Origin of the sequence: Acinetobacter sp. SM1B (genome assembly GCF_003289665.1) — a bacterium.
Taxonomy (GTDB): Bacteria; Pseudomonadota; Gammaproteobacteria; order Pseudomonadales; family Moraxellaceae; genus Acinetobacter; species Acinetobacter schindleri.
The window spans coordinates 57,672-115,342 of sequence record NZ_QMBM01000002.1 but is presented as its reverse complement, the minus strand read 5'-3'; the positions used below and the strand labels follow the sequence as shown (position 1 = coordinate 115,342).

Annotated in this window: 50 protein-coding genes and 1 pseudogene (2 of these 51 cut by a window edge); 22 read left to right on the top strand and 29 right to left on the bottom strand. The window is 42.0% G+C overall.

Annotated features, from left to right (window positions below):
• Both C8322_RS13230 and C8322_RS13225 read left to right on the top strand, forming a co-directional pair.
• Positions 1 to 370 carry the 3' portion of a hypothetical protein gene (locus C8322_RS13230; protein WP_004809236.1) on the top strand. The gene continues 44 nt to the left of window position 1, outside the view, so the window shows 370 of its 414 coding nt (coding positions 45–414); its start codon lies off the left edge, out of view; the stop codon is at positions 368 to 370.
• Between the two features lie 461 nt (positions 371 to 831).
• Positions 832 to 1,602, top strand: coding sequence for an alpha/beta fold hydrolase (locus C8322_RS13225; RefSeq protein WP_004809239.1), 771 nt, complete (start codon positions 832 to 834; stop codon positions 1,600 to 1,602).
• A gap of 20 nt (positions 1,603 to 1,622) precedes the next feature.
• Here the strand turns inward: C8322_RS13225 and C8322_RS13220 are convergent, their stop codons facing one another.
• From C8322_RS13220 to tssH, 6 genes and pseudogenes are all read right to left on the bottom strand, one after another.
• Positions 1,623 to 2,582 carry a M15 family metallopeptidase gene (locus C8322_RS13220; RefSeq protein ID WP_034423850.1) on the bottom strand — a complete coding sequence of 320 codons (960 nt, stop codon included), beginning with the start codon at positions 2,580 to 2,582 and terminating at the stop codon, positions 1,623 to 1,625.
• A gap of 3 nt (positions 2,583 to 2,585) precedes the next feature.
• Positions 2,586 to 3,233, bottom strand: a complete 648-nt coding sequence (locus C8322_RS13215; protein ID WP_004809242.1) for a hypothetical protein — start codon at positions 3,231 to 3,233, stop codon at positions 2,586 to 2,588.
• 12 nt (positions 3,234 to 3,245) lie between these two features.
• On the bottom strand, positions 3,246 to 4,055 hold the full coding sequence (gene icmH / locus C8322_RS13210) for a type IVB secretion system protein IcmH/DotU (RefSeq protein WP_004809244.1): 810 nt from the start codon (positions 4,053 to 4,055) through the stop codon (positions 3,246 to 3,248).
• A gap of 5 nt (positions 4,056 to 4,060) precedes the next feature.
• Positions 4,061 to 5,425, bottom strand: coding sequence for a type VI secretion system baseplate subunit TssK (gene tssK, locus C8322_RS13205; RefSeq protein WP_004809246.1), 1,365 nt, complete (start codon positions 5,423 to 5,425; stop codon positions 4,061 to 4,063).
• A 6-nt stretch (positions 5,426 to 5,431) separates the two neighbouring features.
• The gene (tssA, locus tag C8322_RS13200; protein WP_004809249.1) at positions 5,432 to 6,538 is read right to left on the bottom strand and encodes a type VI secretion system protein TssA; all 1,107 of its coding nucleotides are present in this window, start codon (positions 6,536 to 6,538) and stop codon (positions 5,432 to 5,434) included.
• A gap of 53 nt (positions 6,539 to 6,591) precedes the next feature.
• A pseudogene (tssH, locus tag C8322_RS13195) lies at positions 6,592 to 9,258 on the bottom strand (type VI secretion system ATPase TssH).
• 355 nt (positions 9,259 to 9,613) lie between these two features.
• Here tssH and C8322_RS13190 point away from each other — a divergent pair.
• The 11 genes from C8322_RS13190 to C8322_RS13140 all read left to right on the top strand — a co-directional run bounded on the left by C8322_RS13190 (position 9,614) and on the right by C8322_RS13140 (position 23,265).
• Positions 9,614 to 10,279: a hypothetical protein gene (locus C8322_RS13190; protein ID WP_228127293.1), complete on the top strand. Its 666-nt coding sequence runs from the start codon at positions 9,614 to 9,616 to the stop codon at positions 10,277 to 10,279.
• A 28-nt stretch (positions 10,280 to 10,307) separates the two neighbouring features.
• Positions 10,308 to 10,811, top strand: a complete 504-nt coding sequence (tssB, locus tag C8322_RS13185; RefSeq protein ID WP_004809254.1) for a type VI secretion system contractile sheath small subunit — start codon at positions 10,308 to 10,310, stop codon at positions 10,809 to 10,811.
• The gene (gene tssC, locus C8322_RS13180) at positions 10,804 to 12,285 is read left to right on the top strand and encodes a type VI secretion system contractile sheath large subunit (protein WP_004809256.1); all 1,482 of its coding nucleotides are present in this window, start codon (positions 10,804 to 10,806) and stop codon (positions 12,283 to 12,285) included. Before tssB ends, tssC begins: the two co-directional genes overlap by 8 nt.
• 48 nt (positions 12,286 to 12,333) lie before the next feature.
• Positions 12,334 to 12,837, top strand: coding sequence for an Hcp family type VI secretion system effector (locus tag C8322_RS13175; RefSeq protein ID WP_004809258.1), 504 nt, complete (start codon positions 12,334 to 12,336; stop codon positions 12,835 to 12,837).
• 75 nt (positions 12,838 to 12,912) lie between these two features.
• A complete protein-coding gene (gene tssE, locus C8322_RS13170; RefSeq protein WP_004809259.1) occupies positions 12,913 to 13,389 on the top strand; it encodes a type VI secretion system baseplate subunit TssE in 477 nt (158 codons plus the stop codon).
• Positions 13,390 to 13,394: 5 nt separating this feature from the next.
• Positions 13,395 to 15,209, top strand: coding sequence for a type VI secretion system baseplate subunit TssF (tssF, locus tag C8322_RS13165; protein ID WP_004809261.1), 1,815 nt, complete (start codon positions 13,395 to 13,397; stop codon positions 15,207 to 15,209).
• On the top strand, positions 15,173 to 16,165 hold the full coding sequence (tssG, locus tag C8322_RS13160) for a type VI secretion system baseplate subunit TssG (protein WP_004809262.1): 993 nt from the start codon (positions 15,173 to 15,175) through the stop codon (positions 16,163 to 16,165). Before tssF ends, tssG begins: the two co-directional genes overlap by 37 nt.
• Positions 16,162 to 17,592: a hypothetical protein gene (locus tag C8322_RS13155; RefSeq protein WP_004809264.1), complete on the top strand. Its 1,431-nt coding sequence runs from the start codon at positions 16,162 to 16,164 to the stop codon at positions 17,590 to 17,592. Before tssG ends, C8322_RS13155 begins: the two co-directional genes overlap by 4 nt.
• A 48-nt stretch (positions 17,593 to 17,640) precedes the next feature.
• Positions 17,641 to 21,486, top strand: coding sequence for a type VI secretion system membrane subunit TssM (tssM, locus tag C8322_RS13150; protein WP_004809266.1), 3,846 nt, complete (start codon positions 17,641 to 17,643; stop codon positions 21,484 to 21,486).
• Between the two features lie 42 nt (positions 21,487 to 21,528).
• Positions 21,529 to 22,488, top strand: a complete 960-nt coding sequence (gene tagF, locus C8322_RS13145) for a type VI secretion system-associated protein TagF (protein WP_111810776.1) — start codon at positions 21,529 to 21,531, stop codon at positions 22,486 to 22,488.
• Between the two features lie 81 nt (positions 22,489 to 22,569).
• Positions 22,570 to 23,265, top strand: coding sequence for an OmpA family protein (locus tag C8322_RS13140; RefSeq protein ID WP_082191068.1), 696 nt, complete (start codon positions 22,570 to 22,572; stop codon positions 23,263 to 23,265).
• 97 nt (positions 23,266 to 23,362) lie between these two features.
• Here the strand turns inward: C8322_RS13140 and C8322_RS13135 are convergent, their stop codons facing one another.
• The 3 genes from C8322_RS13135 to C8322_RS13125 form a co-directional block, all read right to left on the bottom strand.
• A complete protein-coding gene (locus tag C8322_RS13135; RefSeq protein WP_111810783.1) occupies positions 23,363 to 24,688 on the bottom strand; it encodes an ISNCY family transposase in 1,326 nt (441 codons plus the stop codon).
• Between the two features lie 698 nt (positions 24,689 to 25,386).
• A complete protein-coding gene (locus tag C8322_RS13130; RefSeq protein WP_111810775.1) occupies positions 25,387 to 26,613 on the bottom strand; it encodes a type II toxin-antitoxin system HipA family toxin in 1,227 nt (408 codons plus the stop codon).
• Positions 26,613 to 26,870, bottom strand: coding sequence for a helix-turn-helix domain-containing protein (locus C8322_RS13125; protein WP_111810774.1), 258 nt, complete (start codon positions 26,868 to 26,870; stop codon positions 26,613 to 26,615). The genes C8322_RS13130 and C8322_RS13125 overlap by 1 nt, the downstream gene beginning before the upstream one ends.
• Before the next feature lie 205 nt (positions 26,871 to 27,075).
• Here C8322_RS13125 and C8322_RS13120 point away from each other — a divergent pair, with 205 nt between their 5' ends.
• The 5 genes from C8322_RS13120 to C8322_RS13100 all read left to right on the top strand — a co-directional run bounded on the left by C8322_RS13120 (position 27,076) and on the right by C8322_RS13100 (position 31,419).
• On the top strand, positions 27,076 to 27,261 hold the full coding sequence (locus tag C8322_RS13120; RefSeq protein WP_111810773.1) for a hypothetical protein: 186 nt from the start codon (positions 27,076 to 27,078) through the stop codon (positions 27,259 to 27,261).
• A gap of 242 nt (positions 27,262 to 27,503) precedes the next feature.
• The gene (locus tag C8322_RS13115) at positions 27,504 to 27,722 is read left to right on the top strand and encodes a Sec-independent protein translocase subunit TatA (RefSeq protein WP_004894723.1); all 219 of its coding nucleotides are present in this window, start codon (positions 27,504 to 27,506) and stop codon (positions 27,720 to 27,722) included.
• Between the two features lie 9 nt (positions 27,723 to 27,731).
• Positions 27,732 to 28,148 (top strand): Sec-independent protein translocase protein TatB, encoded by a 417-nt coding sequence (tatB, locus tag C8322_RS13110; RefSeq protein ID WP_004809302.1) that lies wholly within the window; start codon positions 27,732 to 27,734, stop codon positions 28,146 to 28,148.
• Positions 28,145 to 28,921, top strand: a complete 777-nt coding sequence (gene tatC / locus C8322_RS13105; RefSeq protein ID WP_076753522.1) for a twin-arginine translocase subunit TatC — start codon at positions 28,145 to 28,147, stop codon at positions 28,919 to 28,921. Before tatB ends, tatC begins: the two co-directional genes overlap by 4 nt.
• 167 nt (positions 28,922 to 29,088) lie before the next feature.
• Positions 29,089 to 31,419, top strand: coding sequence for a PhoX family protein (locus tag C8322_RS13100; protein ID WP_111810772.1), 2,331 nt, complete (start codon positions 29,089 to 29,091; stop codon positions 31,417 to 31,419).
• 343 nt (positions 31,420 to 31,762) lie between these two features.
• Here C8322_RS13100 and C8322_RS13095 read toward each other — a convergent pair whose 3' ends face one another.
• The gene (locus C8322_RS13095; protein ID WP_111810771.1) at positions 31,763 to 32,572 is read right to left on the bottom strand and encodes an SDR family NAD(P)-dependent oxidoreductase; all 810 of its coding nucleotides are present in this window, start codon (positions 32,570 to 32,572) and stop codon (positions 31,763 to 31,765) included.
• 242 nt (positions 32,573 to 32,814) lie between these two features.
• Between C8322_RS13095 and C8322_RS13090 the strand changes: the two genes are divergently transcribed.
• Together C8322_RS13090 and C8322_RS13085 are read left to right on the top strand one after the other, a co-directional pair.
• Entirely contained in the window at positions 32,815 to 33,201 is a 387-nt protein-coding gene (locus C8322_RS13090; RefSeq protein ID WP_004809311.1) for a diacylglycerol kinase, read from the top strand.
• Positions 33,202 to 33,240: 39 nt separating this feature from the next.
• Complete coding sequence (locus C8322_RS13085) at positions 33,241 to 33,954, top strand: phosphatase PAP2 family protein (RefSeq protein ID WP_111810770.1); 714 nt, start codon at positions 33,241 to 33,243, stop codon at positions 33,952 to 33,954.
• Positions 33,955 to 33,978: 24 nt separating this feature from the next.
• Here the strand turns inward: C8322_RS13085 and C8322_RS13080 are convergent, their stop codons facing one another.
• From C8322_RS13080 to C8322_RS13045, 8 genes are all read right to left on the bottom strand, one after another.
• Entirely contained in the window at positions 33,979 to 35,298 is a 1,320-nt protein-coding gene (locus tag C8322_RS13080) for an ATP-binding protein (RefSeq protein ID WP_111810769.1), read from the bottom strand.
• A gap of 6 nt (positions 35,299 to 35,304) precedes the next feature.
• Complete coding sequence (locus C8322_RS13075) at positions 35,305 to 35,976, bottom strand: response regulator transcription factor (protein ID WP_004809319.1); 672 nt, start codon at positions 35,974 to 35,976, stop codon at positions 35,305 to 35,307.
• Position 35,977: 1 nt separating this feature from the next.
• Positions 35,978 to 37,654, bottom strand: coding sequence for a phosphoethanolamine transferase (locus C8322_RS13070; protein ID WP_111810768.1), 1,677 nt, complete (start codon positions 37,652 to 37,654; stop codon positions 35,978 to 35,980).
• A gap of 188 nt (positions 37,655 to 37,842) precedes the next feature.
• Positions 37,843 to 38,544 (bottom strand): VIT1/CCC1 transporter family protein, encoded by a 702-nt coding sequence (locus tag C8322_RS13065; protein ID WP_004809323.1) that lies wholly within the window; start codon positions 38,542 to 38,544, stop codon positions 37,843 to 37,845.
• 235 nt (positions 38,545 to 38,779) lie between these two features.
• Positions 38,780 to 39,451 (bottom strand): DUF1345 domain-containing protein, encoded by a 672-nt coding sequence (locus C8322_RS13060; RefSeq protein WP_004809325.1) that lies wholly within the window; start codon positions 39,449 to 39,451, stop codon positions 38,780 to 38,782.
• Positions 39,452 to 39,863: 412 nt separating this feature from the next.
• A complete protein-coding gene (locus C8322_RS13055) occupies positions 39,864 to 40,358 on the bottom strand; it encodes a flavin reductase (protein WP_004809327.1) in 495 nt (164 codons plus the stop codon).
• Positions 40,359 to 40,455: 97 nt separating this feature from the next.
• Positions 40,456 to 41,499, bottom strand: a complete 1,044-nt coding sequence (locus C8322_RS13050) for a methionine synthase (protein WP_004809329.1) — start codon at positions 41,497 to 41,499, stop codon at positions 40,456 to 40,458.
• 42 nt (positions 41,500 to 41,541) lie between these two features.
• On the bottom strand, positions 41,542 to 42,540 hold the full coding sequence (locus tag C8322_RS13045) for a putative oxygenase MesX (RefSeq protein WP_004809332.1): 999 nt from the start codon (positions 42,538 to 42,540) through the stop codon (positions 41,542 to 41,544).
• Between the two features lie 242 nt (positions 42,541 to 42,782).
• Here C8322_RS13045 and C8322_RS13040 point away from each other — a divergent pair, with 242 nt between their 5' ends.
• Positions 42,783 to 43,481: a DUF1826 domain-containing protein gene (locus tag C8322_RS13040; protein WP_004809334.1), complete on the top strand. Its 699-nt coding sequence runs from the start codon at positions 42,783 to 42,785 to the stop codon at positions 43,479 to 43,481.
• A 501-nt stretch (positions 43,482 to 43,982) separates the two neighbouring features.
• Here the strand turns inward: C8322_RS13040 and C8322_RS13035 are convergent.
• The 3 genes from C8322_RS13035 to C8322_RS13025 all read right to left on the bottom strand — a co-directional run bounded on the left by C8322_RS13035 (position 43,983) and on the right by C8322_RS13025 (position 48,080).
• A complete protein-coding gene (locus C8322_RS13035) occupies positions 43,983 to 45,308 on the bottom strand; it encodes a PQQ-dependent sugar dehydrogenase (RefSeq protein ID WP_004809336.1) in 1,326 nt (441 codons plus the stop codon).
• Positions 45,309 to 45,495: 187 nt separating this feature from the next.
• Positions 45,496 to 47,220 carry a bifunctional protein-serine/threonine kinase/phosphatase gene (locus C8322_RS13030; protein ID WP_111810767.1) on the bottom strand — a complete coding sequence of 575 codons (1,725 nt, stop codon included), beginning with the start codon at positions 47,218 to 47,220 and terminating at the stop codon, positions 45,496 to 45,498.
• A gap of 50 nt (positions 47,221 to 47,270) precedes the next feature.
• The gene (locus tag C8322_RS13025; protein WP_000323725.1) at positions 47,271 to 48,080 is read right to left on the bottom strand and encodes a formate/nitrite transporter family protein; all 810 of its coding nucleotides are present in this window, start codon (positions 48,078 to 48,080) and stop codon (positions 47,271 to 47,273) included.
• Between the two features lie 284 nt (positions 48,081 to 48,364).
• Here C8322_RS13025 and cynS point away from each other — a divergent pair, with 284 nt between their 5' ends.
• The gene (gene cynS, locus C8322_RS13020) at positions 48,365 to 48,814 is read left to right on the top strand and encodes a cyanase (protein ID WP_004809340.1); all 450 of its coding nucleotides are present in this window, start codon (positions 48,365 to 48,367) and stop codon (positions 48,812 to 48,814) included.
• A 79-nt stretch (positions 48,815 to 48,893) separates the two neighbouring features.
• Here cynS and C8322_RS13015 read toward each other — a convergent pair whose 3' ends face one another.
• The 8 genes from C8322_RS13015 to C8322_RS12980 form a co-directional block, all read right to left on the bottom strand.
• Positions 48,894 to 49,577, bottom strand: a complete 684-nt coding sequence (locus C8322_RS13015) for a metallophosphoesterase (RefSeq protein ID WP_004809342.1) — start codon at positions 49,575 to 49,577, stop codon at positions 48,894 to 48,896.
• 119 nt (positions 49,578 to 49,696) lie between these two features.
• Positions 49,697 to 51,082 carry an amidohydrolase family protein gene (locus C8322_RS13010; protein WP_004809343.1) on the bottom strand — a complete coding sequence of 462 codons (1,386 nt, stop codon included), beginning with the start codon at positions 51,080 to 51,082 and terminating at the stop codon, positions 49,697 to 49,699.
• A gap of 32 nt (positions 51,083 to 51,114) precedes the next feature.
• Positions 51,115 to 52,035 carry an ABC transporter permease gene (locus C8322_RS13005; RefSeq protein ID WP_004809345.1) on the bottom strand — a complete coding sequence of 307 codons (921 nt, stop codon included), beginning with the start codon at positions 52,033 to 52,035 and terminating at the stop codon, positions 51,115 to 51,117.
• Positions 52,036 to 52,056: 21 nt separating this feature from the next.
• Positions 52,057 to 53,154 carry an ABC transporter permease gene (locus C8322_RS13000; RefSeq protein WP_004809347.1) on the bottom strand — a complete coding sequence of 366 codons (1,098 nt, stop codon included), beginning with the start codon at positions 53,152 to 53,154 and terminating at the stop codon, positions 52,057 to 52,059.
• A gap of 41 nt (positions 53,155 to 53,195) precedes the next feature.
• On the bottom strand, positions 53,196 to 54,800 hold the full coding sequence (locus C8322_RS12995) for an ABC transporter ATP-binding protein (RefSeq protein ID WP_416224415.1): 1,605 nt from the start codon (positions 54,798 to 54,800) through the stop codon (positions 53,196 to 53,198).
• A gap of 105 nt (positions 54,801 to 54,905) precedes the next feature.
• On the bottom strand, positions 54,906 to 55,997 hold the full coding sequence (locus C8322_RS12990) for a BMP family ABC transporter substrate-binding protein (RefSeq protein ID WP_004809354.1): 1,092 nt from the start codon (positions 55,995 to 55,997) through the stop codon (positions 54,906 to 54,908).
• Positions 55,998 to 56,324: 327 nt separating this feature from the next.
• Complete coding sequence (locus tag C8322_RS12985; RefSeq protein WP_004809355.1) at positions 56,325 to 56,810, bottom strand: nucleoside deaminase; 486 nt, start codon at positions 56,808 to 56,810, stop codon at positions 56,325 to 56,327.
• Between the two features lie 120 nt (positions 56,811 to 56,930).
• Positions 56,931 to 57,671, bottom strand: the 3' portion of a protein-coding gene (locus tag C8322_RS12980; protein WP_004809356.1) for an aromatic ring-hydroxylating oxygenase subunit alpha. 315 nt of this gene lie beyond the right edge of the window; only the last 741 of its 1,056 coding nucleotides appear in the window; its start codon lies beyond the right edge, outside the window; it ends in the stop codon at positions 56,931 to 56,933.

The following is a 57,671-nucleotide window of genomic DNA, read 5'->3' as shown; positions in this document are numbered from 1 at the left end:
ACTCATCACGAATTACGCCGTAGCCGAGACGATGACCCAGGAGCAATTTGATCAATATATTGCTGAGCAAACGCGTGTGGTCAATGAAAGCAAAGCCATTCTGGATGAACCGCATACAGCAACATACAAGCCGAGTATCAGTACCGAACGTCAGGTATTATGTAATCGCATTCAGGCTTATCAGAATATTTTGCAAGCTTCTCAGGAAAATAGTCAGTTGAATATGGCTTCCATGATGGCGATGGTGGCGCAAAATTATCTGGATCGTCAAAACCAGAGCATGAATAACTCTGGCATGACTACAGGTGTTTTTTGTAAGAGCAGGGCAGAGCAATCCGCTAAAGAAGATAAATCAAAGCCTTTGATTTAGGTTAATTTTCTGATATTTAATTTATTAAAACTACATAAAAATAAGATTAATGCGAATTTTCCCGGGGGAAATAACAATAAAAATGAATTATTAGTTAAAATTATTAAATATTAAAAATCGGTGGAAGAGATCGCCTTAACCTTCTCAATCTTTATCATTAAAAAAAATAGCCTAAGCAATTTTATCTGGTAAATATAATCATAAAAGGGAAGAGATAGTTTTAAGTCCATTGATGTCTTACTGAAAAATTAAGCCTATTTCCTGATGATTTATCCAAAGCTTGAGGATTCAAACAGCACCTTCAGCAAACTTTAAAAATACATTTGACAAATAGCCTAAGCAAAACTTTATATCTAATAAATAGCCTAAGCAAAGTTTATAATTTTAAGAATTGGCAATTGATTAATTTCCAATAAAATTCCAATATCAACAACTAAACTATGAAATCACGGAATTCTCAAATGATCCTCAACTACCAAATCACCACTCATGATGACTCAATACTTGTACCAATGGTCTTCATTCATGGTTTATTCGGCAGCTTGAGTAATTTAGGAATGCTGGCGCGACATTTTGCAAGTCAACGTACAGTCATTCAGTTAGATTTACGCAATCACGGTTTATCGGGACATACGGATCAACATGATTACCATCTCATGTCAGAAGATGTACTTGAAACCCTGGATAGTCTCAACATCACAAAATTTGTTGTGGTGGGGCATTCTATGGGCGGAAAAGTTGCCATGAAGCTGGCCGATATTGCACGAGATCGGGTAGAGCAGCTTGTAGTTCTTGATATAACTCCAATTCAATATCATGAAAATCATCATGCAAAAATTTTTGAAGCTTTATTTGCTGTAGCGCGTGCCAATGTGAGTTCACGCTTGGATGCGACAAAAATCATGCGTGAATATTTACAAGAAGAAATGGTGATTCAGTTCCTGCTAAAATCCTTTAATAAAGGACAATGGCTGTTTAATGTGCAGACGCTATATAAGCATTATCAGGATATTCTATATTGGGAAGATCTGACACCAGTAGATATACCAGCACTTTTCTTAAGAGGTGGTAACTCATTTTATATTTCCAAACCAGAACAGTTCGCTGCGATTGAACGTCAATTTACTCATGCCCATGTTGAACTCATTGAAGGTGCAGGTCATTGGTTACATGGTGAAAAGCCGGCACAAGTTTTGGAACACATGCAAGCCTTTCTGGATGCACAACAATAAAATCTGTTAGAGCTTGAAGGTCAGTATGCAGCTGCTTGTAGCTGACCTTCATTAATCAGCTGGGCCGCCATTTCAGCAGTTTTTTTCAGACCCGGCATACGATATTCGGTATGACCATAATCCTTGATTGATTTCCAGCGACCGCCCCAGGTGAGTCCGACAGATTCTGCCACTTGGCCATACAGTTCATAACCACGCATCGCCCATGGATCCCGTTCGCTGATCACGACTTTGCCATTCCGTTTAAAGGCAACATCCGCGGCCAGACCAAACTGATGATAACTTTGATAGCCTTTGGCGCGTGTGGTATTTGGATTCGCTGAAAGTGAATTTTGGCGCTCTGGACTACGATAACCTTCTAATAAAACCAGTTCATAGCCATGCTGTTCACGCATAATTTTAAATACCATCAACAAACGCTGTTTATAACGTGGATTAATTTTGTCCCATTTCCGGTTGGCTGTATTGAGATCGTTATGATGATGACTGTTTGGCAGATGTACATTTCCAGCAGGATTGGGTGAAGGAGTAATCACTTGCGCAGAAACGACGTTGGCATAGTAATTTGCTTCTTCCTGCAAGGCTGTTTCAATCAGATGTTCATCTACTTCTGGAGGAGGTGCGAGCACCTGACCATCCAGTAAGCTATAGATTTGCGGATCGACTTCGCGGAGATAATTGGCTTCAAAAGTACTGGCAGTAATCGGACGGGTTAAGCTAAAAATGACGATGCTGCTGAATAATGCCAATGCGGCCAGTAAAATCCACCATTGCTGAATATGCCAATGTGACTGGATTTTCGCTGACGAAGCTGCCTGATTAAATTCCCAAGCCAGCTGTTTGACAGCCAAAATACGGTTCTTGCCATAGGGTAAAATTTGCGTGAATAAGCTTATCAAACGGATTCTGAAATCATAAGAAACCAGCACTAACATGCCGAGGCTAAGTAAAATAAAACTGGATAATATGAGGTAGATCATGCTTTATGACTGTGCGACTTCAGGATTTTCTTTTGGAGTCTTCGCAGGTGACTGTTCCTGAGTAGACGTACTTGCTGTTTTTAGCTCAACAGTTTTTTCTAATTGTTTTGGTTTTGTGGGTTGAGTAACAAGCCTTACATTTACAGGATTTTTTTCAGATTGTTGGATTTCTTTAGATGGTGCAACAGAAGATGGAATAGTTTGTGGTTGGGATTTAAGCGGTTTAATTTTACCATTGGCCTGAGGTAAAGGCTTTTGCTCTTGAATAGCAAATGCAGAGTCAAAAGGTGATCCAGTATTTGCAGGCTCGTTTGCACTTGCTGGCTTTGCTACCTTAAACATGTTGTCAATATTTTGATCAAAACCATCTTCCAGATTTTGGATATTTTCCTGATCCGACGGTGCACCAGCTTTTTGAATAAGCTGCTCACCTGCTACAGTATGGCTTGAATCTGCTCCTTGATCGTTTGCTGCTGTCAACTGTGCAGCAGTGCTTGCTTTATGATTCTGATAATAGTGATAGCCGAGTAAAACTGAGCCTACTGATAACACTCCAAGTATAAATCCGCTCAATAAGTAAAAGTGAGGAGAATAAGACAGAGACTTTACAGACTGTAAAATACGAATATGTTTATTATTTTGATATGCCATAGTCACTAATATTTATGGTAAATGGATGGTGATATAGGCCTGTTCTACAGGAACACTAATCACATTTTGATATTGGGAAAATGCTGCATTACGGTCTTTGGATAATACATAGTGCAAACCTACAAAGCTTGCTAACGCAAACAGCAACCAGAAAATCAAAATCCAGAAAAATGGTAATTCGCGATGAATGATGTGTTTAATCTGATCCGGAATAGCAGCAAAAGGAGAAAAGGCTTTTTTCCCTTTGAGATAATCAATTTGATCACCAACCCGACTAATCAGACTATTGAGCTGGCTCATTGATTCAATCCGGTATTTTCCATGAAAGCCTAACAATAAACAGTAATGATAGACCTCAAGAACGGCGAGGCGTTCTTTATCTTTATTGCGGATTTCTTCCATGTGTTCAAAGAAACGATAACCCGCCAGTTGTGATCCAAACAGACTCAGTTGGAGTGGACTCATCATCCAGAAATTTTGCAGATCAAAAAAATGTGGGGCTTGCTGGGTCACGATAGTTTCATCGAGTAATGCACAATAGGCATATTTTGCATCATGAATATCTTCAACAGGAAATTGCAGTTTTCTCGCCTGAGTCTCAAAACGTGACAGCATATCCAGTACTTTCTGGCGGAAGGATTCCAGATCGGCAGGTACATACTGATTGCGAATCAGAAACACCACATAGAAGCCATCATGTAACAGATCGACCAGACTGGCAGTCGCGGAGTATAGAGGTGTATCTGTATTTGTTCGAGCCTGGAAACCGATGCCAATTTGTCCATCGTCAAATAGTGAAGGGGCATTATTTAGACTATTCATTGTTTTTATCCATTGACTACAGCAATCAGCTCAATTGAAATGTCTTGGAACCCACTCGGGATATAGACACAAATGGTTTCGGACTCAAGCATGCGCTGATACAGTTCATTATTCGGTTCTATCTCAAAATAGCTCACACCAGAACGCACCGGAATCGCGGTCGGCACCTGAATCAGATGCTGAACTGGCACTGCGGGCAAGGCTGCAATCACGCGTTGTTCAACATCAATCGTACTGCCCACTTTAAAGCGGATCGGTACATAAGCAATCAGGTCATGGGTGGGCATGACACGACTTGATACCGCGAGATACAAACGGGTATCCCGGGAAATTTTGTCTGTTTCAAGGCTGCCCACCCAATAAGATGGCCGGGTTTCTTTAAGGGCAATACTGATATAGCGGTTTGAAATAATCGTATCCAGCAGTTCACGTAAAATGACATCCAGCTGACCAAAACTGTCCTGTAAATGATGGTGCTGATATTGCGGTAACTGGTCGACAGCATACGCGGTTGAAAAGGTCAGCAATGACCCGGTCAGACGTAATAATTCAGAATACAGTCGTTCCGGATGAATACGTGGATATAGCAGAATATGATTTAGGGTAGCATGTGCAGTATTGAGTGCATTCACCAACCAGAAAGACACGATATCACCCGAACGGAATTCAATCAGTTTTTGTTCATTTTCACGGTTGTTGTTCTGAATGGTTTTGATCTTGGCGCGAATAATATTCAAAGTCCGCTTCAGATTATTCAGTAGATTTTCTGAGGCTTCGATATGCAGAATCGGCGGAATAAATTTATGATCCAGCACAAAATGCCCTGAGCTTTGGCGTTTCATTGTTGCAATCGGCATATAAAAATAACCATCGAGGGCCTGTTCAGGCTCCTGGCTGATTTCAAAAATCTTGAATTCTGCACGACGGCGTAACAGGATAATTTCGGCTGTAGCGGCATTGGTAAACAGATCATGAGTCGAGCTTAAATGGGAATGATAACGGCTGGACTGTGAATTATCTTCATGGTTAAGATTCTGTTTACTTGCCTGAACCATCGGTAAAGCAAGATAAACAGCCATTTCTGTACGCAGATTCAGACTGTCAAGTTGCACGGGCTCAGGTAATAGATCCTGTGAAGGTGCACGATAAATTTCCCCATCTTGCCAGACCATTTCAATCCGGCTGAGTGCCATGATATTCATGCTGAACTTGGCCTCATCGAATTCAATCGCTTGAATTCCATAGGCAAAAGGAAAGGTTGCCTGAATCATCTGGTTCAGACGTTGTTCATGATAGGCATCCTGTAACTGAAAATGCTGAGGTCGTAAAAATAAACCTTCACCCCAAAGAACTTTTTCTGCTTTAAACATTCAGTCTTACCACTCACTATTCGAATTATTCATATCGGGTACACCCAGTAACTCTTGCACCTGTTCCAGGGGATTCTCATTTTTAATCACGTGTGCCAGCCATTCGTGTAACGGCATCTGGCTCCAGCGAATGGTTTTTTGCAGCATATAACTCACCGGGCTATGCGGTTCATGTATCTGGAAATAATCAGCAATTTCATTTAAGACTTTCAGCGCCTGTTCCCGGTTGGCCAGATGATTTTGTGGCTGTAATCTGAATTGAGTCTGCGCAACAGCAGAGACTGTATCCGTATAACCTAGCTGAATTGCTGATTCTTTCGGCTGTAATAAGTTTTCATTATTTTGATGTGCGATCTGTTCCACTTTATACAGGCGTTTAATCTGGGCAATAATGGAATCAACCTGTTCATCTATTACAGAAAAACTCGGTGCATCCAGACCTAGTAAATCATCTAGGGTTATTTTGAGTTGCTGCCAGTGCTTTTGAATATCCAAGACCTGCTGATAATTCTGTAACTGTACCGAGCGGGAAGTTGCCTGAAGTAATTGCTCGAAATTCTGCAGCTCATCATTGCCAGTTAGAGATTCATAATCTTCATCCTGCTGGTTATGGCGTAACCGGACATTTTGTTGATGTAAAAATGCCTCATAATTTCCCAAATGATAAAACGGTGCCTGACTGACCAGGGGAACCTGTTTCATCAATGCCGGAATCTGGCTGATTAAGCCTTGCAGTAAACCCAGGCGCTGATCTAAATCATCTTCCTCAATTAAAGGATGTAAATCCGGCCAATATTGCTGAATACTGCGATGGCTCAGTTCCAGGCCGCGGGAAATTCCTTCAAATCCGTGAGTTCTTGCCCAGGCTTCAGCTAACCAGGTGTAAAGTCGCAGATCTTTGGTTTTTTCACTTAAGAGCTCAACCGATTTATTCAGTACAAAATGCCAGTCTGCCTGACGTGGCTCAGAGATCCAGTCACCTTGATCCAGCAAAGGATCATCTTGAATTCTAGCCTTTTTAATGGCATGAAAGTCATTTGAAAATGAGCAGTCCTCACCACATGGCTGATGATCAGAGATGGGGGCAAGCAGTTGTTCAATATCTAGGGTCATTCTTCACCTGAAACTTATTCTTTTTCTTTAATTTTTAATTTCTAAATATAATTTTATACGGCGTCCGTTTTCTTTTTCCGGATGCGTTTGATTTTCACTTTAACTTGCTGTGGATCTAAAAGATAAATGATTTCATCATTTTTAACTTCAATCTGAATTTTCTCGGGCACTTTTTCTTCACTCAGTGCCATTAAAATTTGGGTGGCTAAAGCAGGCAATACACTGGCATTCAGAATATGGTCAACATTACGTGCACCGCTATCTACTTCTGTACAACGGCTTAAAATGAGTTCTAAGAGGTCATCGCTGTAGGTAACTTCAGTTTGATATTGGGTTTGTATTCGCTGAATAATTTTACCGAGTTTATGTTCAATAATTTTGAGTAGCAGATCATCATGCAACGGGAAGTACGGTACGATCTGCATACGTCCCAAGAACGCCGGTTTAAACTGCTGATATAAACTAGGTTTAAGCTGTTCAATCAGCTGATTTGCACTTGGCCAGTGTTCAGGTGGATGATTCAGACAGGCCTGCATGATGGCAGAGGATCCGACATTAGACGTCAGCAAAATCGTGGTATTTTTAAAATCAATCAGCCGTCCTTCACCATCTTCCAGCATACCTTTGTCAAAGACCTGATAAAACAGTTCCTGCACATCACGATGCGCTTTTTCAATTTCATCCAGCAACACCACGCTATATGGATTGCGGCGAACAGCTTCAGTCAGCACGCCCCCTTGACCATAACCGACATAACCTGGAGGCGCGCCTTTTAAGGAAGAAACCGTATGGGCTTCCTGATACTCCGACATATTGATAGTAATCAGATGCGATTCACCACCATACAGTTCATTTGCCAGGGCCAGGGCTGTTTAAGTTTTACCGACACCACTTGGACCCACTAGCAGGAACACGCCTTGGGGTTTATTCGGATCTTCCAGTTTAGCTTTAGAGGTTTTAATACCTTGCACCAGTTGCTGCAGGGCATAATCTTGCCCCATTACACGCTGTGCCAGACGGTTTTCTAGCTCTAATATCTGCCTGATTTCATCATTGACCATTCTACCCACTGGAATACCCGTCCAATCCGAAATGATTTCATGAATGATGTAGGCATTAACATGTTCAAAGACCAGTGGATTTTTTTGCTGTACTTCAGCCAGTTCTGCACGTAATACCGCAATTTTTTGACTAGACTTTTCGTCCTGATCTCTAGCCTGAAACTCCCGGATCTGCTGAACAATGTGCAATTCATGTTGCCATTGATGTTCCAGGCATTGGATACTTTGCTTAATCGCTGCAGTTTTTACTGAAAGCTCGTTGAGTCTTGTATGGTGAATAGGCAGATTCTGGTTTTCCTGAGTAAGTAACTTGTGTTCCAGTTCCAGATTGTGCAATTGTGCCTGCAGTTGATCGAGTTGTGCCGGTTGAGCATTCTGAGTCAGTGCAACGCGTGCGGCGGCAGTGTCCAGGACACTAATTGCTTTATCGGGTAATTGACGTCCACTGATATAACGATGCGACGCATGTACCGCAGCGATAATCGCTTCATCATCAATCTGCAAATTAAAATGCTGAGCCATCACTGGAATCATGCCGCGGAGCATATCAATCGCGACTGCTTCTGTTGGTTCCTCAACTTTGACGACCTGAAAACGGCGGCTGAGCGCTGCATCTTTTTCAAAATACTGTTTGTATTCCGCCCACGTGGTTGCGGCAATAGTACGTAATTCACCTCTTGCAAGTGCCGGTTTGAGTAAATTTGCAGCATCATTCTGACCGGCCTGGCCACCCGCACCAATCAGGGTATGCGCTTCATCAATAAACAGGATAATTGGATAGGCAGCACTTTGCACTTCCTGAATTACTTGTTTCAGTCGGTTCTCAAATTCACCTTTGACACTGGCACCTGCCTGTAACAGCCCCATGTCCAGCACATGTAATTGCACATTTTTCAGGGCATCAGGAACCTGTTGCTGGGCAATTTTGAGAGCCAATCCTTCCACTACAGCCGTCTTGCCGACTCCCGGCTCACCTGTCAAAATCGGATTGTTCTGACGACGGCGCATCAAAATATCCAGCATCAAACGAATTTCAAATTCACGCCCAATCACTGGATCAATTTTTCCTTGAATAGCTTTCTGGGTCAGATTAATCGTGTACTGATCCAATGCAGGAGTTTTTTTTGCAGTCGTTTCAGCATTTCGATGAGCTACTGGCTGAGACGTTATTAATTGAGCTGACACATTTTCAATACTTTCCTGGCACAAATCCAGGAACTGATGCTTCATTGTATCAATCGGAATCAGCTCAAAAATTGAGGATGAACGCATCGCAATTTGATACAGATCGGAAGCTGTTAGTAAAGCTACAAGTAGGTGACCACTACGAATGATGGGTTCTTTTTCAGCGGAGGCTAGTAGCCAAGCCTGCTCAAGTAAGCGGATAATTGAGGTGGCAAAAATAGGGGTGCGCGAATTACCTTTGTTAAGCTGAAATAAACTTTCATTTAGATCATCTAGTAGAGCTTCCTTAGAAAGTTTGTAGTTTTTAAGCAGTAACTGGACATCATTTAACTGGTTATGCGAGAGTAATTCGAGAAAAAAATGTTCAATTTCTATTTCATAATTTTGCTGATTGATACAAGTGTTGGCAGATTTCTCAAGACATAAACGTGCATGATCAGATAATTTAGTAATTAAAATTTTTAGATTATTCATGTATTTCTCATTATTTATTCTTACAAGGCACAATCTTTTTAAGGTTAGAAAGATAGGATTGTGCTGTTCTTGTTATTTATTTGCATGACTGCAATTGAACCAGTTCTTCTGATCAATTTTTACCCTAATGTTTATATGTTTTTTAAAAGAATAAAAGTCATATAATCTTTAACATTTTTTTAGAGACTGTTAAAAAATATTTTACAAAAGTCAATTTTTGTTGTTGACTTAGTGTGATCATTTTTTGTTAAATTCGCAAGATGATTTTTAAATAATAAATAGAGAAAAGTCATTTCAAGTAAAAAAATCGAATAACCAGAAAAAGAAAAGTTTGAGGCTAATTTTGAAAAAAAATATGAGTTCCATACTCGTGCTGATGCTGGCTGTCTGCACGATGAGTCTGATGCAGACGCATGCTGCAACCCTAAAAAAATCATGTCTTAAAGTGCATCCACTGGCCGAAGGAGATACTGACCCAGAAATCCTGCAACAGTATGAACAGCTTTGTGCCAAAGCCGCTCGGAAAGATCTTAATTTACAGCGTAAAATCAAAGCCGATATTGCTCAACTTTATCTGGATCGTGGTCTGCATCTGAAAGCACTTCAAGCAGTAGATCAATTAAGTCGTGGAAATTACATAACACGTCAACTAACAGATATTAGCTTCCTTGCTGGTGTCGCGATTTCTAATCATGCCCTGAACTATATGCGCACTACAGAAATCCGTCCGCTGAATGAACAAACCTACGCCATTACCAAAGTTTTTAATGACAATGTACGTTTATCCCAACCCGTTACGGTTATGCCTCTAAGGGCAGAGAAGGATTCAGGCAACAAGAAAAAAAAGGTGACCACGGCGAGTAAAAAAAACAGCTCGGCTAAAACACGTATAAGTGCTCCTGCACGTAATAAAGCAAAAGAAATATCTAGCAGCAATGTTGTCGCCAAGAAAACAGAGCCGGTCGTCCTCCCAAATGTCCAGTCTAGCTCCAATCCATTTGGTGCACTTCGAAATAACTAATAAAGAATAATTCATAGGAATCAGCAATATGGCTAAGCGTGAAAGTGTACAGAAGAAATTACAGCGGATTCGTCCACCGCGTGTGCAATTGACTTACGATGTGGAAGTTGGGGATGCCCGCGAAGTCAAGGAATTGCCCTTTGTAGTCGGCGTGCTGGGAGATTTTTCAGCAGCATCTGAACTGGAAAAAACTAAGCTAAAAGACAAAAAGTTTATCAATGTCGATCTGGACAATATTGATGAAGTGATGGAGTCATTGGCACCACGGGCCAATTTTCAGGTTGAAAATACCCTGACCGAAGAGGGCGGCAAGATGTCTGTGGACCTGACCTTTAATTCCATGGATAACTTTAAGCCAGAACAGGTCGTGCAGCAGGTTGATCCATTACGTCGACTGGTTGAAGCTCGTGAACGTTTAACCGATTTGCGTAATAAAATTTCCAATAATGAACGTCTGGAAGATTTGCTAGACGAAGTTCTGAAAAGTACTGATCAGATCCGCAAGATGAGTGTGGAGGCTGAGCATGAGTAATTTAAATGCAGCAACTGCTGAACACCTGAATATTGAAGAATACTCATTACTGGACTCTATCGTCGAGCGTAGCCGTATCGCGCGTACGAATGAAGAACATGACCGTGCCAAAAGCCTGATTGGTGAACTGGCACGTGAAGTCATGGCAGGAACAATTACTGTATCCGATAACATGACCCTTGCACTGGACAAGCGTATTGCTGAAATCGATGCCCTGATTTCAACCCAGCTGAGCAAGATCATGCATCATGAAGCATTCCAGAAAATTGAATCAACCTGGCGTGGCTTATATTATTTCTGTCAGGAAACCCCATCCAACTCTTTGATTAAAATTCGGATGTTGAATACTACCAAAAAGGAATTGATCAAGGATTTCCAAAGTGCCACTGATTTTGATCAAAGCACCTTATTCAAGAAAATCTATGAAGAAGAATATGGCTCTTTTGGTGGAGCACCTTATGCCACCTTGATTGGTGATTTCGAGTTTGATCGGACGCCATCAGACATGTATTTGCTGGAACAGATTTCCCATGTGGCAGCAGCAGCACATGCACCATTTATTTCTGCAGCCAGCCCAAGCATGTTTGGACTGGAATCATTTACCGATATTGATCGTCCACGTGATGTGTCCAAGATTTTTGAAACTGCTGAATATGTACAGTGGCGTTCATTCCGTGAAAGTGATGATGCACGCTATGTTGCATTGACCATGCCACGTGTATTGGGACGTGTGCCATATCATCCGAAAGAAGGCACAGCGACCGAGGGTTTTAACTATGTAGAAGAAGTATCTGGTGAAGATCATCATGAATATCTATGGATGAATGCAGCTTATGCTTTCGGTACTCGCTTAACTAATGCTTTTGATATGCATGGATGGTGTGCTGCGATTCGTGGTGTCGAAGGCGGCGGCTTAGTTGAAGGACTTCCTGTACATACCTTTAAAACGCATGACGGTGACGTGGTATTCAAATGTCCAACCGAAATTGCGATTACGGATCGACGCGAGAAAGAGCTGAGTGATCTTGGTTTTATTCCACTGGTGCACTGCAAAAATACCGATTATGCCGCGTTTTTTGGTGCTCAATCGGCTCAGAAGCCGAAAAAATATGACAATGATGCCGCGAATGCCAATTCTGCTTTATCGAGCCAGATTCAGTACATCATGGCAGTTTCACGTATCGCACATTATTTAAAAGCGATGATGCGTGACAAGGTGGGAAGTTTTGCTTCTGCAGGCAATGTTGAAGCCTTCCTGAATGACTGGTTATCTCAATATGTATTACTGGATGACGGCGCCTCTCAGGAATCAAAGGCGCAATATCCTTTGCGTGAAGCGTCAATCAAGGTTGTAGAAAATCCAGCTGAACCTGGTCACTACAAATCAGTGGTCTTCTTGCGACCACATTTTCAGCTTGATGAGTTGTCTGTATCCCTGCGACTTGTCACTGAACTGCCGCAATCGAGCAATTAGGTCGGTTGCATTTTCTATTATTGATTATAAAACAGGATAAAAATAACAATGAAAGACATATACGTCCAATTTCGCGGCAAATATAAAGTCGATGGTGAATCACGCGATTCTGAACATAAAAGTTGGCTTGAAGTAAATTCCTGGTCACACAATATTCGCCAGCCAAAATCTGCGACGTCTTCAAGTGTGGGTGGCCATACCGCTGAGCGTGTAGAACATTCTGACATGATTTTTGTCAAAGATCTGGATGCTACCAGCCCGAAACTTTGGGAAGCATGTTCTGCCGGTTATACCTTTGATGAAGTTCAGATTGACTTCTACCGTGCCAACGGCGACAAGCGTATCAAGTACTTACAGATCAAACTGAAACACGTTCTGGTTTCTCAAGTCATGCCAAGCGTGAATGCAGAAGGTGTACCGACTGAAGCGTTCGGTCTGAAATATGCTGCGGTTGAGTGGACTTATAACCAGCAAGATATCAACGGTACACAGAAAGGTGCGGTAACCAAAAAATGGTCATTATCCAATAATACGGCATCTTACGCTGCTTAATGCTTCTGAATTTAGAGGCTTGCACCTGCAGGCCTCTATCTGAATGATTAAATTTAAAATGGATGATGGAAACACATGAATCTGGATCAGCTTTATCCTTATGGATTCCGTTCGACCTTGTTTGATCGACTACTGCCACAAGAGGAAGCACGTGCACAGGGCATGTCAATTCAGCAGTTGCGTGAAGCAGTTGCGGCGGATCTGGAGGATCTGTTGAACAGCCGTATGGCCATGCTCAACCATATGATTGATGATTATGTGCTGGTCAAAAAGTCCATTCTGCAATTTGGAATTATTGATTTTGTGGGCTTATCGACTGCAAATCCGATGGATCGTGACAAAATTTGTCGCTCGATTGAGGCATCTATTTCAGCACATGAACCACGACTTAAGCATGTCCGGGTAGAAATGCTGCTGGATGAAAATAATATGGGTAGCCTGTGCTTAAGCATTCAAGCCTATTTGAATATTCATCCTTTATATGAGCCTGTAATTTTTGATGCTTTATTAAAACCGACCACACAACAATATGTTATTTTGCCAAGATCATAATAAGAATGAGCGCGATTGAAGAATTATTACCTTATTACGAAAAACAGCTGCAGGAATTTAGCCAGCAGTCCCGTGAATTTGCCAATAAATATCCAAAAATTGCCCAACGTCTGTCTTTAAATCAGGAACAGATTGACGATCCGCATATTGAGCGCCTGATTCAGGCATTTTCATTGATCTCTGCACGGATTGATAAAAAGCTATATGACAGCTATGAAATATTTACCCGTTCGATTTTTGCGGTGATGTTTCCCCAGTATGTAAAGCCGTTTCCAGCCTGTTCAATGGTCAGTTTTGAAGATGTGAATAAAATCAAACAGCTGAATGATGTACGTTTGATCCCGAAACATACTTCACTTAAATCCAAAAGTGTGCGTGGTGTGCAGTGTGAATACCGGACGGTCCAGGAGGTGGCTTTACTGCCAACTGCATTGAAATCAGTCCATTTTAAAACCCATCCTTCGGCGCACATTCATCTGAACCGTAATGCGACACTCGTGTTGGGTTTTGAAATTTTTAATCAGCAGTTGAACTTATTGCAAAAGCATAAGCTACCAATTTATCTGGATGCGATTTCCAGCTTTCCTTTACAGGTGCTGGATCAGGTTTTTAAGACAGAAACCCAGTTTTCGTTAAAGGGCAATGGCCAGGAAATCAAGATTTCAAATCCTTTCGAGCTATCAGGCTTTAGCGAGGAGGAGAGTATACTGCCGGTCGATCAGCACACCCATCAGGCCTATCGACTATTACTGGAATATTTCTGCTTTCCAGACAAGTTCAATTTCCTGAACCTGAATCTGGATTTTCTCCATCAGATCGAAGCAGATACCTCGAATTTTGAGTTGTATATTCACTTTAAAATGAACCTGAATGATCAGGCTGCGGTTCGCAATTATTCAGAACTGAATCTCGCCAATTTCAAACTGTTCGTGACGCCAGTGGTTAACCTGTTTGAAAAACAGGCCGAACCGCAGAAAATCAATCATCAGCGACTGGAATATCCACTCATTTCAGATGCGCATCATCCTGAATATTATCAGGTGTATGCGGTCTCCGAGATGAACCTGATTCGTGAAAAGACTGATAAAGAACAGGTTGCCCATCAGGTTTTGCCATTTTTTGCCATGAGTCATTACCGGCATGACGGCGCACAATTTTATTATCATCTACAGCCAGAAATTGCCAGTACACAACAGAATGACCTGAAATTTTCTTTGGTCTCTCGAAGTCTGGAACCTCAGAATACCTCCTCTGATTTTATCAGTACTCAGCTGCTGTGCTGTAACCGTGATCTGCCTTATGAAAGCTATAACAGGGATCAGAATGCGCTCAGCTTGAATGACAGTCAGCTGGTTCGACGCGGACTCTTGTTAAAGCGCCCATCTTTGCCTTATCGATTCAAGCAGAGCCAAAAAGAACAATGGCGCATTATTTCCCATCTTTCCTTGAATAATCTGTCTTTGATGAAAGGTGATGCAGTCACGCATCTGAAAGAATTGCTAGAACTGTATAACCTGCCGGCTTCCAAAGAAAACCAGCAGATCATTGCAGCAATTCAATCGATTGATTTTTCCCTCAGTCAGAAATTACTGGACCACAAACCATTTCCACTGTTTGTGCGTGGTGTTCGTGCGCAGGTCAAGATCAATAGTGAGGCTTTCAGAGGCTCGAGTCTGTATATCTTTGCCCAATTGCTCAATCATATTTTTAACCTGAAAGTGCAAATGAACAGTTATGTGGAAATGATTGTGATTGATGCAGCAACAGAACAGGAGGTATACCAATGCGTGCAGAACGTTGGTGGCAAAAAGCTTCTGTAGTGGATCAGCTGTATCAGCAGCCCACCCGCTTTGAACTGGTGCAGGCAACACGTCTGCTGCGTCATTATCCTGAGGAAAATCAATTAAGGGATTGGAGCAAGAGTTTTAGTTTTAGTAGTTCACTGCACCTGAATTTTGCAAAATCCGAGATTGAGTGTCTGCAATGGAACGATCAGAAAATTCAGCTGACCAGTCCGATAATTGGCCTGACCGGAACACAGGGAGTATTGCCTTATACCTATACCTATCGTATCAAGCAAAGCCCGCGTCAGCAGCGTGAGGAGACCCTGCATTTTCTCGGGTTGTTTAACCATAAACTGACCGCGCAATATATCGAAGCCTCGATTCACTATCATCTGCCAGTACGTTATGAAATTGAGCAGGAAAATCATTATCTGGAGATTCTGCATGCGCTCAATGGCTATGTGCGTGAACAACATCAACAGCAACATCTGGATGATTATTTTGCTGAATTTTCCGGTCTGATGCAGGGGCAAAATAATAGTGCTTATGTCCTGAAAACCATGCTGGGTTGCATGTTCAAGCATCAGGTTCAGATCAGGGAATATTTAACTGAGCAGTTTAAGCTGGATACTGCGCAAAAAGCATCACTGGGCGGATCAAATCCTGCATCACTGGGAATCAATACTTTCTGTGGCGAAGTGCTGACCCAAATTGATGAAAAAATTGAAATCGTGATTGGTCCTTTGAGTCGTCAGGACTATCTAGATTTTCTGCCGCAGCAAAAATATAGCGAAAAACTTAAGCAGATGATTTCAACCTGGTGCAGCCCAACCTTGATGGTGGATCTGCGTCTGGTATTAAGCAAAGCAGAAATCTACCCAATTCGGCTTGGTGATCAAAGTGCCGGGCTGGGACAAGGCGCTTTTTTGATGCCACAAACCGCTGAAGATAATCAGGAAACCTGTTACAGCCTGATGAGGAGAGCAGCATGATCAAGAGTATTATTGCGATCATTCTGGCACTCATCCTGCTGACAAGCGCTTTGGTGATCTACTACTGGCGCGATGTGCAGTATGATCCGACGGCTATGGAGATGCTGCAGTTTTTTATTCTGCTGCCGGTTTTTTCCGGCTTGTTATTGCTTTCCCCATGGCTGATTTATACATCGTTAAAAGCTTATCAGACAGCTAAAGCAGAAAAGTTAGAAGCCGCTGAAAATGAAAAAAAACATTTGCAACAGCAAAGTGAACTGGAGAAAAATAAGGATAAACCGGTTGAGGAGCGGACTCTAAAAATCTATTCATCCGCAGCAATCCATAGCTTTGGTGAAAATCATGAAATTATTGACGCAATGCAGGCATTCAAAAGCCCGGAACTGGATGAAACCTTGGTCAATCACTATGGACTGCCGATCCTGTCTTATCGCATTCGACATCTGGACGAGTTGTTAGCCGAAGCAGAAGAGGATGACACTCTGCACAGCATGCGGCTGCAACGAATCAATTTACTGATTCAGCAGCAGATGGAGCAACATGCTGAAAGTCTGTATCGCATTGCGACACATCTGAGAAAGTCAGCGATGTTCTATGATGCAGAAACCGCTTATGAATACCGTATGCATCCAGGCTGGATCAATGCACAGTTTGATGAAGAGAATGAAATAGAAACTCCATTTGAACAGGTGGCACGATTAAATAAATTGAATCTGCATATTCTGCTGCCGGCAACATTGATTCATATCTGGCCAGATCAAGCACAACAGACGCTGATCGAACAGCTAGAACAGGAATATGAAATTGTGCAGCGCCAGATTCATGTCGAGTTCCATTATGTCGATCATCACAATACTTATGCACTCTGGATCAACCTGCTCAATGATATTCAGCAGCAACATGAACAGGTCAGTCTGGTGATTGCAGTACAGTCTGAAATTGATCAGGAATGGCTGGATCAGCAGTTATGGCAGTCGGAACAATATCTTCCGGGAGAATATGCAGCGAGTATATGCCTGTCTGCTCCACAGTTAAACATTGAAGATTTAATGGAAATTAAATCAATTAAAACCTTAGAGCATGTCAAAAATATTAGTGAGTATTTGCAGCAACAATGTCCAAACTTTACTGAGCAATTGCAACAGGAAACCGCATTTGTACTGTTGCTGGATGATCCATTACAGATCAATACCTCTAAAAAAATTCAGCAGTATTTAGGTACAGCTGGGATAGAACTGCATCACGGCCTGTATTGCCATTCTTATCTGGGCAGTACAGTAGAGATGAAAGCCCTGTTTGGGATATTTTTGTGCATGCAAATGAATGATGATGTCATTACATTGGCCTATACGGTGCAGCATCCTCATACATTTCTTGCTTATCAACCAGTCAGTCTGGTTGAAGAACTTCAACAGAATGCAGCCTGAAAAATTTTAAATAAAATGAAAAATAATGAAAAAATATAAGAGATTACAGTGAATACATTATTTTATACGATCTTGGGATATGTCTGGCAGTATGTGACCAATCCAAAAGTGATGATGGCATTGTCATTTTTCGTGGTGATTATTTCCATGAAAAATACCGTGTCGGACCATGTGTTCTGGATGCTGGTGGCGGTTTATATCCTGATCTTGGTAGTCTGGGGTATTTATGCACTGATCCAGCATTATCGGCACGGCAAAAAAGGCGAGGAACTTTCCGAGGCCATTGCCAGTACGACCGAAGCTGAACAGAACAGGAATAAGAATAAAGAAGAACTGCAGCTGATCCAGCAGCAGATGAAAGAATCGATTCAGCTGATCCGAAAGTCCAGACTCGGAGATCGTAAGGGGAATACGGCACTGTATGAACTGCCTTGGTATATGGTGATTGGCAATCCTGCTGCTGGAAAAAGCTCGGCCATTTACCATTCCGGTTTACGTTTTCCATTTGAAGAACATCATCAACAGATGGTGTCTTCCGGCTTAAGCGGGACCCGTAACTGTGACTGGTTTTTCTCAACCGAAGGAGTCTTACTAGATACGGCAGGGCGTTATTCGGTCTATGCTGAGGACCATTCCGAATGGCTCGGTTTTCTGAATATTCTCAAGAAAAATCGTTCAAAGGCGCCCGTGAATGGTCTGATTGTCATTGTCAGTATTGCCGAGCTGGTCAGCCAGAGTCCGGAAAAATCCATTAAATTAGCCAAAAATCTGCGTGCCCGTATTCAGGATCTAACTGAACGTCTAGAAGTCTTTGCTCCCGTGTATCTGGTCTTTTCTAAAATGGACCTGATTGCCGGATTTACCGATTTTTTTGACTGTTATGATGCGCAGGAATTTGATCAGGTTTGGGGCGCGACTTTACCGTATGCGGCAAATTCCAGCGAGCAGGCGCTAGAGCTTTTTGAGGAGCATTACAATATTTTATACGATGGTCTGAAAAGTGTCAGTACAACGCATTTGAGCCGTCGGCATTCACAGCACATTTCTCCAAGTGTAATGACTTTTCCACTGGAATTTAAGAGCCTGAAACCGGTTTTAAAAACCTTTATTTCTACACTGTTCCAGGAAAATCCATACCAGTTTAAACCTATTTTCCGTGGCTTTTACTTTACCAGTGCCTTGCAGGATGGCGTAATTGAAAGCCCAATGACGGAACAGATCGCGGATGATTTTCACTTGATCCACAGTGATGACAGTGAACTTGGTCTGCCGAAACAGTCAGTTTCCCAGAACCACGGTTATTTCCTGAAAGGCCTGTTTTCCAATGTGATCCTGAAAGACAAGCATCTGGTACGTCAGCATATTAACCCGACAAAAAAACGTCAGCGTTTTATGGCCTTTACCGGTGCAATTCTTGGGGTATCGATTGTCCTTAGTTTATGGTTATGGTCATATCGCAATAACCAGCAGCTCATTACTGAAGTTCAGGCCGACCTGAACAAAGTGCTACAGATACAGGCACAGGCCAACCGTTCGCTGAATCATCAGCTGGATGCCTTGCTGATTTTACAGGGGCATCTGCAGCAACTGGATCAGTTTGATCAGGACCGTCCACTGAAATACAGCTTTGGTTTATATCAGGGTAAGCAGATTCGGGAAAAACTGGAAACTGAATATCTTAAAGGCATTGAACAGCTGGTGCTGCAGCCCACCCAGCAGCAGATTGCACAGTATCTGCAACGTGTTAAGGCAAATGAAGCGGTGCTAAAAGAAAATTATATTCAGGTGAAAATGAATCATGTGGCGCAAGGCCGCCAGATTGCTTCTGAACCTTCAGACCAGAATCCTCAGGATGCTTATAATGCCTTAAAAACCTATCTGATGCTGAGCAATCGCCAGTATATGGATTCCAGTCATTTAAGTGATCAGCTGACACGTTTCTGGCGCACATGGCTGGAACAAAACCGCGGTGAAATACCGCGGGGTGAAATGCTCCAGAAAGCCGAGCAGATCCTGGGTTATGCCATTACATTATCAGGACGAAACAGTTTCCCTCAGTTGAATTCTGATGCAGTATTGGTGGATCAGACCCGTCAGATATTGACAGCGATTACCACCGGTATTTCTGCACGTGACCGTGTCTATAATGAAATCAAGAGTCGTGCGGCCGTGCGTTTCCCCGCAATGACAGTCAAACAGATTCTGGGTGAAACCAACCAGAATGCCATGTTGGGAAGCTATGCTTTGCCGGGAATTTATACCTATCCGGCATGGAAAGGTTATGTACAGGAAGCCATCGAGCAGGCAGCGAGCAGCACAACCGATAGTCGGGACTGGGTGCTGAATACCACGCAATCTGATGATCTCAGCTTTAGTGGTAGTCCTGAGCAGATCCGTCGTCAACTGACTGAGCTCTATAAGAAAGAATATATTGCAGAATGGCGTAAATTCCTGAACGCGATTCATTATGCCAAAGCAGGCGATTTCAATCAGCAGATCAAGCAGATGGATCTCTTGGGCGAACCGGAACATTCTCCAATCCGTATCTTGATCCAACGTGTGGCCCAAGAGACCAGCTGGGATAATCCGATGGTTCAGGCAGAACTGGCGGTGCCGCAAAAAGGCTTTATTGCCTGGTTTAAACGTAAAGTGCTGAATCGTGATGAAGCGAAGCAAGTGCAACAGGCCAATAGCCCGTTACAGCATGGTGTGATTGCACGTGAGTTCCAGATGTTCTATCAGATGGTACGTCAGCGCGATGATCTGCAAAATCAATCGCTTCTAGATGGTTACATGCAGTCAATGGCAAAAATCCGCAGCCAGTACAATGATCTAAAAAGCTCAGGTGATATTGGTCCTGCCAGTATGGCTCTGGTCAAACAGACAATTCATGAACAGAACTCCATTTTTAACACTAGCCAAAAATTTGTGGCAGAGAAAATGGCGGCAGGGACGACAGAGCTGGATCAGCAACTGTTACAAAAACTTTTGGTTGCACCATTAATCCAATCCTTTGAGGGGCTGCTGGTTCCTGCACAGGCTGAAATAAACAAGCTCTGGACCATGCAATCTTATCAGCCATTTAGCCAGAATCTGGCTCAGAAATATCCGTTTAGCAGTCAGGCAACCTTACAGGCCACTTCCAATGAAATTAACCAGATTTTTGGTGAAAGTGGCAGTATTGCACGCTTTGTGAAAGAACATCTGGATCCACTGGTGATCCGACGTGGCTATACTTTGACCTCCAAAACCTGGCAGGATCTGGGAATCAGTCTGAACCCGGCTTTTGTCGCAAATTTCCAGACTTATGTCGCACCTGCTCATGGGGTTGCCACAGGTGAACTGACTCAGGGGCAGGGTACAGCACCTGCTGTAAACCAGTCCAATTTCCAGTTCTATCCATTGGAAAATCCTCAGCTTTTAGCTTATACCTTTGATATCGATGGGCAACGCATGCTGTTTGAAAATGGCATACAGCAATGGGTGAACTTTGTCTGGCCAAATCCGGGTGCGATTCCAGGCACACGCATTACGCTAGTGGATCTGGAAGGGAAAACGCATACCATTTTTGATGAACCGGGCGAATATGGCATTAACCGCCTGATTGAAAGTGCACAACGTACCCAGAAAGGCAGCAACTTTGAGATGGTCTGGAAGAGCAAGGAAAATCCGGAACTTTGGGTAAAAGTGAACTTCCGTCTGGTCAGTGGACAGAATGCCAGTTCTATCGGCGGACAGCCAAACTATGCCAACCTGCAACTGGTGGATCAGGTCGTTTCCAATAAATCAGTACGTGTCGTGGCTGCGCAAAGTGTTCCTGTATCGGCACAGCAGAGTCTGGCTCAAACCAATCCGGCCACAGCATTAGCCAACACAGGAGTAGCTGCACCATGATGAAAATTCAATTGCAACTGCCGAAGCGGTGGAGGGATACGGATGTATGAGTTAAAAACCACACCATTTTATTATGGTAAATGTCCAGCACGTGGCGATTTTCTCAAGTCGCGTGGACAATCTAAGCTTATTCAATTGATTGATCAGTGGATTACGGAAGCATTAGAGGTTGCCATGCAGAAGGCAAATTTCAAGCAGACCTATGCGCAATTACCAGCGCTGGATTTCTTTATTGCCAATTCACAAGAAAAACTGTTTTTGCTGGCCAATTTAATTGCCAGTGAAGACAGTTCAGGGCGGCAGTTTCCAATGATGCTCAGTCATCTGATTGAGCATGAACAGCCATTTGAAAATATCATGTATTCGCCATTACGCTATAAATCGGCTCTGGTTGAGCTTTATCAATGCAACCGGGTGATGCGTTCCATCAGTGATACTGATATTTTGCTAAATAAACTCAGCAAGCTGAGCAACCAGATTATGGTGCCCACCCATGAAGAAGTGCAGGAATTTTATCAACATCATACGATTCATTCATTTGCAAAGCTGATGAATCTGAGTGCCTATCAGCTGGCACAGAGCTTGATTGGATTGGGATTATTGCTGCAACCGATTGTTCAGCAAGGTACTAGCCGCCTGAATAAAGTGCTGATTTTACCTATTCATAATATGATTTATTGCTATGAAATTGCAGCATTTTGGGTCAGCCTGATCAGCCAGTTTGTACAACATCATCATACAGAACTGTTGATTGGTATATTACATAAAGAACAGCCTATTTTATTATTTGGTTTTAAAGGTGCAGATATACAGGCTTTAAGTGATATTTTTACCGAAAACTTAGATAGTCAACACTGGGTATCCTTGATCCATGCAGCCTGGATTGACCCGTATCTAGAAAATAATGCAGGTTTGGCAGCCTTGGAACAGTCCTTAAGTGAGCGTCAGATGAGTCTGGCTCAAGGCATCAAGTTATTTAAACAAACATTTGCAGAAGCATAAAATGAAAATAAAAAACAAATACTTAAAATTAAAAAAATATATAAAATCAATCTCTTAATCTCTTTTTTTTTGAGTTTTTCAGTGTGTGCGCAACCGATCATTATTGAAGGTGCTGTACCCACTGAGATGACCAAACAGGAAATACTGAGTAAATTATATACAACTTATGGGCAGAAAAATGTGGTGGACCGCATCCAGATCCGTCAGGTCACCGCACCAGCAGACTGGTCAAATACAGTCAGTACAGTAATTCATGAAGATCTGAAAAAGGTCAAAAACGGTAAATTAACAGTAAAAGGTACTGATATTCAGCTCACAGGTAAAGTATCAAATCCTCATGAAATTCAGGAAATTAAAGCAAAATTTCAGGGATTAACACCAGCAAGTTACCGCTTAAATACCCAGCTTTCAGTCAATCAGGCTGAACAGCAGATCATTGATGCAGCATTAAAGAATCGAATTATTGAGTTTGAATCTGGTAGTGCGGTATTAGCATTTTCAGGTGCACAGATCCTGGATGAAATGGTCATTGCTTTAAACAAGGTGGGTGCTAAAAAAATACGGATTATTGGACATACGGATAGTTCAGGCAATGCTCATCAAAATCTGCAATTGAGTCAGCAACGTGCAGAAGCAGTAAAGACTTATTTAATCAAAAAAAATATTCCAGCACATTTGCTCAGTACTGATGGTCTAGGTGCAAGTAAACCTGTAGCGGAAAATACCACAGCTGAAGGTCGAAAGAAAAACCGTCGGATTGAGTTTGAAGTACTTTAAAAATATAAGTTGCTTGAGCAACAACATAGATAATCGTATTATTAATATTGTTATTCCTAAGTAGAAATGTCCTACCTTAAAACCAAATAGAAATGTCCTATACAGACATTTCCAAGTCAAGCACAGGATTCAGATTTCGTTCTTTGATTACTGTTTTCTGTGCACGTCTGCTTGGCATCTTTTGAGAACGATTGTGTTTATTTTGTTGTTCTAGTTCTTCATGCTGCTGTTGAATATGGGCTAATACAGAACCCAAACGTTTATTTTCAACAATCTCTCGCTGGTTGAGCTGACTTAATTTATCGAAGATGCTGTAATTGATTTTTCTTCCCTGATATTCAATCGCGACTGTACTATCCGGGTATTCCAGAAACTCAAGATATTTACTGATCAGCCTCTGATTTTCTTCTGTCTTCTCTAGGAGATATACGCATTTATCATAAGTAATGGTCAGGCTATTCGTGACTCTACGGGGTTCACGCCAAGTAAAAATATCATCTAACTCTTCGGCTGTTTCAGTAATAGGCCGATGTAGATTCTTAGGATTAAAAGCCATCTTGGCGAACTTCTGATTGAACTGCTCAATGAAGCAGGGTAGCCAGGCATTGGCTTCGGCAATCGAACTGATGCCTTCCAGACGCATTTCTTTGATCAGACGGTCCTGAAGCGTTCTATTGGCTCGTTCTACACGGCCTTCGGCCTGTGGTGAATTAGCGAAGATAATATCGATATTCAGGGTGTTGAGTACACGTCCAAACTGGGTAATCTTGGTGTCTTTCTTGCTGCTTTGATTCACTCTAAAGACTGAATGTTTGTCGCTGTAAAACGCTAAAGGCTTACCGTGCTGTTCGACATATAAGCGTGTTGAAATCATATAGTCAAAGGTTGATTCTGACTCACAGAAGCGTAAATGCTGCAATTTTCCTGTAGCATCATCGATAAACACCAGCAGACAGCATTTAGCAGCGCGTCCTTCAAACCAGTCATGGTGTGAGCCATCAATTTGGATCAGTTCACCAAAGCAATCCCGGTTGTAACGAGGCTGATACGGTCGTTTCAGGCGCTTGGATCGAGGCATCCATAAGTCAGCTGCAATCATCCAAGAACGCAGGGTTTCTACTGAAAGATCGAATCCATGTACGGTGGTGAGCTTTTCATGCGCTAAAGTGGGTCCGAAACCATGGAGTTGGTCAGAAACAATATTGAGGCATTTGAGTCTGATTTCTTCAGGAAGTTTAGAATTGCTGATTTGGCCACGACCGGCATGGGCTAATGCAACTGGACCTTGGGCTTTGTATTTCTGTAGTAAGCGTCTGATCTGACGTTCTGAAATATGAAGTAGCTGAGCAGCCTGGGATTGAGTTATGCGTTGATCACAGATTTCCTGCAAGACCGACAATCGTTTAAGTTCTTTATCCGACATAGACACCAACATATCAAACCGTCCGCTAAGAAAATTGCAAAAGCGCATATTCTAAAAGCGGACATATTTACTTTGGAGAAACCGGACATTTCTATTTTGGGCTTATAGACTGATTTCGTATAATGTATATTATGTTAAATAGGATGTTATGCAGATAGCCTATCTCTATATATGTTGTTCATAAAAATTAATTTTGAAATTTTCAGTAGAAATTAAAGCTAAAAATGAAATTGCGAAAAAATAAAGCTAATAATGAAATAAAACTCACTTAGGAAAAAATCATTACTAGTTTTATCAAATAAAATCTTCGATCTATCAAAAATTCTCATCGATTTTTATACATTAGCGACCAAAGCTTTTCGTTTGTATTCAATCGCAAAATCTTCACCTTCCTTGCGAATTGCATCTTGGTATTCAAGCTTTTTAAAAGAATTTCTACTGTAAATCTGAGAAATCCATTCTGGTGTTACTTATATCTACTAATCTCAAAACCGCAATATTACTATCTCTGATCCCGCCAAACTGCCAAGGAATACCTAAGTCAAGACTTCCCTCCCTCAATAAATGTCAGCCTGTTACCGATATGACCAGTCTGTTCGGGTTTATTCTATATCATTGAATGAAAAATAAATCCCACGTCTCTGGGGGCATCTCTCAATAATAGTAGCTACTACGGTTGTAAATTATTCTAGAATGGATTATTTGTACTTTTTCTTTTTGTCATGTCTATATACAGGCTTGATTGAATGAGTGCTCATTACCTTTGATAGATTCTGCTCAATAGATTCTCGCAATCCATCTAAGTATTCAATTTCATTGGATAACTTTAAATAGTTAGCAATTTGGTCACTGAAATACTCTATAATTTCTTTGGCATTTCTAATGCGAAATTCAGGACTTTCAGCTAATTTTAACAGCTCTACCTTAGTCGGGAATCGTTTACTGCCACTTATTTTAAGCGCGAGTTGATCATCAATATTTTTATAAATAAGTGTATGTGTGATATCAAAAGGTGGTGATACAAAGATCTCGCTCATATCTGGCGTGTATTGCAGAGCAAAGTTTTTAAGGTGAGCGTCACCGTTCCCGATCAGGCAATTAAAAACAATGTACTTATACATTTTTGTGACTTCTGCTTCACTTCGAGTGTATAGGTAGGTGGCTTTAAGCAAGTTTTCGTAGCTACCCTTGTACTTCTCATTCGGGTCATTAGATCTTTTGAGAAGAGTCGTAAAATCCTCGTAGCCTAACTTGGTTCCATCAGCAGCTTTATCAAAACGCTCAATAATGTAGGTTTCTAAATTGGCTGATAGATATGTTTTTGGTGGTTGCAAACCACAATGACGAGCAGCTTCCATACAGACAAATTCATTTACCGTAAGCAAATCAAAGTCTGCATCATAAGACTTAACAATCAGGTCTTTTTGTTGAACAGTGCGCTCCGTTATACTAGTCACATTGGGAATGCTAACTTTGGGCTGAACTCCAGCTAAAGAGTTTCGTAAATAGTATTTTTCTAATAATTGTGGAAAAAGTGGAACTTGGCTATTGTAGTTAAGAATTTCATCGAGGCTAACTATTTCTACTTCTGGTAATTGCAATTCACTTTTATAGGACAACATGCCAATACCATTAGCTTCTTGCAGAGCTAATAAATACATTTCATTTACATTGGCATATCGAGCAAGTTTACTGGCAATAAAATGGCGATTATGCCCCTCTGGTAAATTTTGGGAAAAAATAGGATGTAATGCCCCATGTGAATATCCCTGCATATCCGGTAAAGTCATTGTAAGAGATACAAATCTTTGTTCTTGTACTGGTTGATAGTAATAATGACCACTATGCGTCAACAAGCCTTGTTTGAAATTATCTGTAAATACTTCAATAGACTTGATTTCTGTTGGTAGTTGAAAGTTGTCCATCAATCTTCTTCACTAAATAAAGTATCGATGTCATTCCAATTTGGCAGATTTCGTTTTTTGGGCTTGACTTCAAACTGCAGTCCAACCGCATCTATTAGACGTTCAAAAATATCAAATGAGCCTGTGAAATGACCATTTTCTATTTCAGAAATGGTAGATTTATTAACTCCTGATTTTTTTGCCATCATTTGTTGTGTGTAGTCTAATTTCTGCCTTGCTTCACGTATTTTTGCTCCAATCTCTGCACGACTAGCCATAAAATCACCCCCACCTGTTCGTCATTTAGCGAAATATTGCTAACCAGGATATATAAGTTTGCTATATGGCGAATATCTTACTATATTTATCTTATATTTGCTATATGGCGAACATTAGGGTTCATGTTGTCTATATTTCGCTATATAGCGAATAATTAGCTAATAAATGCTTTCTGAATTACACGGTATATCTACAAAGATAATCGTGGAGAATGGTAATTCAGATATTCTTACTATTGATGACCTTAAACAATTGGAAATTAAAAACCTGCAACGGGCTGTCCAGCATTGTGAAGGAAAAATTTTTGGTGAAGATGGTGCTGCCAAATTACTTGCAATTAATCCAACGACCTTAATTTCAAAATTGAAAAAATTAGGGATTCGCTATTAATTTTTCCCGGACCTCTACTTTGACATGATAGAGGTCTGGGGATGTTTACTTTTTTTCATTTCTTAAGATATTAACTTTACTAAGTTTATAAACCAGAAAAATTTAAAAAAATAAACAGCACAACTCATTGCGAACCTCCCTCTTGCTTCCTGTCTCCAAACTGCCATCAAAACGTCATGGATTTGTCATTTATTCATGTTGAGATAAGCCCATAAATTTAAAAAAGATGTAATGAGGACAACATGGCAGGATTATCGATTTGGCACGTACTTATTTTTGCAATCGTCGTAATTTTACTTTTTGGCACGTCTAAACTCAAAAATCTGGGCAAAGATGTTGGCGGTGCAATCAAGGACTTTAAAAAATCTGTACGTGAAGAAGAGGCTGAAGCGGCAAAAATTCAACAGCCCCGCACTATTGATGCTGAAGTTAAAGTCAGCGAGAGTTCAATCAAAAGTTAAGGTATCGTCATGCTCAATATTGGAATGACTGAGCTGCTAGCCTTTGGGGTAATTGCACTTCTAGTGCTCGGACCAGATAAGCTACCTGAGGCAGTTCGTTTTATAGGTAAATGGTCTACCAAGATAAAAAGAACCGTCAGCAATATACAAAATGATCTTGATCGTGAATTGCGTCTGTCTGAGCTACGTGAGCAAATGCAAACCGAGCTGAAACGTATTCAGGAACTGGAAGCCAAAATGCAGGCACAAATGGCTGATCTCAATGCACCAATTGAGCCGGTCACAAAAATTTCAGAACAGCCGGTACTGAAAACTCAGTCAAGTTATGAACTGGTCAATCAACCGCTTTCCCCGGTTCATTTAACTCCGGCTAGGCAGGTCGCTAAGCAAGAAAAAAAATATCCTGACATGAAGGTGGCCGTATGAATATTTTACCGTCGACTCAAGCCAGCAGCGATCCCCAGAAAGTTCATCTAGAAGAAATGCCGATTACCCGACACTTAGTGATTCTGCGCAAGCATCTTTTCAAGATTGTAGGAATATTGATCGGACTGTTTTTCTGTCTGCTACCATTTGCGACGCATACTTATCAGCTTTTATCCGAGCCTTTACGCGCCCAGTTACCGGCAAGTTCCACCATGATTGCCACCGATGTAACTGCGACATTTATGGCACCGTTTAAATTGAACTTTTTTGTTGCCCTGCTGATCGCCATGCCTTTTATCTTGTATCAACTTTGGGCCTTCGTTAAGCCGGCACTATATGAAAAAGAAAAAAGTCTGGCTTTGCCGCTCCTGATTGGCAGCATTGTCCTGTTTTATGCGGGTATCGCTTTTGCCTATCTGGTGGCTTTACCGTCTATCCTGCATTTTTTTATCAGTGTATCGCCTGAAACCGTCGCGCCCATGACTGACATTAACAGTTATCTGGCCTTCTGTTTAAAACTTTTTCTGGTGTTTGGATTTACCTTTGAAATTCCGATTATTACCCTGTTATTGATTCTGATCGGTGTGGTAAGCACACAGACCTTGGTAGAAAAAAGACGCTTTATTGTGGTGGGGTGTTTTTTTGTGGCCATGTTTGTAACGCCCCCTGATGCCCTGTCCATGATCATGCTGGCTATACCCATGTGGCTGCTGTTTGAGCTAGGTTTAATGGCCGGAAAATTTCTGGAAAAGCGGCATCTAAAAAATAGCTAATTAAGAAAAATGCCTCCTTACTGGGGGCTTTTTTATATTAATTTATTTATATAAATTAATGTTTTATTTAATTATTTTGAAATAAAAGCTTCACCTTTTAGTCATATTTAACTGCTAGTTTATTTCTGACTTTAAAACAACCAAACCTTAGTTGTGGGAATAAAACAATGACAGATTACCTACCTTATGATGAAAATCAGGAACTGGACAATAACACTTCAGATAATCATCATTTTCGGGATATTCTAGAACAATCTATGTCACGTCGTGACTTGATTGCAAAGACTGCAAGTGGGGCTGCAGCATTGGCACTGGCTTCTAGCCTGACTGCGTGTAGCGATGACAATGAAAATGGCAATATTGGGGACGATGAGAGCAATCCGAATCCGCCAACAGACAACAATGCTCGTCCAGAAAAATTAAGTTTTAGCCCAGTGAAAAAAAACCTAGATGATTGGGTTACGGTTCCTGAAGGCTATACAGCCACTGTCCTATATGCAATGGGAGATTCAATTCATCCTATCTACTCTGACTGGGACGATAACAATATTCCGAACGGACCAAGCTTTCAGTTCCGTTCTGGTGACTGCCACGATGGTATGAGCTATTTTGGTTTAAGCACTAAGACTGGCCGTTATGACGAGAATGCATCTGAGCATGGCCTGCTGGTGATGAACCATGAATATATCAATCAAACTTTTTTACATCCTCAAGGACCAACAAAAGTTAATGGTCGTCGTCCAGAAGATGAAGTCATCCGTGAAGTGAATGCACACGGTGTATCAATTGTGCATATTAAGAAAAACACCGAAACTCAAGCGGTAGAAATCGTTAAATCATCACCATTTAACCGCCGTATTACGGCTTCAACAGTGATGGATTTTTCTGGGCCGGTAACAAACTCTCCATTAGTCCGCACTGCTTTCTCTCCTAACGGTCGTCAGACTCGTGGTACACACAATAACTGTGGTAATGGTTATACACCATGGGGCACTTATTTAACTACCGAGGAAAACTTTATTGGTTATTTCCAGCGTTCAGGCACAGACCAATATGCAGATCGTAGTGAAGCTGAGAAAACCGCACTTAAACGTTATGGCTTAGGCTTAGATATTTCATATCAAACTGAAAAAAATGCCGATGGTACAGTTAAACGTGATGAGAAAAATAGTATTGTTTATGTTCTAGATGCACAAGGACAAAAAGTTCCGGAACGCGATGATCAAGACCGTATTGTTTATTTAGATAAATCTTCACGTTATGCATGGGAAACTGCTCAGGCTGGAGTTGAATCACAAGATATGTACGACCGCTGGTCAGCTAACGTAACCAAAGCCTCTGCAAGTCAAGACTATCGTAATGCACCAAATACCTTTGGCTGGATTGTTGAAATTGACCCATTTGATAACAGTGCAAATCCGGTAAAACGTACTGCACTGGGCCGTTTTGCTCACGAAGACTGTCGTGCTAGCCGTGCGATTGAAGGTGAACAGTTTGCCTTCTACATGGGCGATGACTCACGTGGTGAATACATTTACAAATTTGTCTCTGATGCAAAATGGGATCCAAAAGATATCAATACCGGCTACCGTGCTGGTGACAAATATATGAATAACGGTAAGTTCTATGTTGCCAAGTTCAATGCAGATGGAACTGGTCAATGGATTGAACTTGCTCACGGTAAAAATGGTTTAACTGCAGAAAATGCGGTATATCCTTTTAGCTCTGATGCGGATGTTTTAACTTTTGCACGTTTGGCAGGCGATGCCGTTGGTGCAACGAAGATGGACCGTCCTGAATGGGTAGCCGTTAACCCGGAGAATGGTGAAGTCTACGTTACCCTGACTAATAACAGTAACCGTGGCAATAGCTCGGCGCAACCTGTTGATGCTGCCAACCCACGTAATTACTCAGATCCTGAAGGCGGTAAGGGTAATGTGAATGGCCATATTATTCGCTTTAAGGAAGAAAACACTGCATCAGAAAGCTTTGAATGGGATATCTACCTGTTCGGTGCTGAAGCATCGATGGATGCCAATATCAACCTGTCGGGCTTAAATGATAATAATGATCTGTCTTCACCAGATGGTATGTGGTTTGATCCTCGCGGCGTACTCTGGATTCAGACTGACGACGGCGCTTATACAGATACCACTAACTGTATGATGCTGGCTGCCCTGCCTGGACAAGTAGGTGATGGTGGTCCAGCAACAACCTCTAATGGTCAAGCGACGATTGCGGGTGCCAAAGTAACCGATGAAAATTTACGTCGCTTCTTGACTGGTCCAAAAGAGTGTGAAATTACAGGTGTGACCATGACACCGGACTATAAGGCCATTTTCATCAATGTACAGCATCCAGGTGAAGATTCTAAAACCTTTGATGCTCCAACCAGTAACTGGCCTGCAAGTCAATCAGATCGTTCGAACAAGACCGCACGTCCACGTTCAGCAACTGTTGTGATTACGCGCAATGATGGCGGTGTTATAGCCGGTTAAATAGCTCACTTAAATTAAAATGCTGGCTCAATGCCGGCATTTTAATTTTTGAATGTTTTTTAATTTTAAGAGTTAACTGGTCAATAAAAAGAATATTTTGGTTTAGAGTTAAATTGATATAAATATTAAAGTATGAAGTGGACTTCGGATCAATATATAAGTGAAATCCAATACCAATACAACTAATCATAGCTTCAGCTATCTTCTACTTGGAAGACTTGTAATTTGCACCTTTAGTTTTGAGTATTTTTCTAAAAAAAAGCAGGTATCCAAGGAGGGATTGATACCTGCCACTCTAAGGGAACTATATTAATATCCTGCTTCTTTAGTCTGTGAATCACAGTTAGAAACTAGCAACTTTTTCTGCACATTCACAAATCGTTGGTAACTCTCTATTAATCGATGCTGATATTAAGTCTGGTAAAATCTGGTTAACAGCTATCGAAATTTTTTCAGGATAGCCGACCTGATACGACTGACAATCTCGATGTAAAAACTGATACAGTTCTTCAGCAACAAATTCGGGACTGTCAATATTTTTTCCCAGTCTGATATTCATTTCTATTGCATTTGAATGATGAATATTGGTTTCGGTAACCCGTAATGAAAAGTATCTGAATCTGATTGAACTTTTGCTGTATTCACGGGCTAGTGCTTCGGTTGCACCACGCAAGGCAAATTGGCTGGCACAATAACTCGCATATCCAGGATAGCCAATACTGCCAAAGGTTGAACCTATATTAATGACCTGGCCAGGCGGACTGATAGATATCAATGGCAGGATCTTTTGTATCAGCTGCATTGGATAAACTGCATTAATCAGCATTATTTGTTCCATGATTTCTTGTGGCTGCTGTGTAAATAGCTTGAAATCACTTATACTGATGTTGTTAATGTAGTAGTGAATGGGTTTATTCAGCGTAGCAAGAGCTTTTACCAGCTCTTCCCTGCTTTGCTGATCGGCAAAGTTGCAATGAATTAAATCCAGTTGTAGCTGTGGATAACATTGGGCTATATTGTCATATACTCTTTGCAGAATCTGTTGATTCTGCCCAACAAGAACCAGATTGACCCCGTTTTGGCCCAGAACCTTTGCAATAGCCTGACCAATACCAGAAGTAGCATCCATAATTGTTGCAGTTAAATTAGGCATAAATACTTTCTCTTGTTCTTAACAGAATGATTCAAGATCGAATCTGCCGCAGGTCATGTGGATCACATCACGAAAAATAACTTAGTACTTAAGATAAACGCCCAAACTTAAAAAATTCTTAATTCTGCACATAAATTTAAATATTATTTTTATTAAAAAAACACATAGAGACCATTTTTTTTAAGAGAGTTTTAAGCCTGTAATCTTAAGTTAGAGTTTCCTTTTATTGACTCATGACAGCTATGTCTTCCTACCGTTCACCCTATAAAGGCACCTCGGGAATACAGCGTATTCTGAATGCGACCCGTTATTCCTTGGCCGGCTTTAAAACAGCTTTTCAAAATGAAGCGGCCTTCAGGCAAATCCTGCTCATCAACCTGATTTTGATTCCTCTGAGCTTTGTCATGCCGGTGAGCCGGGTTGAGCAAGCACTGATGGTGGCCGTGTGTCTGTTGGCGCTAATCGTTGAACTGCTTAACTCGGCGATTGAGGCGGTGGTAGACCGTATATCCATGGAGCAGCATGAACTGTCTAAAAATGCCAAGGATATGGGCAGCGCTGCCCAGTTTGTAGCACTCAGTTTAATTACCGTGACCTGGGGTCTTATTTTAGCGGGTTACTTGATTTGATCCCTAGCCTACTACAGCAAGAAAAATGGAAGATTTAAAATGATATCCGAGCATTCCCGGTTTTTACTGACCCAAATATTGCTGCTGATTTTCAGTTTTCTGATGCTCTGGAATTTTTTTGATGTAGGTGGAGCAATTGATTTACAGCTGATTTATCCGTTCATTGACGATCAGGGACAATTTCCCCTGCGGCAACACTGGGCACTGGCCGAGCTCAATCACCGCTATGTCAAAAATCTGCTGATTCTGGTGTACATAACATTGTTAGCCGGTTGGCTGGCTTCACTGAAATGGCAGAACTGGCATCAAAGGCGCTGGGAATTTGGCTATTTCTTTAGCATGGTGGTGCTGACCACGGCCTCGATTGGCATTTTAAAATCCCAATCGGCGCATGCTTGCCCCTGGGATATGATCATTCCCACCCATGAGGGTATTTTGTGGGATTTGAGTGCTACTGCCGGACACTGTTTTCCTGGCGGACATGCATCCAGCGGTTTTGCCTTGATGGCTGGTTATTTTGTCTATCGGATTGCTAACCGCAAGCGGGCTTATTTTTTCCTGATCGCAGCAGTGATTTTAGGCTTCGCCATGGGCTGGGCGCAAATGATGCGTGGTGCGCATTTCCTGAGTCATAACCTGTGGACCGGTTGGATGATCTGGTGCATGAATGTCATTGGCTATACGCTGTTTAGCCAAAAACTATCATTGGGAAAAGCCGCTGCTCCTATACTCACTAACATCAGACAGCCTTAACTGCAAAAACTGAAGCCTATCCCCTCAGGCTTCGATCACAGGAAATTTAACTTGTACACACAGGCCGCCCAGACTGCTACTTTGCGAAAATTCCAGCGTACCACCCAGGCGCTCGGTGGCTTTATCTACAATCGACAAACCTAAACCGCTACCAATTTCAACATGGTTATGAATCCGGTAGAAACGCTGCCGGATCTGGGCGAATTGAGCAGGATCTATTCCTGCCCCACTGTCTTCAATCTTTAAAACCGCCTGCTGGCCTTGCTGAAAAATCGATACATTAATCACGCCGCCTTTCGGAGTGTATTTAATCGCGTTATCAATTAAATTATAAATAATCGAGTGCAAAGCTGAAGCTTGTCCATGAATCAGCAATTCCTGCTGCTGTTCTAAACCCAGATCAATCTCTTTCTGTAAGGCCAGCTGGATCAGCTGCTCAATGCAGGCCACGGTCATCTGATTGAGTGAAAGCATTTGTGCCGGCTCGGTTAAGCTATCGGAAGCATCCTGTTTGGCCAGACTCAATAACTGGTTGACCAGATGCTGCATGCGCAAAACGCCCTGACTCAGATTATGGAGCGAGTCGCTCTGCGGAAACTGCTGCAATAAAATTTGCAGCTGCAAGTTGAGTGCGGTCAGTGGCGTGCGTAATTCATGGGCAGAATCTGCGACAAATTGACGTTGTTCCTGTTGAGCCAGAGAAATTCGTCCAAACAGATGATTCATTTCCTGAATGGTCAGTTCTAGCTCCAGGGGATAATCCTTCATTTCAATCGGCTTTAATTCTTGTGCCTTGCGGCTGGCCAGTTCCGTTTTAAAATCATGCAAAGGCTGAAAATTTTTCCGGATCATCCAGCCTAAACCGAACACGGCAAAAGGCAAGAAAAGTACATAAGGCAGAAACATATTGCCAGCCAGTTCCAGCGCCAGCTCCTGCCGGACATTTTGCTGTTGACTCACCTGAATCTGCAACTGGTCACTTGGAATGATATAGGTGAGCCAGGTTCCATACGGCGTCTGATGCTTGTAAAAACCTGCTTTCTTGACCGGTGCAACCAGCACATCCTGTGGATGCAAGGGAGTAGCTGTATTTGCATAGGACCAAATATCTACAAACAAATCTTCTTCACTGTACTGTTTTTCCAGATCGATTTGGCTTTGTAGCGGTCGCGGATGATTTTCTGCAATGCGCTCGGCCAGACTTTGCATCTGTTTATCCAGCACTTCATTTATTTCTTCGAGGGCAATCCGGTAGGCAGCGAAAATCAGGATACAGCCCAGTACCAGGCTAAACAACGAAATGTAGATAATCAGGCGTTTTTGCAAAGAATAACGTTTCTGCATAAGGCTCTATCCTAAGCGATATCCTAGACCACGTATGGTACGGATGAAGTCTTTGCCTAATTTCGCCCGCAGATGATGCACATACACTTCAACGGTATTACTGCTGACATCACTATCGAAGTCATAAAGCTTGTCTTCTAGATCATTTTTAGAAAAAATTTTGCTGGGATGAGTGAGTAATGCGGTGAGAATCGACCATTCCCGATTAGACAACTCGATCGGCTGACTGTTAAAGCATGCGATATGCTGCTCCAGATCCAATTCCAGACCACTGTGTGATAACTTTTTATGGCTCTCTGACCCGGTATTCTTGGGACTACTGCGTCGGATCAAAGCATGAATACGAGCCAGCAGTTCATCAAATTCATAGGGTTTAATCAAGTAATCATCTGCCCCCTGATTCAGTCCATCGACTCGGTTCTGTAACTGATCCCGGGCGGAGATAATCAGCACTGGTAAATTGGGGAACTTCTGCCGGATATGTTTAAGTACCTGCATGCCATCCATCATCGGCAGGCCCAGATCCAACAGGACAATATCATAGGCCTGCTGCTGTAACTGCTTTAAACCATCCAGGCCATTGTTGACCCAATGCACATCAAATTGATGCAGCTTGAGCAAGGTTTCAGTCGACTCGGCAATCATAAAGTCGTCTTCGATAATCAGTATTTTATGCATTTCAAGCTCTGTTCTTTAATGATGATGAGCATTGTGCAAGCATATCATTTTTAACTTCAGCCACTTGCGTTTTTACATCCAGCAGACTTAATAAGCTGGGGAAAAGATGATCCTGACTGCGCGCCTGTTTGGTCTGTGCTTTGAGACAGCTCACCTGCTGGGCATTCTGCTGCGTCCAGAGCTCTGAGAACCACATCAGCATCGGAACATGGGTTTGCTGGGTCGGCGCCATACTATAAGGTGCACCATGCAGATATAAACCATGCTCTCCGGTCGATTCTCCGTGATCAGACAGATACCAAAAACCGGTCTGATACTGGCTTTGCTGTTTTAGAGTCTCGACAATTTGAGCGAGCACATGATCTGTATAGACAATCGAATTATCATAGCTGTTCTTTAATTCTTCAGCGCTACAGCCCTGAATGGCATTGCTGTTACAGGTCGGCTGGAACGGCTGATACGGCGCTTTGGAACGCTTGAAATACGCCGGCCCGTGACTGCCCATCTGATGTAACACGATTAACTGCGGTTTCAAATTATTTTTGTCCAGATGTGCCAGATAATCTTTCAGGCTATCCACCAGAATTTCATCAAAACATTCCCCAGCAGCATCACACCACTTCTGTTTCAGTGGTGCAGGAATCTGGTATTGCTGCACCCGGTCACAAGCTCCTTTACAGCCAGAATTATTGTCGATCCAGGTCACCTGATAACCGGCACGCTGAGCGATATCCAGTAAACCTTCACGGTGGCTGGCTAACTGTTCGTCATAATTCTGACGGGACATGCCTGAAAACATACACGGAACTGAAACGGCAGTTGCTGTACCACAGGAACTGACCTGACTAAAATTAATTACTGCCAATTTGCCCAGTTCAGGATTGGTATTACGTGCATAGCCATTTAAAGCAAAACTCTCGGCACGTGCAGTCTCCCCGACCACCAGCACCATCAATTTAGGTTGCTTCTGCATTTGAGCTTGCTGTAGCAGATGGGCATCTTCACCATAAGGAATCAAAGGCAAATTGGCTTTAGGTACTTTCCTTTTATAATAGGATACGGTGGATGCAATGCTGTTTTGCGGGGAAATCATGCCCTTTAGATCGCGGTGCTCGCGGAAGATGGCTGCATAATCGACATAAAAACAGAATAACAGTCCTAGAATTAATCCGGCTGAAAGCAGACTGCTCAGGCTTTTATGCCACAATTGACGCCCGAAAGATGCAGGCTGAATGTTTAGCATCCAGACGATACACAGCGGAAAAACCACAAAGACCAGCGTCCATATCACCAGTCGTATTGACCAGAGATCACGGACTTCACGGGCATCGGTCTGCAGCATATTTTGGATCTGCTCCGGGGTAATCACCACACCCAGACTATTGACAAAATAAGCACTAAAACCCCCCAGAATGATCAACACGCTGGCGAGTATTTTGGCATTCCATTTCCAGTTCAGCCATTGCAAGACCAGATTGTACAAGCTGATAACCACTAGGACTGTAGCCGCCAATAATGCGCCTGCCTTGAGATTGGTATAGGGTGTCAGTTGATGAATTTTCTGATAGAAAGCAAAGTTTAAGACCAGCCCCAGCCAAATAGCGAGTAACAGGTTAAAGCGTGCAAGGCTGATGGATTTGATCTGGCGTAGACCGGGAAAAGAAGGCAGCTTAAGCATTTTTTTAGTTCAAAGACTTTAAGATGCTTTAGCCTAAAATCTGAAGCTTAAAAATGACTTAAAATACTTTTTTCGCGAACTTCATAAAATTTTCAATGCTACTGTTCCAACCTTGTTTAGACTTATTGTTTTAAAAAGGATGTGATTCCCTGACTAGTGCGAATTTGAAAAACACATCCTAAGTATGTTTAAGCTACAGCCACATTAAATAATGAACCGATCCAGGAGCTAAATAGCATGGCAATCACCCCCCAAAGCATGACTCGAGCCGAACCTTTCCAGATGCTCACCCCTCCTGTATAACTTGCCAGTGCGCCCATAATCCCGAGGCTAAGCACACCGATCAGCATCACGCCTTTATCCAGGTACTGTTCAGGCAAGAGCAAAATAGAAAGTAGAGGAAATAGTGAGCCTATAGTAAAAGCGATAGCGGACGAAAATGCAGCCCGAAAAGGTTGAGCCGAAGTGTTTTCTGATATACCAATTTCATCGCGGGCATGTGCATCTAAAGCATTGTGTGCGGTGAGCTGCAAGGCAACTTGCTGGGCCACCTCAGGGGTTAAGCCACGCTGGATATAAATATTTTCCAGTTCTTTCAGTTCATGTTCTGGATGACGTTTAAGCTCACGTGCCTCCATATTCAGATCATTCTTTTCAATATCCTGCTGGGATTTGACCGAGATGTATTCTCCAGCAGCCATTGACGCAGCTCCGGAAATTAATCCGGCTACACAAGTCACCAACAAGGTATGTGTGGACGCGCCACTGGCTGCCATTCCCACCACCAGACTGGTGACAGAAATAATTCCGTCATTTGCCCCGAGTACAGCTGCGCGCAACCAGCCCGCCCGTTCAAAATAATGTTTTTCAAGATGATAAGAATGACGCACGGTATAGTCTCTTTTTTGTTCTCAATATCATGATCGTATATTTATTTCGCCTGAAGAAACAACTCTTTATTTAATAAACTCTTGTTCAGAACAGCTCATGAATGGGTGAGCGCTCTGATTTACCAATTTTTATTGCATGGATTGCATTTTTCCAATTGCACTCATTTGAACATCTGAGAAATTTACAAGTCACAGTCTTGGCACTACAGTTTATTTATTATTAAATGCTGTGTGTTCAAGTACTGATAAAGGTTGCTGTTACATTAATAGCGATGGCCAAAATCGTGGTATTGAACCCATAGGCCAGAAGCAAATGTAAAGTATTGAGTACTCTCATGGGTTGGCGGGTAATTGATACATCGGCCGTTTGCGCTGAAGTGCCAATAATATAGCTAAAATACAGAAAATCGGGATAGGTTGGATTTGGCGTACTAGGAAAAGCCAGTCCGCCATGTTTATGCTTTTCTAGGGCTAAATAAAAGTCATGGGCATAATGAATTGCAAAAATGGTGTGCATCAGGAACCAGGCCGAAATAATAGTCAGGATGGATAGCCCTAAATGGCCGGTTCTAATGGCAGCATCTTTAGGTAAATGATGAATTTCAATAATTATGGCAATAAAACACATCACTAAAGTGATGATGACAAGCACCAGAATAACCCATTTGCTGGCATCCTGTTTTATGGCACGTTGTAGAATATGGTGATGGTCTATGTGCCAGAGCTTTTTGATAGTAAAAAGTAAGTAGGCATAAATGGTAATGTTCCAGCTCATCAAAATGCAGGTAGACCAGCTTAAATGAGTCGCTGAATAGAAAATAAAATACCAAATCAGGATAGATGGAAAGATAATAAAGAAATAAAGTCGGGACTGAAGCGCTGTTCTTATAGATTGGAGGAAACGCATGAGCTGTCCTGCATGTCATGAGATGGCTTTAGCAGTATAAAGTATTTTATTAAAACAACAGGATAAAAGAGCTTTTAGTAGATAAAGGCGTACTGATTCAAGATTACGATAAAATAGACATTTTAAAATCTAGTAGTAAAAGAAACTAAAAAAATTAAGTTCCTATTCTGAATGAAACTGAATCTTGTACCCTTTTAGCTAAAAAAGTGTGCAGCAGACTTTAGGTAGACGTCAGTTAAATATGTAATTCCAATATTGATGTTCATCAAAGTTAATTTTGAAATTTTCCGAAGAAATTGAAGCTAAAAATCAAATTGCTAAACTTTGATTAGCCTAATTTTTATGAACCAGGCTGAGGATTCTGGTCTCGATTACACACTTTAAAAGAATTCAATATTAAAATAATGAACATTTACGCAGTTTCTAGTTGACCGACCTGATGATACGCACGGTTGAAATACACCAGACTCTCCTCCTGCTGACTTTGTCTAATCGCGATGACTCGACATAAGAAAATACTGTGTGTTCCCACTTTTTGAATTTCTTCAATCTGGCAATCAAAACTCACCAAAGCATCTTCTAAAATTGGAGCACCTGTCTTAAGAGTTGTCCACTCGCCTATCTTAAATCGCTCTTCTGAGCTGAATTTACTAGATGCAAATGCATTTGAGATGTATTCATGCTGCGTGCTGAGTACATTTACTGCCAGCACGTTATTTCTCATAAAATGTGCATGCGAGCGAGAAGATTGATTCATACACACCAGCAATGTCGGCGGTGTATCCGTCACACTACAAACGGCAGATGCGGTAAAGCCATGTGTTCCTGCTATACCTTCGGTCGTAATCACATTTACAGCCGTGGTTAATAAGGACATTGCATTTCTAAAGTCAGTTGCTTCAATCATCTCTTTTGTCTCAAATGTATATGTAACCTGCCTTTACTCAAAGTCAGGCAAATAATTTATGGATCATTTACCCTCCTCTGGTGAAGACCATTTCCTGCTAAGCGCCCAGCTCTTGACGAACAATCGCAGCCCCTGCACTTAGTGCTTCGAGTTTGCCCCGAGCCACTTGACGAGACAACGGTGTCATCCCACAGTTGGTTGATGGATACAGTTTGTCTGCATCCACAAATTGCAATGCTTTACGCAGTGTATTGGCAACTTCTTCAGGCGTTTCGATTTGATTAGTCGCCACATCAATCGCACCGACCATGACTTTTTTACCCCGAATCAGCTCAATCAGCTCCATCGGCACACGTGAGTTTTGACACTCAAGCGATACAATATCAATTTTTGATTGTTGCAGTTTAGGGAAGGCTGCTTCGTACTGACGCCATTCATTACCGAGGGTCTTTTTCCAATCGGTATTGGCTTTAATGCCATAACCATAGCAAATGTGTACCGCAGTTTCACATTTCAGACCTTCAAGCGCACGCTCTAAAGTCGCGACGCCCCAATCATTCACTTCATCAAAAAACACATTAAATGCTGGCTCATCAAACTGAATGATATCGACCCCTGCTGCCTCTAATTCAAGTGCTTCCTGGTTCAGAATTTTGGCAAATTCCCATGCTAGTTTTTCACGGCTCTTGTAGTGACCATCATACAAAGTATCAATCATGGTCATTGGACCAGGCAGTGCCCATTTGATCGGCTGCGTGGTTTGGCTACGCAAAAATTTTGCATCATCCACGAACACTGCTTTTTTACGGGAAACTTCACCGACTACTGAAGGTACGCTGGCATCATAACGGTTACGGATACGCATGGTTTCACGTTTCTCAAAATCCACCCCTTCAAGATGCTCAATAAACGTGGTCACAAAGTGCTGACGGGTCTGTTCACCATCACTGACAATATCAATGCCAGCATGAACTTGTTCATGCAAAGACAGTTTTAAGGCATCACGTTTCGCTTCTAGTAATTCTGCACCTTCGAGTTTCCAAGCTGACCAGAGCTTTTCAGGTTCTGCCAGCCAGGACGGTTTTGGCAAGCTGCCTGCTGTAGAGGTCGGGAGTAACTTTTCAGGTTGTAAAAGTGCCATGTCTAATCTTCTTTCTCTAAATTCGTTTATATATGTGATCTATCAGGCAGCGTTGTCTTGCTGAGCCGTTGCTACTTTAAAATTGGCAGCCCACTCATCCAGAATGTCTTTATACGGCTTAATGAAGTTTTCCTCGGTCCATTTACCCTGTTTGACTGCCAATTCACCCCGTTCAACACGGTCATAGACAATGCGGGTCAATGAATAGTCGCCATAGCTCAAGCTAGGCTGATACACCACACCTGCAGGTGAATTGGTGTTGTAAATTTCAGGACGATAGATTTTCTGGAAGCTTTCCATGGTGCTGATCGCACTGATCAGTTCAAAATCCGTGTAATCATGCAGCAAGTCACCCGCAAAATAGAATGCCAACGGCGCATTGCTATTTTCAGGTTTAAAGTAGCGAACACTTAAGCCCATTTTTTTAAAATATTCATCGGTACGTGAGTAGTCGTCATTGGTGTATTCCACGCCTAGAACAGGATGCACATTGGCACTGCGGTAGTAGGTTTTCGTAGTGGAAACACTCAGACAAATCACAGGTTGTTTATTAAATTCAGCTTTAAAGACTGCTGAATTCACAAGATGCTGGTACAGCTTGCCGTGCAGGTCACCAAAATCTTCAGGTTTTTCATTGGCTTTACAGCCGAGTGATGGCAATACCACACTGAAGTCATAATCACGTACATAAGATGAGAAGCTATTCCCGATCATGCCTTCAATGCGTTCATTGCTATGATGGTCGATAATGGTACTTTTCAAGGTTTCAATAAAAGGAAAGGTTTGACCATTGCCCTCAATATCAATTTCAGCAGAGATGATATCGATCTCCAGTGAATAACGATCACCTCTAGGATTATCGGCCGTTGCCAAGCTGTTAAAGCGGTTGTTAATCATCGCAAGTGTACGACGAAGATTCTCCTGACGGCTTTTACCACGTGCCAGATTGGCAAAGTTGGTGGTTAAACGTGTATTGTTTGCTGGTTCATAGTTCTCATCAAAACGAATACGTTTAATTGAACATTGGAATGCTGTACTCATGGAGATATGCCACCTAAATTTTTATAAAAAAAGCAAATTGCTGTATGGCTGTATTTAAGCGCGAATCCAAACATGAGTAAAACGATATAAATTCAGTAAAAGATGAGTTAAATTCATCTTACCGAGTGGACTGTACAAATTAGGGAAATTAAGATTCTAGTTTATGTTGCCGATCATTATTTATTTCTAAACATCAAAGTGTATTATTGAGCACGATTTATAAGTAGTGACTTCATTCTGAAATGACCAATACCCTTTCTGGCAATCCTCAAGTTCGAGTGGTTTCAACTTTTTCTGAACTCGTATATTCGGATTTTCTGGGCAAGGCGAATGCCATCTGCTGGTCTAGAAATTTGTCTGGTGATTTTAATGAAATCGTTGCTAAACTTGATTTAAAAGAAAATATGACTGAAGTTTCTGTTAAAGATCTTTTGGCGCTTCAGCTTTCTGAACAGGGTCATGTGGCTAGAGAGATCATATTAAAAGATATGCAGCTATTGACTGACTACGGCGCTTCTCCTTGCCTGAATTTGCTGAAATGCTATGAACGGGACGACGAGTTTGATTTTATTTCGACCGATGTCTATTCCTATCATGTGGATCGCTCCCCTATCGAAACGGATACATTTTTATGCACCTATCACGGTGCTGCAAGTGAGATTTTGCCCAATGACCAGGTTGAGCAAAAAATCTTGATTCCTGAAATCAGGGAGCAACTCAAGCAGTTACATGACGGACCAGAAACTGAGTTTGAGATGTTCCTGGAAGAATATTTCTTCGATCTGCATTATCGGGCTAAAGCTGATGCAAAGCCTGTTAATTTAGGCACGGGAAATCTCTGGCGACTCGCTGTTGATCATCCAGCAGAGCAAGTTTTACCCTGTGTGCATAGAGCTCCTGTTGAAAATGATGGAGAATATAGATTGCTATTAATCTGTTAAATTGGCTTCTTAGAAGAGCTCAATTATGGTCATTGGGTCAAGCAATGATACCTAAAGGGTATATATCGTATTAATTGTTTTTTAATAAAAAACATTAAAATACATTGGTTTAAGTGCATTATAAGTAAATATATTTACAAGAATTTTCATATAATGTTTTATTTTGTATAAAAGTGTTATTTTTTGTAGGAAATTGCTTACACAAATTAGAGTAATTACCCTATTTTCTATCGTCAAAATTTTTGACATTATATTTCACATAAAGAGTCAGCAAGGAAAGCTGATAATAATCGCATTATAACGATAATAAAGTCGCCAAGACAGCGAACTTACCAGGATAGTAAGTGATAAAAGAAGAGACTACAGCCGCTAAGCCTTATAGTTTTGGGAGAGACTATAAGGCTTTTATTTTTCTGAATATTTTCCCAAGTAAAACTATAGCATACTGGTATTTAAGTTTTTGAATATAAACATCAATATTTCTATCCCTTTTCTTGCTGATTAACGGACCTGTTCATCTGATGACACACGCCAAATCGTATCTCCTACATCATCAGCAACCAATATTGCGCCTGATAAATCTACTGTTACACCCACTGGCCTTCCTAGTGCCTCTCCATTTTTGCTTAAAAAGCCTGTCAGGACATCTTGTGGGGTACCGGAAGGCTGACCATTACTAAATGGTACAAAAATTACTTTATAGCCACTATGTGGTTTCCTGTTCCAAGAACCATGCTGACCAATTAGTGCACCGCCGCGATATTGAGGCATTAACTCAGCTTTATAAAAACTCAAACCTAATGATGCCGTGTGGTTGCCTAATGCATAATCCGGTTTAATCGCCCGTGCTACCAGTCCGGGATTTTGTGGTTTTACCCGTGTATCTACATGTTGACCATAATAACTATAAGGCCAGCCATAAAAAGCGCCGTCTTTCACTGAGGTCATATAGTCAGGTACCAAATCATTCCCGATTTCATCCCGCTCATTGACTACCGTCCATAATGCTCCACTTTGAGGCTGCCAATCCATGCCATTAGGATTACGTAAGCCAGTTGCAAATGGACGTGCCTTAGAACTGGCCATATCAAATTCCATGATCAGAGCTCGTCCTTTTTCTTGGTCTAGGCCATTTTCAGCTACATTACTGTTGGAGCCAACTGTAATGTAGAGTTTGGTTCCTTCAGGATTGGCAATCACGTTTTTGGTCCAATGATGGTTTAAGGGACCTGCCGGTAAAGCCAATACTTTGCGACCACTTTCTTTGATTTGAGTGATACCTGGCTGATAAGGAAAACCTACTAAAGCATCTGTATTCGCTACATATAGTGTATTTCCAACTAGGGTCATGCCAAATGGTGAGTTTAAATTCTGCAAAAATACTGTTTTCTGATCAGTAACGCCGTCATGGTTATTATCACGAAGTAGACTAATACGATTAGGACTTGGATGAGAAGATCCCGCCCTTTTCATGACCATTTTCATGATTTTACCCTTAATCCCCTGACTATCTTCAGGCTTGGGCGGCGCATCGGTTTCCGCCACCAATACATCTCCATTCGGCAGAACATAGAGCCAACGTGGATGCTGAAGACCTTTGGCAAATGCCTGCACTTTTAATCCCGCAGCCGGTGTAGGCATGGTATTTACCGGCCAACCTTTGGCTGGTGCGATATTAACGACAGGGAACAAACTGGATTTGGGTTCAGGCAGCTCAGGTTGAGAACCATAACTGTCTGTAATCGGAGACTTGGATGACGATGTACATCCAGCGAATGCCAATATCATGGCAGTACTCAGGATAGACGATAAAATTTGAGCAGACATTTTGGTTCCCTGCTTTTTTGTTGTTATCTGCTTATCTTAGAAGTCTGTTCAAATGACAACTATAGGGTTCTTGTTTTATCTGGTTGTTGATTGATTGCTGTGCTTTTGACATTTAACCTTATGGTCTAGTTTGAATAAAAACTTATCTATATCCCTCTAATTTTAAGCATGGTTTGATCCTGTCTTTTCAAATAAATGGCCATGCAATACTCAGTAAAAATAATAGCCCTAATACGGCGCAACTCATTTGCCAAAAACGTAAAGGATCACGTTCAATGATTGCTGGTGGTTTAGAGTTTAATAATTCTTTGGAAGGATGCGTTAGATTATGAATGAGTTCAGACAAAGCCTCAAAACGATGTGTCGGTTCAATACTCAGCGCTTGGCCTAAAATTTTATCTAACCATATAGGTAAATCAGGCCGATATTTCCTGATGGAATGATATTGAACTTTTTTAAGCTGCTTTAAACTGTTACAGCGAGCTAAATCTGTCCCATAAGGTAATTGTTTGGTCAGTAAATAATAGGCCATGACCGCCAAAGAAAATTGGTCTGAATGTACAGATGGCGAATGATCAATAAAATACTCCGGTGCCATAAATGCCAAGGTTCCGAGTGCTCGATTCGCATTTTTAGGATTAATTTCGACCAGACCTCTTACTGCTGTTGAACCATAATCAATCAGTTTAATTTTCATGGCACTTTCTGCATTTAAAACCATGATGTTCTTTGGCCGTATATCCTGATGCAGCATCTCCAGCCGATGCATCGCATTTAAAGCCAAGGCCGTTTGTTGCAAAATTGGTAAAATCTCATCGAGATTTAAAGGCTTTTCCTGGCGATGCAGCCATTGGGCCAAGGTTTCACCCTGCAAATATTCATAACATTGGAATAAATATTGTTTCTCTGTGTTATGTGGATAACACTGCATCAGGTTGTCATGTTTCAGACGTTTCGATACCCAATCTTCGAGTTGAAACTGCTCTACGGCATGCTTATCTTGCTGTAAATCTACTCCCAAAGTTTTTATGACCAAAGGCTGCTGCTGAGTATCGTGTGCCAAATACAGGCAACTGCGATGATTTTGGTGCAAAATCTTATCAATCACATAACCTTCAAAAACTTCACCTTTACTGAGCTGTTGTGGAAATACATAATCCTGCTGAATATGAAACTGATTCAGTTCAGGCAGCTGTTCTACACGGATCACCTGGAGACTTAAGTTATCATCACTGCCCTGTTCTAAGGCTTTTTCAACTAATGCTTTGGCAAGTTGATTTAAATCTGCATCTATTAAAGTTAAATCTAATAATTGTTGATCTGTGACAAATTCATAGACCCCATCGGTCATCAGTAAAAAAATATCTTTTTCTTTGAGCTCAATATTTCGATAATCAATTTCAATACGATAATCTGCACCTAAGGCTCGGCTGAGATAATGCTCTCTGGATGACAACCAGACACGATGATCATGGGTCAGTAATTCAATTTCATGATCGCGAATGCGGTAAATACGACTATCACCAACATGAAAAATATGGGCTTGTTGCTGTTTTAAAATCAGTGCAGATAAGGTACAGACATAACCTCGGTCTTTATCAAAACGTCCTTGACTTTGTTGAGTCTGTGCATAAAGCCATGAATTGGTCGCGCGGATCACCCGTTCTGCTGAAGTCTGTGTACTCCAGGCATCTGAAGTAGAATAATAGTCAGATAAAAAACTGCCAACGGCGGTTTCTGCTGCAAGATGACTGACATTACTGCTACCGATTCCATCCGCTATAACACAGGCAATACCTTTCTGTTTCAGCACATGTCCTTCGGACAGATATACTCCATGGAAATCCTGGTTCTGTTGTTTAATTCCGGCAGTAGAATATTGCCCAATACTGACTTTTAATGTTTTTTTCATGCTGAAAGCTCAAAAGGGATCTATACGATCCCTTTATAAAATGGTGAATATTAAAATTCTTTTTTAACACCAGTACGGACATGGGTGGTATAAAGTGCCAGACCTGTTAATGCCAAACCACCCACCAGATTACCCAAAGCAACCGGCAATTCATTCCATAGGAAGTAGTCAGCAATCGAGAAGTCACCGCCCATCATCATGGCAAATGGAAACAGGAACATGTTCACTACAGAATGCTCAAAGCCCATGGCAAAGAACAGCATAATTGGCATCCACATGGCAATGAATTTGCCACTCACCGTAGTAGACATCATCGCGCCAATGACACCTAATGACACCATCCAGTTACACAGCATGCCACGGATAAAAATAGTCATCCAGCCGGCGAATCCGTATTCGGCATAACCTAATGTCCGCTCCTCACCAATATGCGCAATTTTCACGCCGACAGGGTTTGGATCCGCTGCAAAACCCATGGTATAAACCGCTGCCATGAGCACCGCAACGACTAAACAGCCTGTAAAGTTCCCTACAAACACCAAGCCCCAGTTTTTTAGAATACGTCCCCATGTCACCCCTGGGCGTTTATCTAGCCATGCCAGCGGCGTAAGTACAAACACCCCAGTTAACAGGTCATAGCCCAATAAATACAACATACAAAAACCAACTGGAAACAGAAGCGCACCAATTAGTGCTGATCCTGTTTGCACGGCTATGGTAATGGCAAATACCGCTGCCAGCGCCAAAATCGCACCTGCCATAAAGGCACGAATCAATACATCACGGGTTGCCATATGTAATTTGGATTCACCCGCATCTACCACTTTTTTTGCAAACTCTGCAGGAGCAAGATATGCCATGTCATCGTCCTCATTTTTAATATCTGGACCTGTTTTTAAACAAAAAGACGCCTAAGGTCTTTGAAACCTTAGGCGTCGTTGCCTTAAATATCAGAACAGGTAATTTTGTTATGGCGCCATTGCCATGCTTGTTATAAATGAAGCAAAAGCTGTGCCATAAATTATTTAAAAATCATTCAATTTTTTGCACTCTATTTAAAATTAATTTGGTCCTCTAGTTGGCATGAGAACTGCATTAATGAAAATTCATATAAATGTATTTCAAAAATAACCTGGAGATTTTTATGATTACCCATCGTCAACAAGTAACTGACATGATCATTTCAGCGAAAGTTTTAAAGTCAATTAAATGGGCAGATGTCGCCAAGGAAATTGGTCTTTCTAAAGAATGGGTAACGGCTGCCTGCCTGGGACAAATGGCATTTAATAAGCAACAGGCAGAGAAAATTGGTCAGATTTTTGACCTTAGTGATGAGGCGGTGGCATGGCTGCAAATTGTACCTTATAAAGGCTCTTTGCCAACCAGTGTGCCTACGGATCCTTTAATTTACCGTTGGTATGAAGTGGTGAATGTATATGGTTCGACTATTAAAGAGCTGATCCATGAAGAATTTGGTGATGGCATTATGAGTGCCATCGACTTCAGCATGGATATTCAGCGTGAGGAAAACCCGAACGGTGACCGGGTAGATGTCGTATTGTCTGGCAAGTTTTTACCTTATAAAACCTATTAATTAATCGTTTAATCAAGCCATCATATTGATGGCTTTTTATTTCTTCGTAAGGAGATCTTTTATACTACCGCCCTTATCCTCATTTAATTTTGACAATACACAGCTTCTGCGTATAAGAGGAACCGATATCAATATAGTGACAGTTATCAATCCGGATATGTTTTTTCACAATGGTATGCCCTAAATAGATCTCATCAATGTTTTTAACGGTTCCATAGCGCTTGGAATGATGCCGGATACGGCCTCTTCCCCATAACGCATTAGTATAAGCTGAAGTTAAACCCGGAATTTTTCGTTCGCCTTTGGCAATGTTTGTCTTAAACTGATTCCAGTCATGGATATCAATATCCGCATGCAAAATGCCAATCTTTTTATCTTCAAGTTGAATTTCAATGACCAATGGAAGCTGAGAGAAGATTTCGCTGAGTTCATCCTGTTTTTCGGTGGACAACAGATAGAACCATTCGCCACCATTTCGTGCATGCATATCCTGAACCCATACATCATCACGCCCTTTGATGCACATTTCCTCGTGATTGCCTCGGACGCTCGAGAACCATGGCTGATCTAATAAAGAAATACATTCCAGATTTTCACTGCCTCGATCCACTAGATCACCGGTACATATCAGCAAATCTTGCTCAAAATTAAACCGGATTTTTTCCAATTCTTGCATCAGAAGGCGATAGCAACCATGCAGATCTCCGACCACATAAATGGCAGCATAATCTGCTCCTCGAATATTTCTGCTTAGCGTCATCATGATATGTGGAATCTTTGAAATCACTAAAATAGGACGATGCGATTAGGATAGGTATACAGGTTTAAATTTGGGTTACTGGTTTATACAGTCTGCAATATAGCTCATTGCTAAGCTAGTATTTATTCAGTTTCCTCAGCTGAATTTCGATTTAATTCATTGATAGCTTTACCTTTGTGTGCCATCCATGCATCACGTCGTTTAAAGAGTAAAGGTGTAACCCGATTGACTTCATCGATTAAACTTTGTAGATCTGCATTCAGCAATTGCCCACCTTCAGTGACAATTTTACCGCCAACCATGGTCATAATGACATCCTGTCCCTGAACAGCATGTACAAGATTAGTATATAAATTAAATAATCGGCCTTCATCCACCAGCGGCGTCATACGTGGGGTCGCAATATCTACAGCAATAATGTCAGCTAGCTTCCCCACTTGCAGGCTACCAATCTGATCCTGCATGCCCAATGCCTTTGCACCTAAGCAGGTGGCCATCTGGCAAACAGACCATGCATCTAGGGCTGCTGCATCCAAAGAAGAAAACTTGGCCAATAAAGAAGCCGTCTTCATTTCCTCAAACATATCCAGATTGTTATTTTCTTTTTCTCCATCTGTGCCTAAACCGACAGCAATCCCCTGTTTGAGCATATCCAGTACAGGCGCAGCACCTGAGGCCAGTTTCATGTTTGAAACTGGATTATGGGCAACTCCAACATTGTGTTCTTTCAAAATTTGAATTTCATTAGAATCTGCCCACACACAATGTGCAAGTAAGGTATGTGGCAAATCTAAAAGACCCAGCTGTTCCAGTGTCTGGATTGGACGTACACCATGACGGCGCAAGTTTTCCTGGACATCAAACTGGCTTTCATTGCTATGGGTGTGAAAACCGGTCTGATAATCCTGGCATAAGCTTTGAATACGTTTGAGTGCATGAGGTTCAGCATAAAACAGATGTTCTAAGCCCACCCAGACCTGAATTTGGCCATGACTTTGCTGATGCCAACGATTAATCAGGGCTTCATTCGTTTTTAGGGTTTCAAAATAGTCATGATCAGGGTGCTCGGCGACATAAGGTACCAAGATAGCACGGATACCAAGCTGTTGTGCGGCTTCTGCACTACCATCCATGTAGCGCCACATATCGACAATGGTCGTGGTACCGGATAATAATGCTTCTGCATAACACAAATACGAGGCAGCCTTGGCATCTTCAGGTTGAAGCACACGATGCATTGGATCAATAAACTGTTCCAGCCAATCCCATACTGGCAGTCCTTCAGCAGTGCCTCTTAATAGTCCGGAATGACAGTGCGTATTGATTAAGCCTGGCATTAATAGGGCTTCAGGATAATCACGCACGATGACATTGGGATATTTTTGGGTAAGTTCGGTCTTGGTTCCTATGGCCTTGATTCGGTCTCCCTCAATCAATATCGCCCCATTTTTGATGCATTCATTTTGACTATTCATGGTCAGCACATAGGCTGCTGCTAATATTTTCATTTTGTTCTATATCATCTTTTTAATTGATAGGTTTAAGGCACAAACGTTTTGCCTAATGACGCTGGCAGATTCATCTTCAAAAGTTTCTTGTCTCGGGAAATTACGACTAGTACTACAATCGTCGCCAGATAAGGCAGAGCTGCTAAAAACTCATTGGGTACTTTGATCCCCAATGCCTGCGCATGAAACTGCAGGATGGTCACACCACCGAACAGATAAGCACCCAGCATCAGTCGGGATGGTTTCCAGACAGCAAAGACCACCAGAGCAATTGCAATCCAGCCCCGACCTGCGACCATATTTTCAATCCACATTGGGGTATATACAGTAGATAAGAATGCTCCCCCAATACCTGCCATCAAGCCGCCAAACAGGACGGCGCCGTAGCGAATAGCCAGTACGTGGTAACCCATGGCATGTGCACTTTCAGGTGACTCTCCTACTGCTTTTAACAGCAAGCCCAGACGGGTTTTTGCCAATACAAACCACACAGCAAAAAATGCCAGTATGGACAGATAGACCACATAGTTTTGCTGAAACAGGATTGGACCAATGAAGGGAATATCTGCCAGTACAGGTATATTCCAGCTACTTAAACCCGGTAAAGCCATGCTGACATAGTTCTGACCTAAAAATGCAGAAATACCCAGCCCAAAAATAGTTAAAGCCAAACCACAGGCCGACTGATTAGTACTAAGTGATAAGGTGAAGAAAGCAAAGATCAATGCCATCAGCATACCTGCCAGCCCACCGATCAATAAGGCACTAAATACACTGGCTTCATATTGGGCAGCAAAGGCAAAACCGGCAATGGCACCGACCAGCATCATGCCTTCTACGCCTAAATTAATTACCCCAGTGCGCTGTGACACCAACTCACCTAAACCGGCAAAGATTAGAGGCGTTGCTGCGGCGATTGTGCCGGCTAGAATTGCGGTCATTTCTATAGCCATATTGTTTTTCCTCCGATCTTGTTAAGCATTTGCCGAAGCAGGTTCAGCTGTAGGCACTACACGTTTTTTGGCAAAGCGGTAACGGTTTTCAATCAAGGCATCCGATCCCAACAGGAAAAACAGCAGCAAGCCTTGGAATATCCCGGTAATTGCGACCGGAAGCTGTAATTGCATTTGTGCCATTTCCCCACCGAGATAAATCAATGCCATTAACGATCCGGAAAGTACGATACCAATCGGATTCAGACGACCCAGATAAGCGACAATAATTGCGGCATAGCCATAACCCGGTGACAGGCTCGGATTCAGCTGACCGATTGGGCCTGCTACTTCACATATCCCGGCAATCCCCGCCATCATTCCGGAAATCACCAGACTCAGCCAGATCGCTTTGGAAGATGAGAAACCAGCATATTTAGCAGCTAGAGGTGCTTGTCCGCTGACTTCCAGTTTAAAAGCAGTCATACTTTTACGCATAAAGAGCCAGAACAGAAGCACAGCCACAGCGATGATAAAGATTGAAGCATTAACCCGTGTTCCTTCCAGAATCATCGGTAAGGTTGCACTTTCACTAAACATGACAGTTTGCGGAAAATTCATGCCCTCTGAATCACGCCAAGGACCATTGACCAGATAGAGCAATACAAACAGTGCGACATAGTTCATCATCAAGGTGGTCAGAGTTTCTTCGGCATTAAAATGGGTTTTCAGTAATGCAGGAATTGCGCCCCATAAGGCACCGCCAATTGCACCCATAAAAATCATAAGAGGTAAAATCCACCAACCTGCCTGTTCATGGAACAGCAGTGCGATACCACCACCAAAAATGGCACCCATGATCAGCTGACCTTCGGCACCGATATTGAACAGTTTGGCACGAAACCCAACAGCTAAACCCAGGGCAATCAGAATCAAAGGACCTGCTTTAACGGCCAACTCGCTCCAGCCATAGGAGGTCATCAGCGGTTCAATAAAAAATACATACATGGCCTGTGCAGGGCTAATCCCCAGCATCAAAAATAAAATACTGCCAACGACCAGCATGGCTGCCAGAGCAATGACTGGTGACAGCCATTTCATCAGTTGTGACGGATGTTCACGTGGTTCGAGTAAATGCATGTGCTCATCCTCCCCAGATCATTTGTTGTTCTAATAAAGTCTTAAGCATGAGCGTGTTGCTCCTCTGCCGTGGTCGAGGTCGCTTCATGGCGTTGAATGCCAGACATGAGTAAGCCAATACTTTCTGCATTGGTTTGCTGGGTTGGAACTGGATTCGACAGCTCGCCATTGGCGAGTACACAAATGAGATCGCTCATCTCAAACAGTTCTTCGAGTTCTTCGGAAATCACCAAAATACCGACCCCTTGACGTGACAGATCGATCAGCGTCTGGCGGATAAACATGGAAGCACCTACATCTACGCCCCATGTGGGCTGAGCCACAATCAGGAATTTTGGCTTCTGCAGAATTTCACGGCCGACAATAAATTTTTGCAAATTCCCACCCGATAAAGAACGGGCTTCTGCGTTCGCACCACTGGCCTTAACCCCAAATTTTTTGATAATTTTTTCAGCAAAAGTCTGGATATCTGAGAATTTAATCAAGCCCCAACGGGTGAATTTCTGACGATAGGCGGTCAATAGCGCATTTTGAGCCAATGTCATATTGGGGACGGCACCACGACCTAAACGTTCTTCCGGTACAAACCCAAGTCCCACATTACGCCGCTGGCCAGCAGTTAATGCAGTAATCTCCTGTTGTTCCAGATAAAGCCTGCCGGTTTTGGTCAGCGCTTCGCCGGACAATAAAGACAGCAGTTCGGCCTGTCCATTTCCGGAAATACCGGCAATACCGACAATTTCACCTGCCTGAACGCTAAGATTGATATTTTGTAAGGACACACCAAAAGGATCATCAGACTGATAGCCAAGATTTTCAACCTGAAAACAGGTTTCTGGTATACCCTGATATTCTGCGCGTATATAAGTGGGTAAATCGCGGCCAATCATCAGGCGGGCCAAATCACTGGTCGATTTTTCTCGTGGATCGACGTTTCCGGTGACTTGTCCATTACGAAAAATCGTGGCTTCATCACAGAGTTCTTTAATTTCATGCAGCTTATGACTGATATATAAAATAGAAACTCCCTGAGATGCCAGCATGCGCAGAGTTTTAAATAACTGCCGTACCGCTTGGGGTGTCAAAACTGAAGTCGGCTCATCCAGGATAATCAGCGCTGGATGTTGTAACAGGCAACGAATAATTTCTACACGCTGCCGCTCACCTACCGATAAGGAATGAACTTCCCTTCGCGGATCGACAGGTAAACCATACTGTTCAGAAACGGCAATAATTTTCTTGCTCAGGTTCGGTAAATCTACTTTTTCATCCAGTCCCAATAGAATATTTTCAGCAACAGTTAGGGTTTCAAACAGGGAAAAATGTTGATAGACCATGCCGATCCCGAGTTTTCTCGCCATTGATGGACTGTCTATTCGGACTTCTTTACCATTCCACAGAATTTGTCCCTGATTGGCTTTGAGTGCACCATAAATAATTTTCATCAGGGTGCTTTTCCCAGCACCATTTTCACCCAAGATGGCGTGGATCTGTCCAGGGTATACAGTCAAATGAATCTGGTCATTTGCCTTGAGTGAGTTGTAGCTTTTACAGATATTGACCAGCTCCAGTCGCGGAATATCCTTGCCTGAACCTGTATTCATCTTGGGCATAGGTGTAGACAGATCATGTGTTGGATTCATCATAAGTGCCCTGATTTATGCGGCTGGTTGATTCATCTGCCTTTTGCTAAAGGCCAGATGAATCATGAGCCTGTGTTTAGAATGATGTGATGGCTGTTATTTTGTTTTTTATTTCGGAAGTGAACCTTCTACACCTTTTACGTAGTAGTTCATTTTGCTCAAGGTGGCATCATCCAGTGTTTTACCTTTAGCAATGACCATTGAACCATCCTGTTTATAGAGCGGGCCAGTAAATGGGTGCAAGGTACCTTTCAGGATCGCATCCCGAACAGCAAGTGCTTTCTTTTTCTCACCTGCGGTTACCATTGGTCCGAAGCTCTCAATATCGACTGCTTTCTGTTTTACCCCATACCACAGTGCACTTGGCTTCCATGTTTTATTGCTGACCTGAGTCATCACTGGGGTGTAGATTTTTTCCCAATGGAGTACCGAAGCCGCCAGATGGGCTTTAGGACCGAATTTGCTCATGTCCGAGTCCCAGCCAAATGCATAGACCCCTTTCTGTTCAGCTGCCTGAACGACTGCTGGAGAATCAGTATTTTGCATCAACACATCGGCACCTTGAGCAATCAATGCCAATGCAGCATCCCGTTCCTTGCCTGGGTTAAACCATGAATTGACCCAGATCACTTTGGTTTTCACTTTTGGATTCACGCTTTGTGCACCCAGAGTATAAGCATTGATGTTGCGCACCACTTCAGGAATCGGGAATGATGCCACGACACCTAAAACATTGTTTTTGGTTTTCTGTCCAGCAACCACACCGAGCATATAGGCACCCTCATAGGTACGAACGTCATATACGCCCAGATTTTTGCCTTGCTTATAACCAGTAGCGTGCATAAATACCGTATTCGGGAACTGCTTGGAGACTTTCTCCATGGCATTCATATAGCCAAATGAGGTGGCAAAAACGACTTTATTCCCCTGCTGCGCCAGGTTACGGATAACACGCTCTGCGTCGGCAGTTTCTGGAACATTTTCGATATAGGAGGTTTTATATTTGCCGGCCAGCGCTTTTTCAGTCTTGATCCGGCCCTGATCATGTGAATAGGTCCAGCCATGGTCACTGGTTGGGCCAATATATACAAATGCTGCTTTATCCTGTGCATGAGTCATTGATGCCGCCATCAGGCCACCCGCACACAGCATCCCCATCAGTGTTTTGAATCCGGTTTTAAAGGTCTTTTTTTCTTTCATTCTCTTCCGCTCTTTTTGTACTTGTGCCCCATGCACACTAATCAATAACTTTACTCAGATGAGTAAAATCGGTTCTTTTTATAATTAGCAATAACTATTCCAACTTGATTAAAAAATGATTTATTTGATTTATTTCTTTTAAAATAAAAGTAATTTTTTATTATTTTAATTTTTATTAATAAATAATTTTTTTAATATTAAATAAAATGAATTAAATAAGTGCATTTAATACAATTAAATGCTATCAAGATGTGCATTTATATTTAAAATAATTTATTTAAAAATAAAAAATCCCATTCTTAAAATGGGATTTTCTTCTAAAAAGGCTTATCTGCTTTGCCAGAACTGCTGTTGTAAACTGACCGTTTCAGCTTCAATCCCAGGCACTGGTCCAATCAACTCAATCTCCTTTTGTCCATGGCTAAAGATATAGTGTGAGCTGACACTCATCGTTGGGTTTTCCTGATGATTACCGGTACATTCAAGTAAATGTCCTTCCGAAATACCATAAACTACACGGCCTATATTGGCCCAATAGATGGTTCCAGCACACATACAGCAAGGTTCTACTGCCGTATAAAGCGTACATTGCCATAAATAATCTGCTGGATAATTGGTCGCAGCAATACGGGCTAATGTTGATTCTGCATGATTGACCGTATCAATATTACATTGGGTGAGCAGCACCGTTTCATGATCTGGCGCCACCAGTACTGCTCCAAAAGGATGATGTCCCAGCTGGGTAGCACGCCGTCCCACGTCATTGGAAAGTCTTAAAAACTTTAATATCTGCTGATGATTTGGACAGCTCATTTATTTATACCAGAATAAATTTTAAATGATTGAATATTTAAATAGATTCTTTGCATTTTAAGAAAGTGTAATTTATTTAAATATAGTCCCCGCTTATTAAATAAAATCTACTGGTTTATTTTAAACAATATAACGTTTACTTAATCCCCATTCTGCCAATATACGTCGATAAGTTGTTGATGAGCGATCTGCTTCAAAATGTGCTTCCATGGAAATATCCAGTGGCAGCTCTTCCGGTTTTTGACTTTCTACCAGTTCCTGATCTTCAGCAAAGATCTGTGCATTAAAATCATAAACTGCCTGTAAATCGCCAGTGGTATCAAAATTTCGGGTTAATGGTACAAAGAGTCTGGTTTGGTTGTGTGACACTGGGCAGCAGGCATTCAGGATTTTAAGAATGCCTTCATTTGGAAAATGTACAGTTAATATGGCGGAAAATGGTGGATAGACATCAAACACGCGTTTCCATAAAAATCCTTCAGGTGCCAGATGCTGCATGCCATGAGGATAATTGCTGACATTACTGACATATTCAGTATGCAGACCATATGGCGTACGTTCGGTATTGTATTTCGGCACCACCGGATTATCACGATCGGCAAAAGCATTGTGATGTACCCAGGCAAAATGCGCGACATCAATAAAACCTTCTAACTGACGACCACTCGAACCGGCAATATCCACAAATGGCGGTAAAATAGATTGATGTTCTGCGGTATCCCAGGTATCTAGTACCGGGAAATTGGCAGCAATTTCATTCCGGCTAAACAGGCTGGTCCAGATCAGACCGTATTTTTCTACGACTGGAAATTTTGTGAGCGAGAAACGGTCTGAGATTTTAGTCAACTCGGGTTGCGCTGG

Bases quoted from the DNA above. Each gene is read 5' to 3' on its own strand.
- C8322_RS13080 (WP_111810769.1), bottom strand. From the start codon at position 35,298: ATGCAGAAACGTTATTCTTTGCAAAAACGCCTGATTATCTACATTTCG.
- C8322_RS13155 (WP_004809264.1), top strand. From the start codon at position 16,162: ATGATCAAGAGTATTATTGCGATCATTCTGGCACTCATCCTGCTGACA.
- C8322_RS13225 (WP_004809239.1), top strand. From the start codon at position 832: ATGATCCTCAACTACCAAATCACCACTCATGATGACTCAATACTTGTA.
- C8322_RS13095 (WP_111810771.1), bottom strand. From the start codon at position 32,572: ATGCCTAATTTAACTGCAACAATTATGGATGCTACTTCTGGTATTGGT.
- C8322_RS13055 (WP_004809327.1), bottom strand. From the start codon at position 40,358: ATGATTGAAGCAACTGACTTTAGAAATGCAATGTCCTTATTAACCACG.
- C8322_RS13000 (WP_004809347.1), bottom strand. From the start codon at position 53,154: ATGCATTTACTCGAACCACGTGAACATCCGTCACAACTGATGAAATGG.
- tssK (WP_004809246.1), bottom strand. From the start codon at position 5,425: ATGTTTAAAGCAGAAAAAGTTCTTTGGGGTGAAGGTTTATTTTTACGA.
- C8322_RS12990 (WP_004809354.1), bottom strand. From the start codon at position 55,997: ATGAAAGAAAAAAAGACCTTTAAAACCGGATTCAAAACACTGATGGGG.
- C8322_RS13135 (WP_111810783.1), bottom strand. From the start codon at position 24,688: ATGTCGGATAAAGAACTTAAACGATTGTCGGTCTTGCAGGAAATCTGT.
- tssF (WP_004809261.1), top strand. From the start codon at position 13,395: ATGAGCGCGATTGAAGAATTATTACCTTATTACGAAAAACAGCTGCAG.
- C8322_RS13215 (WP_004809242.1), bottom strand. From the start codon at position 3,233: ATGGCATATCAAAATAATAAACATATTCGTATTTTACAGTCTGTAAAG.
- tatB (WP_004809302.1), top strand. From the start codon at position 27,732: ATGCTCAATATTGGAATGACTGAGCTGCTAGCCTTTGGGGTAATTGCA.
- C8322_RS13060 (WP_004809325.1), bottom strand. From the start codon at position 39,451: ATGCGTTTCCTCCAATCTATAAGAACAGCGCTTCAGTCCCGACTTTAT.
- C8322_RS13125 (WP_111810774.1), bottom strand. From the start codon at position 26,870: ATGGCTAGTCGTGCAGAGATTGGAGCAAAAATACGTGAAGCAAGGCAG.
- C8322_RS13015 (WP_004809342.1), bottom strand. From the start codon at position 49,577: ATGATGACGCTAAGCAGAAATATTCGAGGAGCAGATTATGCTGCCATT.
- C8322_RS13040 (WP_004809334.1), top strand. From the start codon at position 42,783: ATGACCAATACCCTTTCTGGCAATCCTCAAGTTCGAGTGGTTTCAACT.
- tagF (WP_111810776.1), top strand. From the start codon at position 21,529: ATGTATGAGTTAAAAACCACACCATTTTATTATGGTAAATGTCCAGCA.
- tssE (WP_004809259.1), top strand. From the start codon at position 12,913: ATGAATCTGGATCAGCTTTATCCTTATGGATTCCGTTCGACCTTGTTT.
- C8322_RS13045 (WP_004809332.1), bottom strand. From the start codon at position 42,540: ATGAGTACAGCATTCCAATGTTCAATTAAACGTATTCGTTTTGATGAG.
- C8322_RS13005 (WP_004809345.1), bottom strand. From the start codon at position 52,035: ATGGCTATAGAAATGACCGCAATTCTAGCCGGCACAATCGCCGCAGCA.
- C8322_RS13100 (WP_111810772.1), top strand. From the start codon at position 29,089: ATGACAGATTACCTACCTTATGATGAAAATCAGGAACTGGACAATAAC.
- tssB (WP_004809254.1), top strand. From the start codon at position 10,308: ATGGCTAAGCGTGAAAGTGTACAGAAGAAATTACAGCGGATTCGTCCA.
- C8322_RS13190 (WP_228127293.1), top strand. From the start codon at position 9,614: ATGAGTTCCATACTCGTGCTGATGCTGGCTGTCTGCACGATGAGTCTG.
- cynS (WP_004809340.1), top strand. From the start codon at position 48,365: ATGATTACCCATCGTCAACAAGTAACTGACATGATCATTTCAGCGAAA.
- C8322_RS12985 (WP_004809355.1), bottom strand. From the start codon at position 56,810: ATGAGCTGTCCAAATCATCAGCAGATATTAAAGTTTTTAAGACTTTCC.
- icmH (WP_004809244.1), bottom strand. From the start codon at position 4,055: ATGAATAGTCTAAATAATGCCCCTTCACTATTTGACGATGGACAAATT.
- tssA (WP_004809249.1), bottom strand. From the start codon at position 6,538: ATGACCCTAGATATTGAACAACTGCTTGCCCCCATCTCTGATCATCAG.
- C8322_RS13025 (WP_000323725.1), bottom strand. From the start codon at position 48,080: ATGGCATATCTTGCTCCTGCAGAGTTTGCAAAAAAAGTGGTAGATGCG.
- C8322_RS13175 (WP_004809258.1), top strand. From the start codon at position 12,334: ATGAAAGACATATACGTCCAATTTCGCGGCAAATATAAAGTCGATGGT.
- C8322_RS13030 (WP_111810767.1), bottom strand. From the start codon at position 47,220: ATGAAAAAAACATTAAAAGTCAGTATTGGGCAATATTCTACTGCCGGA.
- C8322_RS13115 (WP_004894723.1), top strand. From the start codon at position 27,504: ATGGCAGGATTATCGATTTGGCACGTACTTATTTTTGCAATCGTCGTA.
- C8322_RS13090 (WP_004809311.1), top strand. From the start codon at position 32,815: ATGTCTTCCTACCGTTCACCCTATAAAGGCACCTCGGGAATACAGCGT.
- C8322_RS13130 (WP_111810775.1), bottom strand. From the start codon at position 26,613: ATGGACAACTTTCAACTACCAACAGAAATCAAGTCTATTGAAGTATTT.
- C8322_RS13085 (WP_111810770.1), top strand. From the start codon at position 33,241: ATGATATCCGAGCATTCCCGGTTTTTACTGACCCAAATATTGCTGCTG.
- tatC (WP_076753522.1), top strand. From the start codon at position 28,145: ATGAATATTTTACCGTCGACTCAAGCCAGCAGCGATCCCCAGAAAGTT.
- C8322_RS12995 (WP_416224415.1), bottom strand. From the start codon at position 54,800: ATGATGAATCCAACACATGATCTGTCTACACCTATGCCCAAGATGAAT.
- C8322_RS13220 (WP_034423850.1), bottom strand. From the start codon at position 2,582: ATGATCTACCTCATATTATCCAGTTTTATTTTACTTAGCCTCGGCATG.
- tssG (WP_004809262.1), top strand. From the start codon at position 15,173: ATGCGTGCAGAACGTTGGTGGCAAAAAGCTTCTGTAGTGGATCAGCTG.
- C8322_RS13070 (WP_111810768.1), bottom strand. From the start codon at position 37,654: ATGCTTAAGCTGCCTTCTTTTCCCGGTCTACGCCAGATCAAATCCATC.
- C8322_RS13010 (WP_004809343.1), bottom strand. From the start codon at position 51,082: ATGAAAATATTAGCAGCAGCCTATGTGCTGACCATGAATAGTCAAAAT.
- C8322_RS13050 (WP_004809329.1), bottom strand. From the start codon at position 41,499: ATGGCACTTTTACAACCTGAAAAGTTACTCCCGACCTCTACAGCAGGC.
- tssC (WP_004809256.1), top strand. From the start codon at position 10,804: ATGAGTAATTTAAATGCAGCAACTGCTGAACACCTGAATATTGAAGAA.
- C8322_RS13075 (WP_004809319.1), bottom strand. From the start codon at position 35,976: ATGCATAAAATACTGATTATCGAAGACGACTTTATGATTGCCGAGTCG.
- C8322_RS13035 (WP_004809336.1), bottom strand. From the start codon at position 45,308: ATGTCTGCTCAAATTTTATCGTCTATCCTGAGTACTGCCATGATATTG.